We start from the raw sequence: 56,930 nt of genomic DNA, 5'->3' as shown, positions 1-56,930 counted from the left end.
TGACTCCACGCGCGCCCCTCTCCACTGATGGTGCCGGCAGCAGCGCGGCGAGCACGCCGGCGGCGACCGACGCCACGTCGGTCGACGGGTCGACGGCGTGCAGCAGGGCGAGGCCGCCGCCGAGGGCGCCCCACGCGACCACGAACTGCGCCAGCGGCACCGCCGGCCGGATCCCCAGCCGGTGGCAGTGGCGGTCGAGGTCGGCGGCGACGGCCTCGTCGAGGCGGCGCTGGGTCTCGGCCTGGTGCGCGGAGCGGCCCGCGACGGCGGCGAGGTGCTCGGCGGAGACCAGGGTCCAGCGGGCCGCCGCCGGGTCGCGGACGAACGCCGCCGGGTTGAGCACCTCCAGCAGCTCGTCGCGGCTGCCCGCGCGGTCGAGGGCGGCCCGCAGCCCGTCCAACAGCGCGCCGGCCCGGGCGTCGACGATCGCCTGCCACAGGCCTTCCTTGCCGCCGAAGTGCTTGTAGACGGCGCCGCGCGTGAAGCCGGCCTCGGCGGCGATCTCCTCGACCGTCGCGCTCAGGTAGCCGCGCCGCAGGAAGACGGCCAGCCCGGCGTCCAGCAGCTGCTCATGCGTCCGTTGCTGCTGCTGTACGCGGGTCAGCCGCACCAACTCGCACCGCCCGAACTCAGAAACGCCGTGTATCCAGAAACGCTACGTCACCGAGTGTGGCGGTGACAAGAGGGCACCCAGGACGGTGTCGAGGTAGGCGCCCTGACCACCGGCGTCGGCCGGGAGCAGCTCCGGCAGGCGGGCGGCGAGCTGCGACTGCCCGACGTACGCCGAATAGGCCAGCAGCGCCCGCCGGGCGGCCTCGCCCGGGGCGAACCCGGCCTCGGTGAACAGCTGCTCGACGTACTCCAGCCGGCGCCGGGTCACCCGCTGCACCACCGGCGCGACCAGGGGGTGGTCGGCGACGGCGAGGACGTTGGTCTCCAGGCGGCTCGACCGGGCGTGCCCGAGCACCGTCGTGAACAGCAGCGACAGCTTCCGTGGCGGGTCCCCCGCCGCCTCCACCATGTCGATGATCGCGTCGGTGCAGGCGCGCTCCCACAACTGCATGGTCGCCTCGATGAGCGCGTCGCGGTTGGTGAAGTGCCAGTAGAAGCTGCCCTTGGTGGCGCCCAGCCGCGCCGCGATGGGCTCGACCGCGACCGCGGGCAGCCCTCCGTCGGCGATCGCGGCCAGTGCCGCCGCCGTCCAGTCCTCCGCGCTGAGCCGCCGTTGTGCCATGCCCATACGGTAGCGTACGGTTCTTCCATACGGCACCGTACGGAACGAGGGACGGGCAGGTAGCCATGGAGAACGTTCAACGCCGCACGATCGACGCGCCGCCGGAGCTGATGGGCGCGCTGCTGGACCGGGTCGCCGGGCCCGACGACGCGTTGTGGCCGGTCAAGGCTTGGCCGCCGATGCGGTTCGACCGGCCGCTCGGCCCGGGCGCGTCCGGCGGGCACGGCATGATCCGGTACGACGTCGTCGAGCACGTCCCCGGCCGGCTGCTGCGGTGCCGGTTCGACCCGACGATCGGCGTCGTCGGCGAGCACGAGCTGCGGATCGAGCCCGACGGCGACGGCACCGCGGTCGTGCACGTCATCCGGGGCCGGCTCACCGGCGCGATGCGGGTGCTGTGGCCCGTCGCCGTCCGGTGGCTGCACGAGGCGTTGCTGCGGGACCTGCTCGACAACGCCGAGCGCGCCGGCACCGGCACGGTGCGCCGCCCGGCCCGCTGGTCACCGTGGGTGCGCCTGCTGCGCCGCGCCTTCAGGGGGCCGCGGCGGGTGCCGCTCCCCCGCGGCGCGCGGCTCGCGGCCGGGACGCTGGACCGGGTCGACCTGATGGACGCGTGGCAGGGCACCCGGCCGCCGGGCGCGAGCGCCGACCCGGCCGCCTGGCGGACCGCGATGTTCGGCCGCCCGCCGCGCTGGGTCGGCGCGCTGATGCGGCTGCGCAACCACATCCCGGGCCTGGAGCCCCTCGACGCCAGGAAGGTGTTCGCGCCGCTGGACGCCCGCGCCGACGAGGTCCTGTTCGGCGCCGACACCCGCCACTTCGACCTGCGGATCTCACTGTTCGTCGACGCGGAGTCGGTGGTCTGCTCGACCCTCGCCCGCCCCCGGACCCGCCGCGGCCGCGCCTACCTGGCCGTGGTCGGCCGCGTCCACCCGTTCGTGGTCAGGACGATGCTCGGCCGCGCCCTCCGCGCCGCCCCACCGGCGATCGCCTGACCAAGGCTGCCCCGGCGACCATCTGACCAAGACCACCTGACCAAGACCACCTGAAAGTCCTAAGCGGTACCCATGATGGCCAGCAGCGAGCCGTCGGGGTCGGCGAAGAAGGCCATCCACTCCTCCACCCCGTTCTCGTGCCGGTGGATCATCGTGGGCGGCGCCTGGAAGGTGACGCCACGGCCGGTCAGCGAGTCGTGGGCGGCGTGGATGTCCGGCACGCGGAAGTAGACGATCGACTGGGCGGCGGGGTCGAACGCGCCGGACTCGGGCCGGCTCAGGAACAGCCGGGTGCCGTCGCAGTCGAAGAACGCCAGGTCGCCGAACGTGTACAGGTGGGGCAGGCCGAGCACCCCGCCGTAGAAGTCGACCGCGCGGCCGATGTCGCTCACGTGCCGGGCGATCTGCCCGATCGGTCCGAGCCCGAACAACGCCATGGACCCGACCATAGACCTGTCACTCCCGGACGGACGAGAGGCGCCCCGGCGGCGTGCGCAGCGCGAGCGCCGCCGGGACCAGGCTCGCGACGAGGGTGATCGCCACGCACACGGCGGCGATCACCCCGATCGGCGTCCACGGCACCACGGTGCGCGGGTCCGCCACGAGACCGGTGAGCCCGGCCCGCAGCCCGGCCAGCATCCCCGCGGTGACGGCGCCGGCGAGCAGGACCCCCGTGGCGCCCACCAGCAGCGCCTCCACCGCGATCATCGCGAGGACCTGCCGCGGCGTGGCGCCGCCGAGGCGCAGGACGGCGAGGTCCCGCACCCGGGCCCCGGTGGCCATGACGAGCGTGTTGGCGATCGCGATCGACGTGTACACCAGTGCCATGCCGAGCACGGCGACCAGCGCCAGGTGGTTGAGGCGGCGCTGCGCGGCGTTCAGCGACCGGAAGTACTCGGCGGCGGTGACGACCCGCGCATCGTCCAGGGTGGACCCGGTGAGGTAGACCGCGTCGGCGCCGGTCCGCGGGGCGTGCGCCGCCCGGAGCGCCCACGGCAGCAGGACCGTCTCGTCGAGGTCGAGCGACGGCTCCAGCACCGCCACGACCCGCAGCTGGACGGGTGAGGCGTCGTCCAGCCACAGCGTCGCCGTGCCGCCGGTCCGCCAGCCCGCGGCGCGGGCCAGCCCGGCGCCGGCCACGACGGTGTCGGTGCCCGCGAGGTCGGCGACCGAGCCGGAGCGCACCGGCAGCCGCAGCACGCCGTCGACGCCCGGTCCGGCGTACAGCGCGTCGAACTCCTCCGGATAGTCGTCGGTCGACACGTACACGACGGACTGCGCCGTGGGAACGCCCGCGACAGCACCCGAAGCGACCGGAATGCCGGCGGACCCCGACGGCAGGGCGATGGAGCCGGCGGTCACGCGGGCGGCCGACGCGCGCTCCGAGGCGTCCCACAGCGTCGCGGTCGCCGCGAAGGTCGCCGCCGCGATGCCCACCGTGACGAGGATCGGCGCGACCGTCGACGCGGTCCGCCGGACCGCGGTGCGGGCGTTGTCGCGGGCCAGCGCCGCCGCGACGCCGGGCACCAGCAGCCCTGCCAGCCACGCCAGCCGCGGCGCGAAGACCGGTGCCAGCAGCGCGATCCCGGTGATGGCCAGCTGCGCGTCGAGCAGGACGAGGGCGATCGCCTCGCCGCCGAGGGACGGGATGACGGCCAGCAGCACGGCCGCGCCGCCGAGGAAGAGCACGCCGAAGACCCAGCGGCCGGCGGTCATGACCCGCCGCTCCGCGGCCGCCTCGCGCAGGGCCTCGATCGGGCGGACCTTCCCGGCCCGCCGGGCGGCGACGGCGGCGCCGGCGAGCGCGACGAGCAGGCTCACCCCGAAGGCGGCGAGCAGCGGCCACAGGATGAACCGGGCGGTGAACCCGGGCGGCGCGAACCCGGACCGGGCCAGCCACGCCGCGAACGGCGGCGCGACCAGCAGACCGGCGAGGCAGCCGGCGAGGCCCGCGACGACGCCGACGATGAGGGACTCGCCGAGGACGAGCCGCCGCACCTGGCGCGGCGTGGCCCCGGCGGCGCGCAGCAGCGCGAGCTCCTGGCGACGCTGCACGACCGCGAACGCGAACGTGCCGGCGACCACGAACACGGACACGAAGAGGGCGACGCCGGCGGTGGTGCCGAGCAGCGACGCGGCGGCGGCGAGGAGGTCGCCGCCGGGGTCGGCCTCGGCGCCGGCCCGGCGGTCGCCGGTGAGCACGGCCGGGCCCGGCCCGACGACCTCGCGGACCTGCGCCGCGGTGACCCCGTCGACGGCGATCGCGTCGACCCGCCCCTCGGCGAGCGCCGCCGCGGCCGGGTCGGTGAGGTAGACGGCGGGCGGGCCGGTGACGATCCCGGCGACCAGCAGCGCCCGCGGCCCCAGCGGCGTCGACACCTCGACCCGGTCGCCCGGGCGGGCGCCGACGGCCTCGGGGAGCGCGACCTCGTCGACGGCGTGCGGCGGATGGCCGTCGCGCATGGTGTACGGGTGCAGCCCCGCGCTCGACCACGGGTGCGCCTCGAGCGCGACGCCGGCCACGTCGACCGGGACGGCACGGTCCACGACGACGGTGGCGCCGGGCAGCGCGGCGAGCCGCTCGGCGGTGCCGGCCGGCAGTTGCCGCGGGCGACGGGTCCGGGTGCTGGAGGTGTAGTGCTCCCCGTCGCCCTCGTCGACGGTGACGCTGACGGTCTGGCTGCCGGTGACGACGACGGCCGGCCGCGCGTACCACACCGGCGGACGGCCGTCGGAGACGGTCGAGGCGATCGTCAGGCCCGTCGTGGCGAGCAGGCACGCGCCCAGCGACAGCGCCACGAACACCCCGGCGAACGACGCCCACCGCGCCCGCAGCGTCTGCGTGGCGACGCTCAGCACGGCACCGCCTCCAGGGACGTCATGCGCGCGGCGACGGCCTGCGCGGTCGGCCGGTCCAGGGTGCCCGCGACGCGCCCGTCGGCGAGGAACACGACCCGGTCGGCGTAGGACGCCGCGAGTGGGTCGTGGGTGACCATGACGACGGTCTGCCGGGCGCCGCCGTCCGCCGTGGACACCATGGCGCGCAGCAGCCGCAGCACGTCGCGCCCGGTCGCGGAGTCCAGCGCGCCGGTCGGCTCGTCGGCGAACAGGACCGCGGGCCGGGTGACGAGCGCCCGGGCGATCGCGACCCGCTGCTGCTGCCCGCCGGACAGCTCCGCCGGCCGGTGCCTTCCCCGGCCGCCGAGCCCGACGGCGTCGAGGACGGCGCGGACCTCTGCGCGCGCCGGCCGCCGGCCCGCGAGGCGCAGCGGCAGCGCCACGTTCTGCTCCGCGGTTAGCGACGGCAGCAGGTTGAACGCCTGGAACACGAAGCCGATCGTGTCGCGCCGCAGCAGCGTCAGCCCGGTCTCCGACAGCGTCGACAGGTCGGTCCCGGCGACGGTGACGGTGCCGCCGGTCGGCCGGTCCAGCCCGGCGGCGCACTGCAGCAGCGTGCTCTTGCCGGACCCTGACGGGCCCATCACCGCGGTGAACGTCCCGGCCGCGAACCCGAGCGTGACCTCGTGCAGCGCGGTGACCGCCCGGTCCCCGGCGCCGAACCGCCGGTGCACCCTGTCGAGCGTGACGACATCCGTCTCCATGCCGTCGATTCCACCGTGGACGACCCGGCCGGCACACGCCCGTACACCAGCCGAACACCGGTATGGCAGGCACTACTACAAACCGTATGGCAGGCCCGACACCATGATCCGCTACGATCGGCGCCGTCGAGGCGGAGGTATGGCATGACCACGGTTGCCGAGCACATCAACGTGGCGTTCGCCGGGGACGGCGCCGGGGAAACCGACCTGTCGTGGGGGCAGCAGGACATCTGGCAGGCGATGGTGCGCCAGCGCTCGTGGCTGCCGAACGGCGCCTGGGGCCCGCTGCCCGAGGGCACCACCGTCGACGACGTCGCCGAGCAGCTGCGGTACATGATGAGCCGCTTCCCCACGGCGCGCACGAAGCTGCGGTTCGACGCGGAGGGTCGCCCGAGCCAGGTCGTGGCCGGGTCCGGCGAGATCACGCTCGAGATCGTCGACGCGGGCGACGACGACCCGGCGGCCGTCGCGGAGGCGGAGCGGCTGCGGCTGCAGGACGCCGAGTACGACTTCGCCACGGACTGGCCGGTCAGGATGACCGCTGTGCGGTCCGGCGGCCGGCTGACCCATCTCGTCGTCGTCATGTGTCACCTGGTCGCCGACGGCTTCGGCACCGGGGTGATGCTGGAGGACCTCGCCACCAGGGTCGAGACGCCGATCCCGGAGCTGCAGCCGCTGGAGCAGGCCCGGTGGCAGGCGTCGCCGTCCGGCCAGCGGCAGAACACCCTCGCGCTGCGGCACTGGGACGGCATCCTGCGCGGCATGGCACCGCGCCGCTTCCCGGACCCGGCCGGGAAGCCCGAGCCGCGGCACTGGCGGGGCGAGCTCACGTCGTGGGCCCTCGCGCCCGCGCTGCGGGTGGTGACCGAGCGGACCGGTGTGCCGCCGGCGCCGGCGCTGCTCGGGGTGTTCGCCGTCGCGCTCGCCCGGGTCACCGGGGTCAACCCGGTGGTGCTGCGCCCGATGGTCAACAACCGGTTCCGCCCCGGGCTAGACCGGGTGGTGTGCATGCTCGCCCAGTACGGCATCTGCCAGCTCGACGTGGCGGGCGCGTCGTTCGCGGAGGTCCTCGACCGGGCCAAGCGCGGCGCCATGACCACGTACAAGCACGCGTACTACCACCCGGTGGAGCTCGACGACCTGGTGCGCCGGGTGGTCGAGGAGCGGGGCGGCGACCTGGAGCTGCCGGCCTACTTCAACGACCGGCGCGCCGCGGGTGAGGGGGCCACCGAGTTCCAGGGCCGCAAGGACGCGGCGTTCGAGTGGACGACCCGGCAGGACGTGCCGTTCGAGCCGCTGATCGTGCACATCGACGACCTGCCCGACGACGCGGTGCGGGCGATCATCTTCATGGACACGCACGTGATCTCCCCGGCGGACGGCGAGGCGCTGCTGCGCGGCATGGAGGCCGTCGCGGTCGAGGCCGCCCTGGACCCCGAGGCGCCGACAGGAGTGTGACGGCGCTGCGGCGATCCCGCCCCTGGTAAGGCCTTTCGAGGTTTACGATCTGGTTTGTCCGGATTGCGGACTTTGAGTTCGGGGGTATTGCATGGTCTCTGTGACGCGGGTTCTGGCGGTGGCGGCAACGGCCGCGGTACTGGGCGTCGGGGTGCCGGCCGCGGCCGGCGCCAGCTCCGGCCACTACCCGGTGGCGACCTGGTCGATGAACGAGGGCCCGGGCGCCCGCACGATGATCGACAGCAGCGGCAACGGACTGCACGGCCAGATCGGCAACGAGGTCATCACCGACGTCGACGTCCGCGGCGCGACCGGCTACCGGTTCACCCGCCTGCAGCCCGACCGGCCGCCCACGCACCCGCGGCACCTGGTGACCGTGCCGGACAGCTCCGCCCTCGACCCCGGCAGCCGCGACTACGCCGTCACGCTCAGGCTGCGCACGACCTACCAGTTCGGCAACATCATCCAGAAGGGCCAGGCCACCACGTCGGGCGGCAACTTCAAGTTCCAGATCCCGAACGGCATCGTGCAGTGCCTGTTCCGCGGCTCCAACGGCACGATCATCGTGCAGGCGTCCCGGCGGATCAACGACGGCTGGTGGCACGTCGTGCGCTGCGAGCGGACCCGCTCCGGCGTCAGCCTCGAGATCGACGGCCGGACCGTGGCCCGCCGCGGCGGCTGGACCGGCTCGATCTCCAACGCCTGGCCGCTGTCCATCGGCGGCAAGACCGACTGCGACCAGCGCGACGTCGGCTGCGACTACTACGCCGGCGACCTCGACTGGGTCGAGATCGAGGCCCGCTGACCCGCTGACAGGGGCGCCGACAGGCCGTTCAGTGCAGGATGCTCGTCGGCGGCGTGCCGGCGAGCACTCTCGCACCCACCAGCGGGGCGTCCTCCGTCGCCGCCTGATGTACGCGCACCGCCTGATACGTGAGCCGGTCCGCGAGCGCCTGCCGCAACGGCGGCCACAGCTCGGCCCGGCGCGCCGCGATCGCCCCGCCGACCGCGACCGCCTCCAGTCCCGCGGTGAGCGCGAAGTTGGCGATGCCGGCGGCCACGCGCTGCGCGTACACCTGCCAGAAGCGCGGATCGTCGACGTCCTCCAACCCGCGGCCCAGCCGCCGGCGCAGCTGCGCACCGCCGAGCAGCGTCTCCAGGCAGCCGGTCTGCCCGCAGCCGCAGCGCCGGTCGTTGCCCTCGACGAGCTGGTGGCCGGCCTCGGTGGTCAGCGCCACGAAGTGCTCCCCCCGCCCGAGCCGCACGGCCGCGCCGACGCCGGTCGACAGGGTGAGGTAGCCGCACCGGTCCTCCCCGCGCAGCGTGCCGAGCGCGTGCTCGCCGAGCAGGCCGCAGGTCGCGTCGTGGGCGACCCGCACCGGGCAGCCGAGCGCCGCCGCCAGGTCGCGGCCCAGGGGCCGGCCCTCATACGCCCGCAGGTGCAGCGAGACCCGCACGTCGCCGTCCTCGGTGACCCGCCCGCCGAACGACACGCCGACCGCCTCGGGCCGGCCCTGGACCGCGTCCCGCAGCAGGGCGAGCTGCCGGTCGTAGTCCGGCTCGGTCGGGAAGCGCACGACCGTCCCGTCCTCGGCCGCCACTCTGGTACGGGTGCCGCCGACATCGATCGCCACGACCCTCATCAGTTGGTTCACCGCGGCGGCGCCGGCTGGTCCCACGGCGGCGCCGCTTGATCCGGCAGCGGCGCCGGCTGGTCCCACGGTCCGGTCTCCGGGGCCGGCTGGCTCCACGGCGTGGCGGGCGGCGCCGTGGCCAGGAGCGCGGCGATGACCAGCGCCAGGCCGAGCACCTGCAGGACCACGAAGAGCAGGTTGATCCCGGCGATGGCGAGCCGCATCTCCATCAAGCGCCCGCCGCGCAGGATCTCCGGCAGCAGCAGCTGGTAGAGCAGGTTCGCCACGGCCCCCGCGAGCAGCACGGCCAGCCCCGCCGACCCCAGCGCCCGGACCCGCGGCAGCAGCCGCCCCCGCCGGTTCCACAGCAGCACCACGCCGACGGTCAGCGTGACGACCGCCGGGAGCGAGAACAGCAGTTGCGGCAGGAGGTACTCCAGCTCGAACATGGGCCCGACCGTAGCAGCGCACCCTCGCAGCGCGGGGTACGACAATGGAACGATGATCGACACGCTGCGGCACCCGACGGAGGACGACCACACCCGCGTCATGGCGGTCATGGACGAATGGTGGGGCGGCCTGGGCGGCGAGTCCGGCAGCGTGTACCGGGCGACGCTGCTGCCCCGCCTGTACTTCCAGCACTTCACCGACACCAGCTACGTGCTCGACCTGTCCGGCGGCCGGCTCGGCGCGTTCCTCGTCGGGTTCGTGTCGCAGTCCGACCCCGGGGTCGGCTACATCCACTTCGTCGGTGTCTCGCCGGCGCTGCGGCGCACCGGGGTCGGCGGCAGGCTGTACCGCCGCTTCTTCACCGACGTCGCGGCGCGCGGCGTCCGGAGGGTCCACTCGATCACCGGCGTCGCGAACCGCCAGTCCCTCGCCTTCCACACCCGGCTCGGCTTCACCCTCGTGCCGGGCGACACCTCGCTCGACGGCCTGCCCGTGCACACCAACTACGACGGGCCGGGCCGCGACGCCCTCAAGTTCGTGAAGCACCTCCCATGACGGCGCGGGTGGTGTTCTTCGACCCCGAGCACGGCATCGGGCTGCGGATCGCGGCCGGCAGCGGACGCAGCTGGCAGGACCAGCCCGACGGGGACCCGCGGCACGCCCACTGCTCGCTCGACATCCCCCGTGACACGCTGCTGCCGTACATGGGCGAGGACCGACCCTGCTCGGACACCCTGTTCGTGCCGTGGTCCGACCTGGCCGCCTTCGCCGACGACCTGGCGGCGCTGCGACCCGGCGGCACCGCCCGCCTCGGCGACGCCGGCACCGCCCTGACGATCCGGATGCGCCGCGACGGCCACCTTCGCGCCGAGGCCGTGTTCAGCGTCGGCCACCACGTCGCCACCACCGTCCGCTGCCGCACCCTGTGGGACTGGCACCACGGCACCCCCGGCGACCTGCCCGCCCTGGCGGACCGCATCCGCGCCGTGGACCGCGTCCGCGCCGCGGGCCGTTAGGATCGATCGATGTCGGTGCTGCTGGTGGGGGCGAATCCGGGGCTGACCGTGGAGCGCGACGGCGGGACGGTCGCGTTCGTGTCGGTGTGGCGGGTCGACTGGTCGGCGCACGGCGCCGGGCGGGCGATCGTGCTGTGGCACGAGGGCCGCACCACGCTCGTCACGGACCGGCCGGTGCTGGGCCGGTGGCTGGCGGACACGTTCAACCGGCACTTCCCCGAGGTCGGTGGGCTGCCGTGGCCCGAGCCGGCGCTCATCGAGGCACCGGTCGCCGTGGAGCTCGACCTCGCCGCCGGCTGCACGGCCACCGGCGGCGGGATCACGGTCGAGCTGAGCGGGCCGTCCGGGCACCGCCTGATCACCGTCGACGACTTTCAGGGCACCGGGCGGAACCTGTCCACGGTGTTCGCCCGGTGCGGGCACGGCGCTCTCACGGCCGGGGGGACGCCGGTGCCGGGGACGGCGTCGGGGTTTCTCGCCGACGCCGAAGTGTGGACCTCGGCAGGGTGAGCACGGCCGCGGCCAGCAGCAGGTGCACCGCGCAGAAGACGATCGCGACCGCCGGGGTGGCCGTGCCGCCGACGAACACCGTGATGTGCGACGCCCAGTCCAGCCGCGCCGGGCGCCCTTCCGGCCAGTCGTTGAGGTAGTAGAACGACAGGTCGTTGAGGCCCGACACGACCACCAGCGCCGACGCGAACCCGAGCCGCAGCACCCGCTCCGTGCTCGCGCCGCCGAGCCGGTAGCCGAACAGGATCGCCAGGACGGTGAACGCGTTGACGAAGATCGCCATCTGGTAGAACGGCGCGAAGTCGCCGCCGTCGGCGAGCGCGACGACCCGCAGCACGTACAGGGTGTCCAGGACGCCCATGTACCCGAGGACGACGGCGGCGAGCAGGATCAGGCCCGGCGCGGCCCGCTGCGGGAAGCCGCCGATCGCGACGACCGCGAACAGCACCGGGCTGATCCGCAGCAGGAACTCCGCCGGGTTGTCGATCGTGCGGTCCGGCGGCAGGACACCCATGATGAGCACGGTCATCGCCGCGCCGGCGACCCCGGCCGCCAGCCACCACCAGCGACGGATCACTTCTGCGTCCAGAACGGCCCGAGCGCCAGCGCGTCCATGTCGGTCTTGAGGTAGCAGCGGACCGCGTCCTGCGGCGTGCACACGATCGGCTCCTCGTTGTCGTTGAACGAGGTGTTCACCACCATCGGCACGCCGGTCAGCGCGTAGAACTCGCTGATCAGCTCGTGGTAGACCGGGTTGTCGACGGGCGAGACGGTCTGCACGCGGGCGGTGCCGTCCTCGTGCGTGATCGCCGGGACGACGGCCCGCTGGTGCTCCAGGACGTCGAAGACGAGCAGCATTACCGGGCTCGGGTAGCCGCTGGCGAAGTACTCCCCCGCGTGCTCGACCAGGCACGACGGCGCGAACGGGCGGAACGGCTCGCGGTGCTTGACCTTCTCGTTGAGCCGGTCCTTCGTGTCGGCGCCGCGCGGGTCGGCGAGGATCGAGCGGTTGCCGAGCGCCCGCGGGCCGACCTCGCCGCGACCCTGGAACCAGCCGATGATCTTCCCGTCCGCGATCGCGGCGGCGGCGGTCTTCGTGATCGGGTCCCGGCGCTCGTACGGCAGGCCGGCCTCCGCGAGCGCCTTCTCCATGTCCGCCTCGGCGTAGGTGGGTCCGAGGAAGATGTACTCGCCCCGCGGGCGGGGCAGGCCCAGCCCGGCGGAGACGACGGTCGCGGCGCCGAGCGCGGAGCCGTCGTCGGCGGCGGCCGGCTGGGCGAAGAACTCCTCGAACCCGGTCTGCAGCAGGATCTTGCCGTTCATGACGCTGTTGAGCGCGACCCCGCCGGCGGTCAGCAGCCGCGGGTTGCCGGTCTTCTCGTGCACCCACTTCGCGACGTGCAGGCCCGCCTCCTCCAGGGTGTTCTGCAGCGCGTACGCGACGTCGGCGTAGTGCTGCGGCACGGCGTCGCGGGTCTTCGGCCGGGGCGGGCCGAACGTGGCGCGGAACTTGTCCGACACCTGGTGCTTGCCGGTCGCGTGGTGGCGGAACCAGCTGAGGTTCAGTGCGTAGCGGCCGTCGCTGTCGAGGCGGACCAGGTCGCGGAACTGCTCCACGAACGTCGGCCGCCCGTACGCGGCGAGGCCCATGACCTTGCCCTCGTCGCGGGTCGGGTGGAAGCCGAGCCAGCCGGTCACGTCGGCGTACATGGCGCCGAGCGAGTGCGGGAACTTCACCCGCCGCAGGTCGTGGATCCTGTCGCCCTCGCCGACTGCCAGCAGCGTGCTGGTGCCGTCGCTGCCGATGCCGTCCCAGGCGATGATCGCGGCGTCGTCCCACGGCGAGATGTGCAGGGCGCTGCCCGCGTGCGCGTGGTGGTGGTCGACCAGGTGCACCTTGAGCTTCGTCGGCCCGTCGTAGCCGGTCGCCGCCCGCAGCAACGCCTCCAGCTGCGACGCGCGGCGCCACAGCACGAGCAGGGTGCCGCCCATGTGGTGGTCGTCGGCGTTGGTGGACGTCTCCCGCCGGGTGGTCGTCTCATGGAAGCCGCGGGCCTTGCCGTAGTCGCCGGCGTCGTTGCGCAGCACGGCCAGGGTGGCCGGGAAGTAACGCAGGAAGTGCTTGCCGGCGTGCCACAGCAGGCGCCGGCCCTGGAAGAAGTACGCGACGTGGTCGACGTCGCCGAGGGTGATGCCCGCGCTGCGCAGGCACCACTGGATCGCCCCGACGGGGAAGCCCCCGTCGTGCTTGATCCTGCTGAACCGCTCCTCCTCACAGAACGCGACGATCCGCCCGTCGTGCAGGAGTGCCGCAGCCGAGTCGTGGTGTTGACTCAAGCCGAGTACATACATTGATCCTCATCTCATCGACCGAAGATCGTCCAGTCCCCCCGCCAACCTGCAAAAGTATTGACGTAAGTGGTTGCCGAAGGGAAGCCTTCCGGTCGGATTGTTGACCGCCTGCAGATCTTGGCGGAACATCATCAGCATCGAAGAACTGGTATTGGATCTTCTCGATCCGACCGGCTCCGCCGCGCCGCCGTGGTGGGGCCCCGCGGTCCGCGACGCCGAGCTGCACTCGGTGCTGGACTGGCCGGTCATGCGGACGCTGGCGTCGACCCGGCGCGGCCCGGTCCTCGTCGGCGCACTCCGCGACGGCGACAAGGTCGCGGGGCTCGTCACGCTGCGCCTGCGCAGGCTCCCGGCCCTCGGCCTCGCCGTCGCCGACGTCGAGAGCATGATCATCGGGGCGTTCTCCGGCATCGCCCTGGCCGGCGGCCTGCCCGGCACGCTGCACCCCAGCGGCGGCCCGGCGCCGTCCCTCTTCGCGGCCGCGGTCAGGACCCTCGAGGCGTCGCTGCGGCAGCGCTACGGCAAGCGCCTCCAGGCCGTCATGTACCGCCACATCTACCGCCGCGAGCTGCCCCACCTCCTGCACGGCGTCTCGGTCGTGCGAGCCGGCGCCCCGGCCCTGCTGCTGCGCAACACGTTCCCCGACTACGACTCGTACCTGCGAACCCTGCGCAAGTCGCGGCGCGTCGACCAGCAGCGGCTGGTCCGCAACATCGACGCCGACCCGTCGCTCACGGTCGCCTTCGGCCCGGCCGCCGACGCGGGCCTCGACGCCACCACCCTGCACCGCCTCTGCGCCGACACCGCCCGCCGCAACCACACCCACCGCTGGCCGCCGATGCGGGTCTGGCCACGGTCCCTGTTCGAGACCGTCCTGCAGCAGCCGGACGTCCTCGCCCTGCGCTACACCGGCCCGGACGGCCTGGTCGCGGCGACCCTCACCTTCGACCACCCCGTCGCGCCGATCCTGGGCCCGTGGGGCGCCCTCCCACTCGGCGGCCCGCGGCGCAGCGGCCTCTGGTTCGACCACCTGGCCCGCCTCATCCGCTGGGGCATCGAGCAGCAACGCCCCCTCATCGTCGGCGGCAAGGGCGCCCAGGGCCCGAAGGAGGCCCTCGGCTTCACCCCAGAACCACAGTGGACAGTCCTCCGCCGCCTGACCCCCTGACCCCACAAGCCCTCGCCACCCGGCGCACCCTCGCGGCGCCCACACCCTCCGCCACCCAGACGCTCCCCGCCAGCACAGACATTGGCCAATGCCCGTGAATGCGGCATTTGCTCCATCGACGTTGCGCGATCTACACCCAATTCGATCTCTAAAATGTGGGTAGATCGCGCAGCGTCGATGGCGAAACGGGGACGATTTGGGGCATTGACCAATGTCTGCATGCGGGTCGGGCACATCGTCGCCGCCGCGTTCGCACGCGTGACCGAGTCGCACGCGTGACCGAGTCGCACGCGTGACCGAGCGGCGGTCGCTTCGAAGGCGGCGCGTGACCTGGATTCGATTTGATCTCTGGAATTGCGGCTGTATCACGGAGCATCGATGACAAAGGAGGGCGTATTGGGGCATTGACCAACGTCTGGGCGTGGGCGGGGTGCCTCGCTGGCGTCGCACTCCCCGGTATCCGGCCCGGCACAAAAGACGGCGCTGGTGGCGGGCGTCAGGTGCAGGGCGCCGCCGAGGGGCCTGCACACCGGCAGCAGGCAGCGCCGGTCCGGCGCGGTTACTCCAGGCCCGCCTGGAAGCCGCGGCGGCGGAGGCCCGCTGCGGCGGCGTTGGCGTTGCGGCGCAGGCGCTCCACCTCGGTCGCGAGCCGGGCCGCACCCTCGTCGGTGAGCCGGTAGTAGCGGCGGAGCCGGCCGTCGACGGCCTCCTCGCGCTCCACAGCGACCAACCCCTGCTCCGCCAGACGGTCCAGCGCGCCATACAGCGTGCCCGCGCCGAGCACCACCGCGCCGCCGGAGAGGGCCGTCACCTGCTGCAGGATCCCGTAGCCGTGCAGCGGCTCGCCGGTGAGCGCGGTCAGCACCAGAAACGTCGGCTCCTGTAAAGGCGGCATGACCAGCAAATTACAACCGTCGTGATATTACGTCAATCGTAACATGCTGAAATCGGGCAGCGGCTCATGGCAGCATTCGGTGGTCGATGATGGCGGTGCACTGGCGACAGCACGGGACGAGGAGACCGGATGGGCGCACTGCGACGGCTGCGGGCCATGTCCGGGCCGATGCGCGCCTCGTGTCTGGTGCTGGCCGCCTGCACGACCTGGTTCCTGGTCAACCTGGTGACGCCGGTGGGGCCGCCGGTCCTGCTGTGGCTGCCCACCCCGGCCGGCGCGCTGCTGCTCACGGCCGCGTTCCGGCGCACGGCGAGGACGATGACGCTGCCCGCGCCGACCCGCAGGTTCTGGGGGCACCTGAGCATCGCCGCGCTGTGCGTCGGGGTCGCGCACACCGGCCAGGCGATCGACGTGCTCACCCACCCGGACGTCGGCGGCGCGTACAACGGGCCCGTCCTGCTGGCCTTCGACAGCGCCGCGGTGCTGCTCATCCTGTACGCGCTGTACCGTCTCCCACTGTCGCGGCGCAGCGCCGGCGAGCGGCTGCGGGTGGCGCTGGACGGCGGCACGGTCGTCGCCGGCGCCGCCGTGTTCATCTGGCACTTCCAGGCCAGGGTCGCGCTGCGCACCGACAACCGCAACGAGGTCCTCGGCGCGCTGATCCTCGCCGTGCTCGCCCTGGTCGTGGTGCTCGCGGTGGCGAAGGTGATGCTGTCGGGCTACGAGTTCATCGACAAGTCGGCGCTGCAGTGGCTCGCCTTCTCGATCTTCTACGGCGCCACCAGCTCGATGCTGCAGCCGCTGCTCGCCTCGGGCCACCCGCACCTGATGTCGACGCAGTTCGGCATCCCGGTGGTGTGCTGCCTGGCGTCATGGGCCGCGGAGCGGGAGCGCGGCGCACCCCGTAAAGCGGCGGTGGCGGTGACGGCGAAGCGGCGCCCGTTCAGCCTGGTGCCCTACGCGGCCGTCGCCGCCGTCTACGTCCTGCTCGTCGTCGAGACCTGGTTCGGCGACCACGGCGACGAGAAGATGCTGGTGCTCGGCGCGGTCACCCTCACGGCGCTGGTCATGGTGCGGCAGGTGGCCGCGTTCGTCGACAACGGCCGGCTCCTCGCCCGGCTCGACCACACCGCCACCCACGACGCGCTCACCCAGCTGCCCAACCGGGCGCTCTTCGGCCAGCGCCTCCAGCAGGCGCTGCGGGAGTCCGGCCCGGTCAGCGTCGCGCTCATCGACCTCGACGACTTCAAGGAGGTCAACGACACGCTCGGGCACGAGGTCGGCGACCTGCTGCTGGTCGAGGTGGCCCGGCGCCTCGCGGGTCGCGCCGGCGCCGCGGACACGGTCGCCCGGCTCGGCGGCGACGAGTTCGTCGTGGTGCTGCCCGGCGCCGACCCGGCCGCCGCCAGCCTCGCCGTGGAGAGGCTCGCCGACGCGCTGCGGGCGCCCGCCGTCGTCAACGGCCACGAGCTGCCGATCTCCGCCAGCATCGGCATCGCCGACGGCCGCGACGGCGACGACCCGAGCCTGCTGCTGCGCCGTGCCGACATCGCCATGTACGCGGCGAAGCGGCTCACCGGCACCGCCTACCTGCACTACGACTGCGCGATGTCGGAGCTCGGCGGCGAGAAAGGCGTGGCCGGTGCCGGAGACGACCATCCGTCCCAGCTGCGTGAAGCCATCGACAGCGGGCGCTGCTTCCTGGTGTACCAGCCGATCGTGTCCCTCGACGACGGCCGGCTCGTCGGCGCCGAGGCCCTGGTCCGCTGGGACCACCCGGTGCACGGCGTCCTGCCGCCCGACGCGTTCATCCCCCTCGCCGAACGCACCGGCCTGATCGTGCCGCTCGGCCGGTTCGTGTTCGCCGACGCGTGCCGGCAGTTCGCGGCGTGGGACGCCCGGCACGGCGCCGCCGCCCCGGCGGTGCTCAACATCAACGTGTCTCCGCGCGAGCTGCGCGAGGCCGACTACGCCGGGTTCGTCGCCGAGACCCTGACGCTGCACGCCGTCGACCCGGCCCGCATCGTCCTGGAGATCACCGAGTCGATGGCCCTGACCCTCGGGCCGGCGACCGCGACCCTCGAGCGGCTCCGCGCGCTGGGCCTGCGGATCTCGCTCGACGACTTCGGCACCGGCAGCTCCACCCTCCGGCTGCTGCACGACTGCCCGGTCGACGAGGTCAAGCTCGACCGCTCCTTCACCCAGGCGCCCGCGTCGCCGTCGGGAGAGGGTCGTCCACCGGTCGCCGCCGCCGTCATCCAGCTCGCCCAGGCGCTGCGGCTGCACGCCGTCGCGGAGGGCGTCGAGACGCCGGAGCAGGCCGAGCAGCTGCGGTCGCTGGGGTACCGCTCGGCCCAGGGCTACCACTTCGCCCGCCCCGTGCCCGCCGCGCAGCTCACCGAGTGGATGACGGATCGCGCACCGCGCCCGACGACCTCACCCGGGTCGGCCGCGACGGCGCCGACGCGCTCCGACGCGGCACCGACCCGCGTCGCTACTTGAGCGTGATCTTCTGCTGGGCGCTGCCCGTCAGCTTCAGCGTGGCCGGCTTGCCGGCGCGGGTCAGCGCGCCCTTGGGCTCGAACCGGAACGTCAGCGTCTGCACCGAGCCCTCCGCGACCTCCATCCGCACCTCGTCGCGAATCGTGTAGCCGTTGGTCGGCACCGTCTCGCCCACGACGTCGGCCTGGGACGCCTCGACGGTCACCGCCTTGCCGTTGGCCGTCAGCTGCAGGCTCTGCCGCATGTCGATGGTGCCGTCCAGCACGCCGATCGAGGTGAGCTTCGCCTCCACCCACACCCGCAGCCACGTGTGCCCGGCCGGCGCCCACGTGCCCTGCTGGCGGTGGTCGTACGGCTCCAGCGCCGCCGACACCTCGATCTCCACATAGGTCTGCTGCGGCTCGCCGCTGATCTGCCCGACGAGCTTGTAGGACGTCTCGCCGTAGGGCCGCGGCTTCAGATAGGCGGCGACGGCGCCCGGCCCGACGGCGCCCGTGCGCAGGTCGATGCTCTGGTCCTTGTCGGCGTCGGACACGACGAGCGTCACCGGCGCCCCGGCGGGCACGAGCGCGACGAGCACACTGTTCGGCGACACGATCCCCTCGACCGGGCGGGCCTTGTCGCCGACCCGCAGCCGCGCCTTCACCACCGCGGACGGCTGCGTCTCCAGGCCCGGCACCGCCGCCAACCGCGCGAACACGAACTCCTTGCCCTGCCCGGCGGCGATCGGTCCGCTCGCGTCACGCGGCACGCCGGTCGCCGACTGCATCTTGCCGAACTGCGTGACGACCGCCGGCTCCAGGTGATCGGCGGTGCCGACCTCGGTGAGCCGCACCGCGTAGTCGGGCCCGCCGATCGCGGCGCCGGCCGGCAGCTGCTTCGCCGACGGCACCGCCAGCCCGCCGCCCGCGACGACGGCCAGCTCCTCGGCGACCGACGCCTGCGACGACGAAGCCGCCGCGGGGACCTTCACCGGCTCCCCGCCGCACCCCGCCAGCAGCGCGCACGCCACCACGACAACCCCGACCCGTCTGTGCATCGGCACACCCTATAGGTGGATGCGACGATGGGATCGTGGACGTCAAGGGCCTGCAAGCCGGCTCACACAACACACAGATCAACCATTACGCGGCCGCCCCGCCGCCGCTCGCCTGGCCGCTGCTCGTGGGCCGCGCCCCGCTGCGCGCCGACGCCTTCCAGTCCAGAGGTTCCCTTGTCGCCGTCGCGTCGCCGGTACTGGTGGGCGACGGCGGCACGGGGAAGACCCAGCTCGCCGCCGCGCTGTTCGAGCAGGCCCGCGCCGACGGCACCGACCTCGCGGTCTGGGTCACGGCATCCTCGCGCACCGCGACGCTGACCGGCTACGCGGACGCCGCCGGCGCCCTCCGCCTCGCCACCGGCGACGTGGAGCGCGCCGCCGCCGCCTTCCTGACCTGGCTCGCGAACACCGACAGGACCTGGATCGTGGTCCTGGACGACGTCGCCGACCCCGCCGACCTGCGCGGCCTGTGGCCCTCCGGCCCGACCGGCCGCCTCGTGCTGACCACCCGCCGCCGCGACGCGGCCCTGCGCTCCCGCGGCACCGTGATCGACGTCGACGTCTTCACCCCGGCGGAGTCGGCCGCCTACCTGACGGCCAAGCTGGACCGGGACGACCCCGACGCCGCGGCCCTGGCGGCGGACCTCGGCCACCTGCCCCTCGCCTTGGCGCAGGCCGCCGCGCTGATCGTCGACGACGCCCTGACCTGCGCCGAGTACCGCTCCCTGTTCGCCGACCGGACCAGCCGCCTGACGGACCTGTTCCCGAACGCGACGGGCGACGACCACGACCACGAACTCGCGGCCACCTGGTCCCTGGCCGCCGACCGCGCCGACGCCCTCGCCCCGGTGGGCCTGGCCCGCCCGATGCTGCTACTGGCCGCCACCCTGGACCCCAACGGCATCCCCGAATCGGTCCTCACCAGCACCGCGGCGTGCACCTACCTCGGCGGCACGGCACAGGATGCCCGCAAGACCCTGCGCAACCTGCACCGCCTGAGCCTGATCTCACACAACGCCACCGACCCACTGCGATCGGTGCGGATGCACGCCCTGGCCCAACGGTCCGCGATAGAATCGGCGCCAGGCGAAGACCTGCGAGGCGTGCAGCGGGTCGGCGCCGACGCGCTGCTGGAGGCGTGGGAGGCGGCAGGGCAGTCGACGTCGATCACGGCGCGGTTCGTCGCCAACGGCAGGGTCTGGGCCGACCGACTGGACTCGCCGGATGCCGCGATGTTCCTGCACCCGTTCGTGACCCGGGTCGGCGAGTCCGCCGGCGAGATCGGGTTGCCAGAGATCGCGCAGGCCTACTTCTCCGAAATAGCGGGCATCGTCGGCCAGCTCTGGGGTGACAGCCACCGCGGCACCTTGGCGTTGCGGTATCGGATCGGCTACTGGCAGGGCGAGCGAGGCGACTTCCCCGGAGCGGTGTCCTTGCTGGAACAGGTCCTGGCAGATCAGACCCGGATCCTCGGCACGGCGCATCCCGACACGCTGCGCACCCGGGGCAACCTGGCCTACTGGCGCGGGCACGCCGGCGACCCTGCCAGGGCCGCTCGCGAAACCTCGGAGGTCCTCTCCATTCTAGTGCGGACCCCCGACATCGAGGCATCGACGGTCCTGAGCACGCGGCACAACCTGGCGCACTGGCGGGGGCTTGCCGGGGACCCGCAGGCCGCCGCCGAGGAGAGCGCGCGGCTGCTCGTCGACGCCGAGCGCGTGCTCGGGCCCGATCATCCTGACACGCTCGACACCCGCCGGAACCTCGCGCACTGGCGGGGGCTCGCCGGCGACCCGGGCGCGGCCGTCGAGGGCCTCGATGCGGTCCTCGCCGACTATGTACGCGTGCTCGGCGCGGATCATCCCGACACGATGCAGGTGCGGGAGAACCTCGTACATTGGCGGCCTCAGGATCTCGACGCGCTGCTCGCCGACAGGACCAGGGTCCTCGGGGCCGATCATCCGCACACCGTGCGGACGCGGCGGATACGTCAGTAGACGTCGCGGACGTAGCGCTTGTCGGCGGCGAGCTGCTTCACATAGGCCTCGGCGGCGTCCGGGGTCAGGTGGCCGTGGGCGACGGCGATCTCGCGCAGGGTCCGGTCGACGTCCTTGGCCATGCGGCTGGCGTCGCCGCAGACGTAGAAGCAGGCGCCGTCCTGGAGCCAGGACCACAGGTGGGCGCCGTGCTCGCGCATGCGGTCCTGCACGTACACCTTGTTGCGCTGGTCGCGGGAGAACGCGAGGTCCAGGCGGGTGAGGACGCCGGTGTCGCGCAGGGCGAGCAGCTCGTCGGCGTAGTAGAAGTCGGTGCCGCGGCGCTGCTCGCCGAAGAACAGCCAGTTGGCGCCGCGGGCGCCGCGCGCCTGGCGCTCCTGGAGGAAGCCGAGGAACGGGGCGACGCCGGTACCGGGGCCGACCATGATCATGGGGGTGGCCGGGTCGGCCGGTGGGCGGAAGTGCGGGGCGCGCTGGACGAAGACCGGCACCGCGCCGTCGGCGGGCAGGTCGGCGAGGAACGTCGACGCGACGCCCTTGCGGATCTGGCCGCGGCTGTTCGCGAAGCGGACCACCGACACCGTGAGGCTGACCCGGGTGGGGTCGAGCAGCGGCGTCGAGGAGATCGAGTACTGCCGCGGCTGGAGCCGCTTCAGCACGCCCGCCCACTCCTGCGCGGTCGCGTCGACGGGCCACTCGGCGATGACGTCGATCGCCTGGCGCCCCCACGTCCACTTCGCCAGCTCGCCCTGGTTGTCGGGGCGCAGCAGGGTCTTCAGGTGCGGGTCGGTGTTGCGCTCGGCGACGAACCGCAGCAGGTCCGGGCTGATCTTCGCGATCTCCAGGCGGCGGTGCAGCGCCTCGGCGAGCGGCAGCGTGCCGTGCTGGGCGACCTCGACCGGCTCGTCGGCGCGCAGGCCCGTGACCTTCAGCCACTCGTCGACCAGGTCCGGGCAGTTGACGGGCCAGACGCCGAGGGAGTCGCCGGCCTCGTACGGCAGGACGCCTTCCTCGGACTCGAACGTGAACTGCCGCACCTCCTTCGCCGAGCCGGGCAGGCTCAGCAGGCGGTTGCCGGTGAGCCGGGCCGTCAGCGGCTGGTTGCGGGTCGGCACCGGCGGTGGCGCCGCCCGCCGGGCCGGCGTGGCCCGCAGCGCGGCGATGACCTGGTCGAGCCAGGCGCTGGCGGCCGGCTGGTAGTCCGGCTCACAGTCGACGCGGGCGGTGAGCCTGGTCGCGCCGAGCTCGCTGAGCCGCGCGTCGAGGCGGCGGCCGTGGCCGCAGAAGTCGTCGTAGTTGGAGTCGCCGAACGCGAGCACGGCGTACCGGCGGTCGTCGAGCCGCGGCGTGTCCGGCCCGCCGAGCGACTGCCAGAACGCGGCGCCGTTGTCGGGCGCGTCCCCGTCGCCGAACGTGCTGGTGATGATGAGCAGGTCCGCCGGCCCGGCCAGGGTGTCGACGCCGACGTCGGCCATGCTGCGCACGCTCGCCCGCCAGCCCGCGTCGGCGAGCCGCCGGCCGACGACGCCGGCGAAGTCCTCGGCGTTGCCGGTCTGCGACGCCCACAGCACGTGGACCGCCGGGCCGGCCGCCTCCTCGGGCGCGGCCACCACGACCGGCGCCGCCGCCGGCACCCGCGAGTACCGCCCGGCGAGCAGCCCGTTCACCCACAGGGCCCGCTCGGGCAGGATCGGCGCCGACGCCGGGAGCACGGGCACGGTCGTGTGATCCGGCGGGGCGGCGACGAGCGCGTCCAGGAATCCGGCCAGATACCGCTTCTCATCGTCGGTGAGCTGCGGCGGTACCGGCGGCAGACCCAGCATCTCGCGAAGGCCCGGCTCGTCCGGAGGCAGGTCCGCGACCCTGGCCAGGGACACGGCGCAGACCTTCAGCTCCGGCTGGAAGGAGATCGGGTCGACGGCGTCGTTCGTGACGGCGTTGACGCTGAGGTACTCGCCGAACAGGTCGTTCCAGTGGAACGGCGCGAAGCAGCCGCCCGGCATCACCCGGTCCGTCACGACGGCGGGCAGCACCGCGCGGCCGCGGCGGGACGCGACCTCGACCCGGTCGCCGTCGGCGATCCCGAGGCGCGCGGCGTCGGCCGGGTTCAGCTCCACGAACGGGCCGGGGTTGAGCTTGTTGAGCTTGCCGACCCGGCCGGTCTTCGTCAGCGTGTGCCACTGGTGCTGCACGCGGCCCGTGTTGAGCAGGAACGGGTAGTCGTCGTCGGGCAGCTCCGCCGCCGGCAGGTGCGGCCGCGCGAAGAAGACCGCGCGGCGGCTCGGCGTCGCGAACGCCAGTCGCGGCCGCGAGCCGTCGGGCCGCTCGTGCAGGTGCTGGCTGACGCCGTCGTTGAGGTAGCGGATCGGGTTGCGGGCCCCCGCCCCCGGCGGCGCCGGCCATTGCACCGGGCCGTCGCGGAGCTGGTCGTAGCTGACGCCGCGCAGGTCGTACCCGGTGGCCGGGTTCCAGAACGCCCGCAGCTCGGCGAAGATCTCCTCGGCGCTGCCGTAGTCGAAGGCCGCGCCGTGTCCCAGCTCCGTCGCGATGCGGGCGATCAGCTGCCAGTCGGGCAGGGCGTCGCCGGGCGGGGTCACGGCGCGGTGCACGAGCGTCAGGTTCCGCTCGGAATTGATCATGGTGCCGTCGGTCTCGCCCCAGATCGTCGCGGGGAGGATCACGTCGGCGTACGCGTTGGTCTCGGTGTCGCCGTACACGTCCTGCGTGATGACCAGCTCGGCGGCCTCGAGGCCCTCGATGACGGTGCGGCGGTTGCCCACGGACGCGACGGGGTTGGTGCAGATGATCCAGCAGGCCTTGATCTCGCCGTCGGCCATCCGCTGGAACATGTCGACGGTGCCGGTGCCGACCTCGGTGCGGATGGTGCCGCGCGGCAGCCCCCACTGGTCCTCGGCGAACGCGCGGTCCTGCTCGACGAGCACCGAGCGCTGCCCGGGCAGGCCGGGGCCCATGTACCCCATCTCGCGGCCGCCCATGGCGTTGGGCTGGCCGGTGAGCGACAGCGGCCCGCTGCCGGTGCGGCAGATCGCCCCCGTGGCGAGGTGCAGGTTGACCAGGGCGTTCGTGTTCCAGGTGCCGTGCGTCGACTGGTTCAGCCCCATCGTCCAGCAGCTGACCCAGTTCTTCGCTGTACCGATGAGCGCCGCCGCTTTGTGCAATGACTGTTCGGAAATGCCGGTTATTTCGGACACTACCGAGGGTGGGTAGTCGGCCAGGAAGGCGGGCATGGCGTCCCAGCCCTCCGTGTGCGACTCGATGAACTCCTCGTCGGTGTGGCCGCCCTCGACGAGCAGGTGCAGCAGCCCGTTCAGCAGCGCGAGGTCGGTGCCGGGGTTGACCTGCAGAAACAGGTCGGCCTTGTCGGCGGTGGCGGTGCGCCGTGGGTCGACCACGATGAGCTTCGCGCCGGCCTTCATGCGGTCGAGCATCCGCAGGAACAGGATCGGGTGGCAGTCGGCCATGTTCGCGCCGATGACCAGGAACACGTCGGCGTGGTCGAGGTCGTCGTACGAGCCGGGCGGCCCGTCCGATCCCAGCGACAGCTTGTAGCCGCTGCCGGCGCTCGCCATGCACAGCCGCGAGTTCGACTCGATCTGGTTGGTGCCGATGAAGCCCTTCGCCAGCTTGTTCGCCAGGTACTGCGCCTCGAGGGTCATCTGCCCCGACACGTACAGCGCGACGGCGTCTGGCCCGTGCTCGTCGATGATCGCCCGCAGCCGCCGCGCGGTCTCGGTGATCGTGGCGTCGAGGTCGGCGTCCTGCGGCGCGGCACCGCGCTCCCGGCGGACCTTCGCCGTGCCGAGCCGCCCGGGCGCCGCGAGCATGTCGGCGCTCGTCGCCCCCTTGGTGCACAACCGCCCACGGTTGGCCGGGTGCTCCTTGTCGCCGGCCGCCTTCAGCGCGGTCCGCCGGCCGTCCGGCCCGGTCTGGATGTCCAGCACCATCCCGCAGCCGACGCCACAGTACGAACACACCGTCCTGACCTGCGTGCCGAGTGCTACCACAACCACATCCCTCCGCCCGGCCGACACCGTCGCGTCGACCGTGACGCTGCGGGCAGCCTAAGGAGAGCGCGTTACACGCACGTCACGCCGTTCATCGCCACCCCGTTACACGTGCCCCACATCGACACCGCCCGAGCTGTGAACGACCTCGCCGCCGTCGCGCGGCGCGCCTTGGAAGTCGTCGGCGCTCGGCGCGTCCTGGAAGTCGTCGGCGCTCGGCGCGTCCTGGAAGTCGTCGGCGCGAGGCGCCTTCTGGAAGTCGGTCAGGTCGCGCAGCCGCCGGACGGGCGACAGGACCAGCGCGAGCGGGGCGGCCAGGGTCGCCGCGGCGAACAGCCACAGCGTCGTGCGCCCGTCCAGCGCGCCGGCCAGGGCACCCGCGACGAGACCGCCGACGGGGATCGCGCCCCAGGACACGAACCGGACCGTGGCCATGACCCTCGGCAGCAGGTCCGGCGGGCTGGCGATCTGGCGGTAGGTCCGGGTCGTGACGCTCAGCACGACCACCCCGCCGGCGAACACCACGTTGCCGGCGGCGAACGCCACGAACGCCGGCCAGCCGGCGCCGACCGGCACGAGGGCCGCGCCGGCGACCGCCGCGAACCCGGCCCAGACCAGGGCCCTGGCGGATCCGAGCCGGCCCGTGATCCGCGCCGTCAGCGCCGCGCCGACGAGGGACCCGACGCCCTCCGCGGCGAGCAGCAGGCCGACCAGCCCGGCGGGCGCGTGCAGCTCGCGCACCAGGTACAGCGGGTACACGGCCAGCTGCGCGCCGCAGACGAAGTTGACGGCGGTCGCGGTCCACATGCCGGGGCCCATCACCGGATGGCGGACCACGAACCACCATCCTTCCCGGATCAGCCCCCAGGCCGGCCCCGTCCCGGCACGGACCCTGCCGCCCCGAACCGGCAGGGTCCGCAGCAGCGCGGCGGAGACGACGAAGCTGGCGGCGTCCACCAGTACCGTGGCGACGGGACCGAACAGTTGGACGCAGAACCCACCGACGGACGGCCCGCCGAGCTGGGTGGCGGCGTGCGTGGCCGACACGAGGCTGTTGCGGGCCTGCAGCCGCTCCCGCTCGACGATCTCCGGCAGGAAGGTCGCGTTGGCCACGTCGAAGATGACGTTGGCGAAGCTCACGACGAGTGCCACCGCGACCAGCTGCGGCACGCTCAGCCACCCCCACCACCAGGCGAGCGGCACCGACCCGACGGCGGCGGCCCGGGCGAGGTCCGCGCCGACCTGCACCCCACGCAGCGGCAGCCGCTGCACGAACACCCCCGCCGGCAGCCCGATGACCAGCCACGCGAGATAGCTCGCCGCCGCGATCAGCCCCATCTCGAACGGGCCCGCGTCGAGCACCGTCAACGCCGTCAGCGGCAGCGCGACCGCCCCGACCGCCGACCCGACGCTGCTGGTGGTCCCGGCCGCCCACCAGGTCCAGAACAGCGTCTCTTTGCGTTGCGAAGTGAGTTCCATAATGGAACGGACTATAGTCGGTAAGCATGGACCGCGCTGCCCTCGCCGACGCCGACTGCGGCATCAGCCAGGCGCTCGGCGTGATGGGCGACGGCTGGACGTTCCTGATCGTGCGGGACATCGCCGGCGGCACGACCCGCTTCGACGCACTGCAGCGCACCCTCGGCGTGAGCCGGCGCGCCCTCACCGAGCGCCTCGCCCGGCTCGTCGAGCACGGGGTGCTGCACCGGCGGCAGTATTCGGCGCACCCGCCGCGCTACGACTACCTGCTCACCGCGAAGGGCGAAGGGCTGCTGCCCGTGCTGGTCGCCCTGCAGGACTGGGGCACCCGCCACGTCATGGGCTCAGGCGCCCTGACCGCGACCGCCGCCTCTGCCCCCGGCTCCGCCTCTACCTCCGGCTCCGGCTCCGCTTCCGGCTTCGGCTCCGGCGAGGTGCGCAGGGTGCACGCCCTGACCGGCCGCCGCCTGCCCGCCGTCACGCTCACCGCACACGACGGCACCCCGGTCGACCTCGGCACCCCGGTCTCATGGATGTTGCTGTACTGCTTCCCCGGCGCCTTCGCCCCGGACGCCCACGGTTATCCGCCCGGGTGGGGCGACATCCCCGGCGCGCCCGGCTGCACCCTGGAGTCGCTGACCTACGCCGACCGCCACCCGGCGTTCCTGGCGAAGGGCGTCGCCGTGCACGGCGTGAGCACCCAGCGCCCCGACCAGCTGGCCGCGTTCGCCGCCCACGCCCGCCTGCCGTTCCCGCTGCTGTCGGACCAGGACCTCATGCTGACCGCCGGCCTGCTCCTGCCGACCTTCCGCGCCGCGGGCGTCGACCGCCTCAAGCGGCTCACCCTGCTCGCCGACCCTACGGGCGTGATCCGCGAGGTGCAGTTCCCGATCACCGACCCGGCCGCCTCGGTCGACGAGATCCTCGCCCGCGTCCCGGCCCCTGACACTTCTCCGGCGCGCCTTACAGCGTGACTGCGGCCCGCCCGTCGGGCCGGCTGTCGGGGTCGAGCACCCAGTGCTCACGGATCGCCGCCCGGTACATCCGGTAGATCCCGTCACCGGTGACCTCTTCGATCCTGACCAGCCGCCCACCCTTCGGCACCGCCGCGGCACCATACGCCGCCGCGACCTCCGCCACGGCCTCCCCGGAGACCTCCTCCGCCACCCCACTCATGTACACGGCGAACGCCCCACCCACCTCCACCCGCGAGTCGAACACCACCATGCTCACCTCGGGCCGCACCGCCAGGTTCCGCGAGTGCAACGCCTCCGGCGACGACATCCAGACGAGTTCCCGATACCCGTTCATCGTGTAGAAGACCGGCGACACCCAGGGCTTCCCACCCGCGTCCGCGGTGCCCAGCACCACATACCGCCCCTCGTCCAGCACACCCCGCGCAGCATTCTCAAACCCGGCCATACCAACACCGTATGCCAACCCCCGGCACCCGCAGACGCCGTCAGCGCGTCAGGACGAACGTGACCTCACCCGGACCGGCCGGATCGCGGACCCACACCTCAACCTCCACCAACCCTTCGGGCACCGGAACCCAGTGCTCGACGGCGCTGACCGTCATCCCCGCATCGAGACCGGCCGGCCCGACCTCGAGACGTCCCGCGTGCACCAGGCTCCAGCCATCGAGCACGGGCCGCCCGTCGTACACGCGGACAGTCACCGGCCCGCAATCATCACTCCAGGTCGCGACCAGCATCATGCCCGGCCCGGACACCGCCGTGTGCGGCCCACCGCCCCACTCCGGCACGCTGCAGTCCCCACCGGTCACGGACAACCTGATCTGGCTGTACTCGGGCTCGATGCCCACCTCAAGCAACAGCTCACCTTCCGCCATCGGCTGATGATGCACGACCACGCCCACGCAAGAAACCACGCACGCACCCCGCGCCCGCCGACAACAACCAACCCCCGCCGCGATCAGGCAAGCAACAGGAGCAGCCAGCACAAGCACGCGCGACCACACCACGCACGCACCCACGCCCACACAGCGCGCCACCTACACCTCCCCCACCCAGCCCGAAGCCGCCCCCGTCGCCACGGCGGGCAAAACGCGGACCGATGCCGCGGACTCGAACCAGGCAACGCCACTTGCCGTCGTGGTCGGGACTGTGGTCGGCGTGGATGGGGCGTGGCCGGTGTCTGGGCCGGCCGCGCACACCGCGGATCCGTGGCGCCGCGTCGAGCAACGGCAGCAATTGACCAACGTCGCTGCGGTGATCGTCGGTCAGCGTCACGGCGAACGGGACGCCGACGCGTCGGTGATCAGGTGGCGCTCGCTGCCCAGCTTGCCCCGGTCGGCCAGGATCGGGCTGGTGTGCTGCCCCGTTGAGCGCACGCAGGTGCGAAGGGCGCCGCCCGGATCGGCGTGCACGCCGGCGATGAGTCGACGGCCGCCGCGGACAGGTCGCAGCTCGCGGCGGAGCTCGGTGAGCGCAGCGGCGCCACCAGCTATCCAGCCGCCCGGCGGAACGTGGCTCGGCCAGGATCAGTTCGTGTGGCTGCTGCCAGACGCCGGGCTCGGGCGACTCCTGCAACCGCCGCCAGCAGGTAGCGCCGGAGGTCCCGAACGCGGCAGCCGGCAACGCGCTTCACGACACTCCGGTCCGGGCCGCGAAGCCGAGACACGCTGAACTGATCTCGAAGGCGCGGCGCACGCGACGGTCGTGGCGAAGTCGACGGAGCTGGACGCAGTGCCCGGCCACTGTGTGTGCGACGTTGTCAACGCTCCGGCGGTCGCCGCGGTCAGGAAAAGGGCGGTCAGGACAGGAACAGGGCGGCCAACCGGGGCAGGTGCAGCCGCATCTGCTCGTCGTCCTCGAGGTCCCAGCGCTCGCCGCGAGCCGGTGACGGACGGGTCGGCGACCGGGTGGCTAATGCCTCGTCGTAGCCGGACGGGGAGCCGGTGCTGCGGGTGTAGGCCGTGCGGGCCACATACAGCATCGCCTCGCAGCCGAGCCAGCCCTTGCCGGTGGTCGCCATGCGCTGGACCACCGGCAGGTCGGCGAGGGAGTCGGGGGCGGCGACGGCGGCGTCGAACGCGGACCGGCCCTGCAGCATCAGGCCGGCCCGGAAGTCCATGAAGCCGTCGTCGCCGCAGCCGCCCTCGATGAGATAGGCGGCGGCCCACAGCGGAGCCAGAAATGCCGAGTCGAAGACCGAAGAGAAGCAGCGCCCGAACGCGACGATCGACGAGGGCGGCAGGGCCGCGACCCGCGACAGCACCTCGCCCGGCAGCGGGTCGTCGGCCGAGTCACGATCCCCCGCCGACGACCCGCATGCCGCCCTCGCTTCCTCGATCAGGCCCCACCACTCCCGCAGCTCCATGACCGACACGCTAGCCCCGGGGTACGACAGAAATCGCCGCTACTCGAAGCGCAGCCCATCGGGGCGCATGAGGCGCCACAGCGCGGGCAGGCTCGCGGTGGTGACGAGCAGGACCACCCCGCCGGCGATGCCGCACACGATCGCGATGCCGGTCACGTCGGCGTGGAAGGGCACGTCGACCGTGGCCAGGAGCATGGCGCCCAGGCCGAGGCCGAGGCCGGTCGCCAGCACCAGGCCCAGGACGACCGGGAGCAGGGTCTGCCAGAGGATCGACCAGCCCAGCGTGGAGCGGCGGGTGCCGAAGGCGACCAGCGCGGCCAGGGTCCGCCGCCGCTCGCGCAGCTGCTCGATCGTGCCGACCAGCAGGCTCAGCCCGACGAGCAGCAGGGTGACGGCCGATCCGGCGAACAGGCCGCGGCGGATGCTCATGAACGTGCTGTCGCGCACCTTCGAGCGCAGGATCGACACGTCCATGGCCGGGCTGATGGCCATCGCCGCGTTGCGCAGCCGCTCCTCGGCGTCCAGGCCGGCGGCCGGGTCCAGGTGGACGTAGGACTCGAAGGTGGGCTCCGCGCGGGCGGCCGGCGCGGCGCCGGGCGTGACGAGGATGCCGTCGACGTCCTGGCCCCACGGGTCCTTGCGGGCCTGCGCCCGGTGCGCCGTCGCCGGCACGGTCCACTGTGGACCTTGCGGGGTGGCGGACGGGTCGCCCATGCGCACGGTCCGGCCGATGAGGTCGGGACGGTCCAGCACGAACACGTCACCGTCCGCGCAGCGCTCCAGCGCGGCCATCTCGCGCAGCACGTCGCAGTCGCCGACCCGCACTCCCACGAAGTCGTCGTCGCTGATGGAGGCGATGTCCCTCCTGTACGTGCGGACCGACGTCACTCCGGAGGCCCGCAGCTTCGCGTCGATCCCGGCGGCGTCCTTGGCCGTCGTGATCGGGGACACGGTGAGCAGCGTGACCGCCTGCGCACGGGTCGGGTCCTGCCCGGTGTTGATGGTGAACTCGGACTCGGCCGCGGCGAACAGCATCTGCAGCGCGATCGTGCCGGCCGCCGCGACCGCGATGGCGCCGACGGCCCGCACGGAGCTGCCGCCGGACAGTTGCAGGCGGCGCACCGCCATCTGCCACGACACGCTCCCGCCGGCGCCGAGGCGGCCGACCAGCCGGTCGAAGACCCACGGCAGCAGCAGCGCCACGCCGAGCAGCAGCAGCGACACCCCGCCGACCGCCTGCCACGGGTTGAACTCGCCGTGCTTGCCGGTCAGCGGCGCGAGCAGGCCGACGCCGGCGAGCGGGACGAGCACCCGCCACCACAGGCGCCGGTGGGTGCTGGAGGTGGCGCGGCGCACGACGCCGAGCGGCTCGACGACCACCCGCCGCATCGCCACCAGGGTCATCGCCAGCGCGGCCACCGGCACGGCCACGACGAGCAGCGCGAGCAGCGGCAGCGGCGGGCGCACGTCGGAGCCGTACACGCTGAGGTCGGCGATCTCGAACACCTCGACGAACTGCCGGCCGGCGAGGAAGAAGACGCCACCGGCGAGCAGGCCGAGGGTCGCGCTGATCACCGCCTCGCCGCCGGCGATCCGGCGGGTCATGGCACCGTCGGCGCCGACGAGCCGGACGGCGGCGAGCCGCCGGTCGCGCTGCTCGCCGCCGAAGCGGGTGGCGGCGGCCACGAACATCGCCACCGGCATGAGCAGCACCACGAAGATGACCACGACCAGCATGAGCAGGAAGGGGTCCAGCGGACGGTGCACGCTGCGGCTGCCGTACGAGTCGATGCGCTGGACCTGCGGCTGGCCGAACGCCAGGTCGCCGCGCTGGGCGTAGAACACCAGCTCGTTCGGCCCGGAAAGACCGGCCTTGCCGATCGTGCCCGCCACGGTGCCGGGCATCCGGTCGCGCAGCAGCGCGCCGTCGGAGGAGGCGAGCAGGTCCCGCAGCGCCGGCGACACGAGCATCGTGCCGGGCGCCGGCATCGCCTGCACGCCGGGCGGCAGCACCGGGTGGGCGCCGTCGGCACGGACGAGCCGGCCGCGGACGTTCTTGCCGTGGAAGGAGGTCGCGAGGTTCAGCGTCAGCACGGTCGTGTCCCCGGCCGGCAACTCGTCGCCACCGTACCGGTCGTCGTCGCGGGCGGCGGTGCGGTCGCTGCGCGCGTCGAGCATCGTCGGGATGGACACGGACAGCAGCAGCACCGCGACGCCGAGGCCGACGCCGACGGCGGTGAGCGCGGTGCGCAGCAGCCCCTCCCGGCCGCCGCTGAGCGCGAGCCGGACCCCGAGGCCGATCTCCGTCGCCCAGCGCCGCAGCCGGCCGGCCTGCACGGGACCGTCCTCCGGCGCGTGCCGGCCGCCCCCACCGAGCGCCACGGACGGCGAGTCGATGGCACTCATGCCGCCACCTCGCCGTACATCGCGATCATGACTGCCTCGCCAGGTCGAGGGCCTTGCCGTCGCGGACGACGATCTCGCGGTCGGCGTAGGCGGCGACCCGGGCCTCGTGCGTCACGAGCACGACGGCGGCGCCGGTGTCCCGCGCCGCCTCGGTGAACAGGCGCATGACCCGCTCGCCGTTGAGGGAGTCCAGGGCGCCGGTCGGCTCGTCGGCGAAGACGACCCGCGCGCCGGTGACGAGCGCCCGGGCGACGGCGACGCGCTGCCCCTGGCCGCCGGACACCTCGCCGGGCCGCTTGCCGGCCACGTCGGTGATCTCCAGGCGCTCCAGCCACCCGGCGGCGCGCCGCTGGGCGTCCTTGCGCCGGTGGCCGGACAGGCGCAGCGGCAGCGCCACGTTCTCCAGGCAGGTCAGCTCGGGCACGAGCTGACCGAACTGGAACACGAAGCCGAACTCGCCGCGCCGCAGCGCGCTGCGCCGGGCGTCGGACATCGCCGACAGCTCCTGGTCACGGTAGAGGACCTGCCCGCCGTCGGGGCGGACGATCCCGGCGAGGCAGTGCAGCAGGGTCGACTTGCCGGAGCCGGACGGCCCCATCACGGCGACGACCTCGCCGGCCGCGACCGACATGGAGGCGCCCGACAAGGCCTGCGTGGATCCGAACGACTTCGTCAGGGACACGGCGGAGAGCATCAGGCACGCACCTTCCGGGCCAGGTCGTCGAGGCGGGCGGCGGTGAGCTCCAGCCAGCGCAGGTCGGCCTCCAGGTGGAACAGGGCGTGGTCGCAGATCAGCTGGTCGGCGAGGTCACCGCCGGTCTTGCGGCGAGTCAGCTCGCGCATGAGGCGCAGGTGCTCGGCCCGCTGCGTGTCCAGCAGCTCGGCGGCGGGGCGGCCGGTCAGCAGCGCGAGGATCACCTTCATGTAGAGGGTGTTCTGCAGGTACGGCTCGGGCTTCTCCGGCGAGGCCAGCCACTGCTCGACGTCCGTGACGCCGGCCTGGGTGATCGCGTAGCGCTTGCGGTCGGGGCCCTCGCCGGGCTCGACGCTGTCGACGGTGACCAGGCCGTGCTTCAGCAGCCGGGACAGGGTCGAGTAGACCTGCCCGTAGGCGAGGGGGCGGTCGCTGCCGAACCGCTCGTCGTAGGCCCGCTTCAGGTCGTAACCGTGGCGGGGCTGGGACTCGAGCAGCCCCAGAAACGCTTGACCGATGGACATGAGGGCGACTGTACACCATGTGTATACCTACGTTGTATACACACGTTGTAGAGCCACTGAGCTGGGCGGATGCGCAGAACGTCTCATGCGTTTGGAGGAGACGATGTGCCAACCGCCGCCGTGCTGAGTGGCCTAGGTCACAGCACGGCCGTTTTGTCCAATTCAACCGGCATGTCGCTCGGTAGGTTCGCCCGGACACGCCGCTGATCACCCAATTTCTCCCCCTGGAGGAACGGTGGCGCGGGTGCTGCAAACCCGACCGAGAAGGAGAGCCGGTGCGCCTGCCGACCCTGTCCAACAAGGCCAAACTCGCTGCCGTCGCGGCGATCGTGGCGGTTCCCGCCGTCGCACTGCCGATCGCGTTCGCCTCCAAGGACGGCGGCCTGCCCGGCGTCGGATCCGGTGGAGCCGACGCCGCGTACGCGTTCCCCGCCACCCCTGACCAGATCCCCGACACCCCGGTGCGGGTCAACCAGGTGGGCTACCTGCCCAACGGCCCGAAGCTGGCCACCGTCATCAGCGACTCGAGCACCCCATTGCCGTGGCAGCTCAAGGACAAGGCCGGCGCCGTCGTCGCCTCCGGCGAGACCACCCCGCACGGCATGGACCCCAGCTCCGGCCAGAACACCCACACCGTCGACTTCAGCTCCTACAAGGGCAGCGGCAGCACGTACACCCTGGAGGTCGACGGCAAGGCCAGCCTGCCGTTCGACCTGGACCCGAAGGCCTACCGCCAGCTCGCGATCGACGCCATGTCGTTCTACTACCCGCAGCGCAGCGGCGTCGCCATCGACAACAAGATCGCGCCCGGCTACGGCCGCGCCGCGGGCCACACCGCGGAGACCCCGAACGGCGGCGACACCAAGGTGCCGTGCGCGCCCGGCTCCTGCGACTACACCCTCGACGTGACCGGCGGCTGGTACGACGCCGGCGACCACGGCAAGTACGTCGTCAACGGCGGCATCTCCGTCGCGCAGCTCATGAGCTCCTACGAGCGCTCCCCGAAGGCCGCGAAGGCGCGCGCCCTGCGCCAGCCCGAGACCGGCGGCAAGGCCCCCGACGTGCTCAACGAGGCCCGCTGGGAGCTCGACTTCCTCATGAAGATGCAGGTCCCGGCCGGGCAGAAGCTCGCCGGCATGGCACACCACAAGGTCCAGGACGTCGCCTGGACCGGGCTGCCGACCGACCCGGCCGCCGACACGCAGCAGCGGGTGCTCAAGCCGCCGTCGACCGCCGCGACCCTCAACCTGGCCGCCGCGGCGGCGCAGGGCGCCCGGGTGTTCAAGGACTACGACCCGGCCTACGCCGAGAAGCTGCTGACCTCGGCCCGCGCCGCGTTCGCGGCGGCGCAGGCGAACCCGAAGGTCTACGCGCCGGACTCCGACTCCACGGGTGGCGGCGCGTACGGTGACACCGACGTCGACGACGAGTTCTACTGGGCGGCGGCGGAGCTGTACATCACCACCGGCGAGAAGAAGTTCTCCGACGTCGTGACCGCGTCGCCGGTGCACAAGTCCGACGTCTTCGCCAACGCGTTCGACTGGCGCGCCGTCGGCGCCCTCGGCCGGCTCGACCTGGCGACGATCGACAACAAGCTGGGCGACCGGGAGCGGGTGAAGGCCAGCGTCGTCGCCGGCGCCGACAAGCACCTCGCCACGCTCACCTCGCAGGCGTACGGCCAGGCGTACGCGCCCAACGGCGGCTACGACTGGGCGTCCAACAGCCAGATGCTCAACAACCTCGCGGTCGTCGGCACCGCGTTCGACCTCACCGGCGAGGCGAAGTACCGCGACGGCGTCCTGACCGGCATGGACTACATCTTCGGCCGCAACGCGCTCAACCAGTCCTACGTGACCGGCTACGGCGAGAAGGCGTCGAAGAACCAGCACAGCCGCTGGTACGCCAACCAGCTCGACCCGAAGCTGCCCAACCCGCCGCGCGGCACGCTCGCCGGTGGACCGAACTCGTCGCTGCAGGACGAGGTCGCCTCGGCGGCGCTGAAGGGCTGCAAGCCGCAGCTGTGCTACATCGACGACATCAAGTCGTGGTCGACGAACGAGCTGACCATCAACTGGAACTCGTCGCTGTCGTGGGTCGCCTCCTTCGCGGCCGACCAGACCTGACCCTGACCGCCTGAACGACGGGCCCGGCCGATCACCACGATCGGCCGGGCCCGCTCGTCGTCGGCCGCCGCGGCGGTCACTCCGATGGCTGGGGCCATTCGTCGCCCCATTGAGCGTCCCGGGCCTGCTTGTACCGCGGACCCTCCCGCTTGGAGACGAGCGTCGGGCCGACCGTGGTGTCCGGGTTGCAGACCTGCAGCGTGACCAGCCCTTTGCGGAACGCGGGGTGCCGCACCACCCGCCCCTGCTCGTTCGTGACCGCCACATCTTTCGTGGCCGCCACGTCTTTCGTGACGGCCACGTAGGAGAACTTCTCGTCCTCGTAGCCGAGCTCGGCGGACTTGAGCCGGCGGTGCAGCGCGGAGCGGTTGATGCGGGCGGTGAAGTGGCACCAGTCCTTGCCCGTCATCCCGCACGCCTGCTGGTGCGGGCAGGGCGCGGCCACGGTCCAGCCACCCGCGATGAGGCGGTCTCTCGCCTCGAGGATTCGCCGGTACCCCAGCGGGGTGCCCGGCTCCACGATGACCACCGCCTGCTCCGCCGCCGCGCCAGCGGCTTCGACGAGGTCACGCTGGGCGTCCTCGGTCAGCTCGCCCAGCACGTACGACACCAGCACCATGTCCACAGTGGACAACGGCTCGCCGAGGTGCCACTCCTGCCACGTGGCCCGCGGGAGCATGCGCTGGCCGAGCTTCAGCGCCTCCGGCACCTGGTCGAGGACGGTCATCTCCTGGATGCCCGGGAACCGCTCGAGGGCCGCCCAGGTCGCGGCGCCCGAGCCGCCGCCGACGTCGAGGATGCTGCGCGGGTCGACGCGTTCCCCGAGCTGCGCCAGCACGGCCTCTACGGCGGCGTGGGTGGCCGGCATCCGGTAGGCGGCGTACGCGGTGGCGTCGACCATGTTGCGGATCAGCGGCTCGTCGGCGGGGCGGCCGCTGCGGTAGTCGGCGATGAGGCGCTGCACCGACTCGGCGAGCCGCTTCGGCGGGACTGGCTCCAACAGCCGGTCCAGGGCTTCTCTGAGGTCCGTCACTGCCGTGCCGCCTTCCTTGCCGTCATGGTCCAGAACCAGCGTTGGGCGAGCAGGGTCAGCAGGCCCGCCGTGATGATGGCCGCCAGGTTGAGCAGCAGCTGCACCGCCGAGCCGAGCGCCTCGTCGGGCACCCAATACGCGATGGCGACGGCGATGTTGGCGGCCGCCGGCACGGTCGTCACCGAGATGAGGACGCCGATCAGCGGGCCGGCCTTCGACGACGTCAGCGACAGCATGCCGGCGATGCCGGCGAGGAAGCCGACCACCCAGGACAGGGCGTCGGGGCGCCAGATGAAGTCCGTCATCGGCCGCTCCTGCAGCAGCATGCTCCGGTCGACCAGGCCGGCGAGGTCGAGCAGGAACGTCGCGCCGACCGTCGCGAGCATCGCCGTCACGAAGCCAACAGACAGGGCAAGCGCGGATTTCTTCACAAATATTGGCCTTTTTCGAACGATTCCCACGCACAGTGCGGCAAGGGGGCCGAACTCGGGGCCGACCACCATCGCACCGACGATGAGGATCGGCTGGTCGAACAGCACACCGATGCCCGCGATGATCGCCGCGATGGCGAACATCAGCAGGTACGTGCCGGACAGCTCCGTCTCGTCGCCCGTCTTCTGCTCGATCTCGTCCCAGACGACCGCGTCGCCGGCCAGCCCGGGCGCGGCGTCGGCCGCGGCGGCCGCCACGTGCGACAACGCCACCTCGACCTGGTCGATCGCGATCGAACCGGTCTCGTGGATCTTCAGCTTGCGCAGCGCCGACAACACCGGGCTGCCGGCCTCCCGGACGACGTCGCAGAGCACCAGGTCGCCGTCGGGCTGGCGGGCCGCGCCGGGCAGCACGACCAGGTTGGTCGCGCCGGGGGCGGCCTCGATGACCCGGACGACGTCGTCGGTCCGGTCCGGTGGGGAGATGACCCGCAGATGCAGCACGCCTGCGATTTTTGTCGGTGGTCGTCGCTACGCTGTCGGCGCCCCCTCGTTGGTTCGTACTTTGAAAGGCCGTGACCGATGCCCCAGACGACCTATCTCGAGCTGTCCGAGGACAGCGGCAGCGCCCACAAGTTCTATGAGGTGACCGTCGACGGCGCCGAGATGTCGATCCGCTATGGCCGCATCGGCGACCCCGGCACCTTGAAGACCACCACCTACCCCGACCACGCGAAGGCAACCGCCGAGGCCGCGAAGAAGATCGGCGAGAAGTCCCGCAAGGGCTATGCCCCGGCCGTCGCCGGCCAGCGCGCCAAGCGTTCCGTCTCCCGCCGCGTCATCGTCAGCGCCCGCTCCACCGCGAAGACCGCGCCGCTCCTGTGGCGTTACAAGTCGGGCTCCTCCGCCTTCGGCATCTTCGTCGACGACCGCGTCTGCATGGTCGGCAACGAGGCCGGCGTCGTCACCACCCTCACCCACGACGCCCAGGTCGAGCGCCAGTTCCAGCTCCCCGACGGGGTGAAGTGCATCGTCGCCGACGACGACTGGCTCTATGCCGGCTGCGACGACGGCAACGTCTATGACCTCTCCGGCAAGGTCCCGCGCCTGGCCTATTCCATCGCCCCCGACATCGACATCTACTGGCTCGACATCCACGACGGCGTCCTCGGCGTCGCCGACGCCAAGGGCGGCATCTGCAGCATCGACCACGAGGACGACTTCCTCTGGCGCCGCCAGGGCAACGGCTCCAGCGGCTGGATGGTCCGCTGCGACGACAACGCCGTGCACCACGGCCACAGCAAGGGCGTCACCAGCTATGACTGGCGCACCGGCAAGGAGCTGTGGAACCAGCCCACCCGCGGCGCCGTCCTCTTCGGCTGGCAGGAGCGCGACACCCTCTACGCCGGCATGTCGTCCAACTCGGTCCTGTCCTTCACCAAGAGCGGTCAGACCGCCGTCACGTACCGCTGCGACAACACCATCTACTCCTGCGCCGCCGCCCCCGACGGCCGCTACGTCTTCGCCGGCGACTCCAGCTCCTCGGTGTATTGCTTCGCGGCCGACGGCACCCGCCTGTGGAAGCTCGGCACCGGCTGCGGCAGCGCCTACTCGATGCAGTATCACGCCGACCGGCTCTACATCGTCACCACCGACGGCTCCCTGGCCTGCATCGACGCCAGCGAGGAGGCCGTCCGCGCCGCCGAGCAGGGCGTCGTCCCCGAGTATGTCGACGTCAAGGCCCCCCGCATGGAGGCCGTCGCCCCCTCCACCACCGTCGAGGTCGCCACCGACCCCAGCGACGGCATCATCGTCGAGTGCTTCGAGGAGGGCGGCCGCCTGCGCATCCGCGTCGTCTCCCCCGGCTACCACCAGGACTGGCAGGTCCAGTTCCCCAAGGGCATCCGCGAGGCCCACGCCCGCTATGTCGTCCCCGAGATCCGCGAGGCCTCCCGCGGCGGCTTCTACCGCGCCCACGGCGACATCCGCCGCCTCGTCTGACCCGAGCCCGCCGCGCGCCGGTCCGAGGGCCTCTCCCCCTCGGCCCGGCGCCTCTGTCCACGCACCCGCTCCAACCACACACCCGCCCAGCGCTCACCCACACCCCCGCCTCAGTCGCACCCAGCCGGCACCGCGCCCCGGCCTGGCACGACACCCGGTCCTGGCACGGTGCCCGGCCTGGCACGACACCCGGTCCTGGCACGGCACCCGGTTCACCGGCTCTGACCACGCGCCCGCTCCGACCACACCCGCCCGGCGCTCACGCACAGCCCCGACTCAGTCGCACCCGGCCGACACCGCACACAACCCGACATCGCGCCCGGCCTGACGCGGCACCCGGCCTGGCACGGCGTCCGATTCACCAGCTCTGACCACGCATCCGCTCCGACCACACACCCGCCCGGCGCTCACACACAGCCCCGACCCAGTCGCACCCGGCCGACACCGCACACAACCCGCCACGTGCACAACCCGGCATCGCGCCCGGGCCTGGCGCGGCACCCGGCCCGGCACGGTGCCCGGTCCGGCACGGTGCCCGGTCCGGCACGGTGCCCGGTCCGGCACGGTGCCCGGTCCGGCACGGTGCCCGGTCCGGTGCGGTGCCCGGTCCGGTGCGGTGCCCGGTCCGGTGCGGTGCCCGGTCCGGTGCGGTGCCCGGTCCGGTGCGGTGCCCGGTCCGGTGCGGTGCCCGGTCCGGTGCGGCACCCGGTCCGGTGCGGCACCCGGTTCACCGGCTCTGACCACGCACTCGGTCGGCGCTCACACACGGCCCCGGGTCAGTCGCACCCCGGCCGGCACCGCACCCGGCCGGCACCGCACACAGCCCGGCATCGCGCCCGGCCTGGCGCGGCACCCAGTGTGGCGCGGCGGCCGGTTCACCGGCTCTGACCACACACCCGCCCGGCGCTCACACACAGCCCCGACCCAGTCGCACCCGGCCGGCACCGTACAGCCAGGCACCGTGCACAACCCGGCATCGCGCCCGGTCTGGCGCGGCGACCGGTTCAGTCGCGCCGATCTGGTCGCGCCGATCTGGTCGCGACGATCTGGATCACGCTCGACCAGGCGTGCCCAGAGCAGCGGCGTAGTGGGCTGTGGCTGGCTGGCCCTGACACGCCGAAACGGACCGGCCGCGATACCCCCAAGATGGACTGGCCACGCCCCGCGTGCGGGCGCCGCGGGTCCCCACGGTGCAGCGAGCCCTCCACCGCTGATGCCAGTTCGGGCAGTGCAGGCAACCCCTCCCCGCCAGCAGGACCGAATCACCCCATATGTGCACGTAATTCCCCCGCGGCCCGTCTGATCCGAGGACCTCCACGCCGGTGGCGTCAACCCAGCGCCGTGATCCATGGACGGGGTTGGTCGTTTGCGCGGCCGGATTCGTCCGTGGATCACGGCGGCGGGGAGGCGGCTCGTCCGGTGCTCACGCCGGGCGCCGCTCGGGGTGGGGCAGAGAATGGGGGTATGGAGGCTGCGGTGCGGTGGGTGCGGTCGTTGGCGGCGGCGGAGAGTGTGGCGCTGGTGGTCGGAGGGCGCTGCGGGTTGCGGGTGACGGGGTGCGAGCTGGTCAGGTCGCTGGTCAACGACGTGTACCGGGTGGACGTCGAGGGTGGCCTGGTCTATGCGTGCAAGGTGTACGCCGCCGGGAAGGCGCATGTCGCGTGGGAGCAGGATCTCGCGGTGCACCTTGCGGCGGCGGGGGTCACCGAGGCGGTGCCCGTTCCGATGGAGGACGGGGCGCTCGTCGGGGAGATCGAGGCGCCTGAGGGGGTGCGGCAGTTCACCGTCACGGTGTGGATGCGGGGTGGCAAGCCGCGGCCGCCGTGGTCCGGGGAGTTGTTCTTCCGGTACGGCGCGGCGCTCGCCCGGTTCCACGAGGCGGCGGACGGGTTCGGCAGCACGCATCCGGCCAGGACGTACGATCCGGTCCGCACGCTGGACGACGCGTTGTCGTACATCGGCGACCCCATGGTGCACGAGATCGCGGAGCGGGTCAGGCCGCTGCTGGACGGCATCGGCGACGTCGGGGTGCGGCACGGGGACGCCAGCCTGGACAACGTGCACCTGACCGATGACGGCAGGATGCTGTGGCACGACTTCGACCTTGCCGCCGTGGGGCCGCGAGGGGCGGACCTGACCGGGGCGTATGCGAGCGGGCACTGGCCGGCGTTCGAGGCCGGGTACGCCTCGCGACGGCGGACGACCGGCGACGTGCGGGCGCTGCGGGTGGTGGAGCTGGTGCGCAACATCGCGTGGCACCTGCGGGACAAGGTGGAGTTGCGGGGCACGGAGTCGACGGCCGAGGGCTGGGTCGAACGCGAGCTGCAGAGCCTGAGAGATCTGCTGTAGGCGGCGACAGCCCCGCCGCCGCCTACAGCGTCACTCCGCTACCCGACGGCGCAGGTCGTGCCGTTGAGGGTGAACGCGGTCGGTTGGGCGTTGGTGGTGTTGTTCCAGGAGGCGATGAAGCCGAAGTCGACGCTGCCGCCGTTGGCGGCGATCGTCTTCGTGTAGTCGGCGGGGGTGATGGTGACGTTCGCGCCGCTCTGGGTGTAGACGCCGCCCCAGATCTGGTTGATGACCTGGCCGTTGGCGTAGGTCCACTTGAGGGTCCAGCCGTTCACCGGGGCGGCGGAGCGGTTGGTGATCTTCACGGCGCCCTGGAAGTTGCCGCCCCACTGGCCGGCGACGGAGTACGCGACGGTGCAGGCGGCCGACGAGGACGGTGACTGCGACGCCGACGCCGATGCCGACGGGGACACGGACCGCGACGGCGACACCGAGACCGACGGCGACGCGGAGCGGGACTGCGAGGCGGACGGCGACGCGGAGAACGACGTCGGCGGGGCGCCGGTGCGGTCGCCGTAGATGATGCCGCGGCCGTTCGTGCCGAGGTACACCCGGCCGTAGATGCGCGGGTCGCCGGTGATGGTGTCGCCGATGTTGCCGTACTGGTGCTGGTCGTCGTTGATCCGCAGCCAGGAGGCGGCGGTGTCGTCGGAGCGGTAGACGCCCTTCTTGCCGTCGACCTGCGCCACGGCGAACACGGCCACGTTCGGGCGGCCCGGTGCGCCCTTGCCGAACCCGACGGCGTTCGCCGCCTGTACCGACGCGACCTTGGCGAACGAGACGCCACCGTCGGTCGACCGGAAGAGCCCGGAGGTGCCACCGGCCAGCCAGATCTCGCCGGCCACGCCCGGGACCGCCTTGAACGACGCCGTGGCGGGCAGGCCACTGGCGGCCGCCGTGAACGTGGCGCCGCCGTTGGTGCTGCGGTAGAACGTACCGCCGCTGAAACCGTAGAAGGTGCCCGGAAGCACCCGGTCGGACTCGACAACGGCATTCTGCGGAAGTCCATTAATAGAAGTCCACGTGTTGCCGAAGCCGACCGAGTAGACGGGAGCGGAGTTCTTCGGCGCCCAGACGAACCTGGACCCGTCGGCCGCGGCGGCGATGGTGCCGCCCTCGTTGATGCCGCCCGGCTCGCTGCCCTGGAACCAGTTCGCGCCGCCGTCGGTGGAGAACGCGGCGTGGCTGTCGTTGGGGCGGTCACTGTCGGCGAAGTTGCCGGCACGGACCATGACGCTCGGGTTGAGCTCGGCGTAGTCGAGGCTGGTGGTGCTGGTGAAGTACGGCGACTGGAACATCATCGCGGGCACGGCGTCGAGGTTCGTGTGCCGGAAGCCGCCGATGTCGCCGAGGCCGGAGATGAGCGGCGCGCCGGTCGGCGGGCTGATGAGGTCCAGCACCGCGGTCTCCTCCAGGCCCGCGGCCATGGGCTTGATCGTGATCTGGCCGCCGGTGTCCCAGGTGGTGAGGTCGGTGCTGCCGTACACGGTGGCGCCGGTGCCGTACATGAACCGGTTGGAGTTGAAGGGGTCGATCTCCATCGACTCGGTCATCCAGCCGAGCTTCGGCGTCACCTCGGGGGGCTGCGGGTTGGCCCCGAGGGAGAGCCACGGCGAGCGGCTGACGTCCATCTTGTACCGGAAGCTCCGGTTGGGGTAGCTGGTGAAGTCCCAGATCCGGGTCCAGGTCGCGCCGCCATCGGTGCTGCGGAAGAAGATGACGTCCGGCCACCACGAGATCTGCGTGGCGACCATGATGGTGCCGGGGTGCTGGCGGTCGATGGTGAGGCCGCTGTACCCGAAGTAGTCGTCGCTGCTGCTGCTCGGCACGGGGCTGATCTGCGTCCAGGCGCCGGTCGCGGTGTTGTACTTCCAGACGTCACCCTTGCCGCCGTCGTACGGGCCGCCGGTGTCGCTGGTCGCGATGTACAGGTAGCCGCCGGCGGTGTCCAGGACGCCCTTGTGCGACAGGTACCCGGTCGGCTGCCCCGCGACGCGCTCCCAAGTGGTGCCGCCGTTCGTGGTGCGGTACACGGTGTTCTGCTTGTCGGCGACCCCCACATAGATGGTCTGCGTCGCATTACCAAGAGTCCCGGAGCGCTTGTCGAACGTCACCCAGGTGATGCCCTGGTTGTCGGTCAGGTACCCGTTGGGGTCGCTCGGGTCCTGTGCGTAGTTGCCCGGGTTGGGGAACGCGGTCACCTTCGCCCAGGTGACGCCGGAGTCGGTGCTGCGCCACAGCCCGTTGCCGCTGGGTGCGCCGAGGTACAGGATCGAGTTCTTGTTCGGGTCGATCGCCAGCCGCTCCCCCATGCCGCGGCCGGGCATGTTGCCGCCGAGCTTGAACGGCAGGGCCGAGGTCTGCCAGGTGGCGCCCTTGTCGGAGGAGCGCAGGACCGCGCCGTTGTTGGGGTCCCAGCTGTTGGTGTACATGCCGGCGGCCGCGTACACCTTGTTCGGGTCGACCTCGTCGGTGGCGAGGCTGACGACGCCGTTGTAGCCCCAGTTGTCCTGGCCGACCCAGTCCAGCAGGGGGATCCAGCGGTTCGTGGCGGGGTCGAGGCGGTACGCCCCGCCGATGTCCGTCCGGGCGTACACCAGATTCTGCTGCTTCTGGTTGAAGATGATGCCCGGCACGAAGCCGCCGCCCTCGATCTGGACGTTCTTGAGCGCGTACGGGTCCGCGGCCGCGGCCTGCGCGGGGCTGGTGGCGGTCTGCACGGCGACGCCGACGGCGACGACCGTCACCGCCCCCGCCAGCCCGGCAATGAGCCCTCTCAGCTTGGTTCGCATGGGCCGCATGGTGTGAGCGCTCACTGTCCCGGGTCAACGAAGCTGGTGTCCCACCCCAGGTCAAACCCCTTCGGAGTGTGAAACTCTCACCACGCGGGTCGCTTGCGTATGGTTGAGCCCCGTGAGACGGGCCCGACCGCTGATCGCCCTCGCCGCCGCGCTCGTCGTCGGCGGGTGGCTGCTGTTCTCCCCCACGTCGCGGGACACGCCGCCCTCGGTCGCGCCGTCGGGTGCGGGGACGGTCACGGCGACGCTGGAGCCGGGGGTGATGCCCGCGAAGCTCGCCGACGGGGTGATCTACACGCCGCTGCTCTATCTGGAGACCGGCGCCTCCGTCGGGACCGCCCCGTCCGCCGACGGTAAGGCCGAGCGGCTCGTGTTTCGGGAGGCTGCCGCGGTACGGGAGCTGCGCAGCGTGCCGAAGGACCTGTTCCCGCAGTGGCTGGGCCTCACCGCCGCCGACGGGGTCCTCTACTGGGCGGAGTCGGCCGCGACCGCCGCGGGGCCCTACGAGACGCGGCTGTGGCGCGCGCCTCTGGCCGGAGGGGCACCGGTCGCGCTGACCGCCGACACGGGCGGGATTGTGTTCTTCGACTCACAGTACGACCTGGTCGTCGCCGAGGAGCGGGTGCACTGGGTGGCCGCCACGCCCGACGACGCGCCGAAGACGGAGGTGCGGTCGGTCGCCGTCACCGGTGGCGCCGTCAGCACGGAGGTCATCGACGGCCGGTACAGGTGGAGCTCCTGGCCCTGGCTCGTCAGCGTCGACCCGGGCGCGGCGACGCTGCTGAACCGGGCCGACGGGCAGCGGCGATCCGTGCCGGCGACCGCGGCGGAGACCATGCTGTGCACGCCGGAGTGGTGCCGCGCCATCCAGGAGACGGCGAGCGGGCGCAACCTCGTCGACGTCATGCGCGCCGACGGCGAGGGACGGCGCCGGGTCGCGGGTGACCTGAACGCCGTCGGCGTCGATGTCGGCCTGCTGGACCGCTTCGAGCTGCTGACCGGGGTCGAGGACGAGTCGCTGCGGCTGCTCGCGTACGACCTGACGACGGGCCGGACGACCGTGCTCGCGCGGGACGTCGGCGTGGTGACGACCAAGGCCGGCCTCGTCTGGTGGTCCACCGGGAGCCCCGAACCGACCGCCTGGCACGTGCTGGACCTGCGGCGGCTGGCGTAGCCACAACCCCTGTAATAGGCCGGAATCGAACGTGTGCTCGACTAGTAATCAAGCCGCGTAGGCTGGTCACCGGCCTTTTCACGGACGGAGACCTCGATCAGGAGGGGTTTTGTGACGAATCCAACGGCCACGGCATCGACCAAGATCGACGCCGCGGTGCTGAAGATCGCGGGGGTCGTGGTCCTCGGTGCGATCATGTCGATTCTCGACATCACTGTCGTCAGCGTGGCGCTGCCGACCTTCCAGACCGAATTCAACGCGTCGTACGCGACCGTCGCCTGGACGATGACCGGTTACACCCTCGCGCTGGCAACCGTCATCCCCCTCACCGGCTGGGCGGCGGACCGGTTCGGCACGAAGCGGCTGTACATGGTCGCCCTCGCCCTCTTCACGATCGGCTCCGGCCTGTGCGCCACCGCCGACTCCATCGGCCAGCTCATCGGCTGGCGGGTCGTGCAGGGTCTCGGCGGCGGCATGCTCATGCCGCTGGGCATGACGATGCTGACCCGGGCCGCCGGCCCGGAGCGGATCGGCCGGCTCATGGCCATCCTCGGCATCCCGATGCTGCTCGGCCCGATCACCGGCCCGATCCTCGGCGGCTGGCTCATCGACGACTACAGCTGGCACTGGATCTTCCTCATCAACCTGCCGATCGGCGTCGTCGCGCTGGTCTACGCGGCGCTCGCGCTGCCGAAGGACGAAGCGCACCCGTCGGAGTCCTTCGACTTCCTCGGCATGTTGATGCTGTCCCCGGGCCTCGCGCTGTTCCTGTTCGGCGTGTCGTCGTGGCCGGAGGCCGGCACGTTCTCCGCGACGAAGGTGTGGCTGCCGATGCTCATCGGCGGGCTGCTCGTCATCAGCTTCGTCTTCTACTCCTTCAAACCGGCGCACCCGCTGCTGGACCTGCGGCTGTTCCGCAACCGCAAGCTGACGATCGCGACGATCACCCTGTTCGTGTTCATCATCGCGTTCATGGGCGCCGGCCTGCTGTTCCCGAGCTACTTCCTGCAGGTCGGCGGCGAGTCCACGCTGCACGCCGGTCTGCTGATGGCGCCGCAGGGCATCGGCGCGATGCTCACCATGCCGATCGCCGGCATGCTCGCCGACAAGGTCCCGGTCGGCCGGACGGTGCCGTTCGCGATGGCGCTCATCGCCGCCGGCTTCTTCACGTTCACGCAGGTCACCGCCGACACGTCGTACTGGCTGCTGTGCGGCTCGCTGTTCGTCATGGGCCTCGGCATGGGCGGCACGATGATGCCGATCATGACGTCGGCGCTCAAGACGCTCGGCCACGCCGAGGTCGCCCGCGGCTCCACGCTGGTCAACATCCTCCAGCAGATCGGCGGCTCCATCGGCGGCGCCGTCATGTCGGTGATCCTGACCAGGCAGCTCAACGAGTCGGACCTGGTGCCGGGCTCCAACCCGCCGGTCACCGAGGCCCAGCTGGCCATCGCGGCGCAGCACTCCGACCAGATCAAGGCGCAGGTGCCGCCGCCGCTGTTCGAGAAGGGCCTGGACTTCGTCGCGGAATCGTTCGCCACGACGTTCTGGGTCGGCTTCGCGCTGGTCCTGTTGACGTTCATCCCGATCGCCTTCCTGCCGCGCAAGAAGGAGCCGAAGGCGGCCGGCGACGACGCGGCGGCCGGCGCCGCGACGCCGGTGATCGTGCACTGACGTCCTGATTGGGAAAGGCCGCCCCGGTTGCCGGGGGCGGCCTTTTTCATGCCCGTTTGAAAGATCCGGCCGCGAAGAACTCGGCGAACGGCCGCACGAACGCCGGCCGGGCGATGTTGGCCGAGTTGTGCGACGCGCCGGGGATGAGCATCGCCCTCCCCCTCGGGGCGGCGTCGGCGACGGCCTGGCAGTTCTCCATGAAGTACCGGGGGCTGCGGGCACCCGCGGCGAGCAGGAGCTCCGCGCTGACGCCCGCGTAGTCCTCCGCCTTGCCGCTGTGGTCATGGATGCGGCGGATCTCCGGCGGCATCGTCAGCATGAGCTCGACGAACCGCTTGCCGATGCTCGTGCGCAGGAACAGGCTGGTCATGGCCTTGGCGACCGGGAACGGCACCTTGGCGCCGAAGTCGTCCGGGTAGGTGGCCCTGGCCATCACCGTCATCGCCCGTGCGTGGTCACCCTGCCGCACGAGCCGCTCGAACTCGTCGAGGAACTCCGCCGAGGGGCGGCCGCCGAAGTACAGGCCGGGGTCGTACACCGCGATCCGCTCCAATGGGAGGGTGAGACCCGCCCGGAGCGCGGTGAACCCGCCGCCGCTGTGCCCGAAGACGCTGCGCGCACCGGTGTGCTCGAGGACCGCACCGAGGTCGGCGAGGTCCGTCTCCACCGTCTCCGTGCCGGTCAGCGGCGCCGAGTCGACCCGGCCGCGCCGGTTGTACAGGTGCACGGTGAACCTGTCCGCGAGCGCGGCGGCCAGCCGTTGGTAGTCCCGGACGGCGACGCCCCCGCCGTGCAGGATCACGATCCCCGGCCCGGTGCCGGTCGAATACACGGTGACCTTCGCACCGTCCCCTGAGGTGACCTTCGCTTCTCTCATGTTCAATTATGCGAACGGTGTTTGCAGTTTTTCAACCCTATGCAGAACTGGCAGTAGCTATATAGAGTACGGACATGGCCGGTTTGCGCATGACGACGCCGCGGCTGCTCGTGCTGCGGGCACTGCTCGACGACCCGGCGCGCGAGCGCTACGGGCTCGACCTGGCCACGGAGGCGGGGCTCGAGCCGGGCACGATCTACCCGATCCTGGTCGCCTTCGAGGGCGCGGGCTGGCTGTCCAGCCGCGAGGAGGAGATCGACGTGCACGCCGCCGGCCGCCCCCGCCGGCGCTATTACCTGCTGACCGCGGCAGGCGTGACCGCCGCCCGAGCGGCCCTCGCCAAGCGGTCCGCCCCGCGCGTCGGGCGCCTGGCGTGGTGACCGGCGCGGCCCCGGCCGCTCTCACCACCGGCGTGCGGCTCGCCGTCGCGACGCTCGCGCTGCTGCTGCCCGCCGCGTTCCGCGACCGCCAACGCGCCGAGTGGACCGCGGACCTCATGACCCTGCCGGCCGGCCACTGGCGCTACCTGTTCGGCGCGGCCCGCACGCTCCCGGCGCTGCGCGCCGCCGCACACCGCGCCGGCCTCTCCCGCGGCCCGGTCGCCGCCGCCGCGACCTTCCCCTCGGACGCGCTGGCCCGCACGCTGCTCGCCGGCCTCGGCTGGCCCGTGCTGTCCTGGCTGCTCATGGTGCCGCTGCGCTACTTCCTGTTCGACATCCCCGGCCGCATCGCCGCCGGCGGCGGCCCCGACGACCCGAAGAGCCTCTGGCCCTCCGGCGCGCTGTTCGTCGTCCTGCTCCCGCTGATCCTGGCGCTGACCTTCGGCGCCTATGTCGCCCTTGCCGGCGGCTGGCTCCTCGCCGCCTCGATCGGCCTGGCCGGTGCCGCCGTGGGCGTCGGCCTGCGGCGCCTCTGGCTCGCCGTCGCCGGCCTGTCCCTCGCCGCGGCCGCCCTGCTCGCCGTGACGGTCGCCGGCCTGCCCGTCTTCGACGCCGACCCGGGCTATGGCGCCGCCCTCCTCGGCACGACGGCCGTCGCCCTCGGCCTGTGGTCCCGCACCCTGAGCCGGTGGCAGCGAGGCTGGCTGCTCACGATCGGCCTGGCCGCAGCCGCGGTGCTGGCCGCCCACCACACCCCCCTCGGCGCGGCCATGCACACCTGGTACCTGGACTGACCCGCTCCGACGACCGACCCGCCGGCCCGCCGGTCCCTCTGAGGAGCGCGGGCCCGCACCCTCCAGACTTGCGCTCCCAAGCCGCTCTGTGCCGGGCGGCAACTCACACCTCCGCGTCTGGGCCGATCCCCGCCTTGGGCGGCCGCCGCGTCTGGGGCTGACCGTCGTATTGGGTGGCCGCCGCGTCTGGGTGCCCTCTGTTTGATCTGCACACCAGCACCCCGGCCCACACCTGCGACTGGCTCCAGGTGGCTCCCGAGTGATCCCGTGCGGTTCTGGTAGCTCCGGCTACCACACGGGATCATGGAGCAGCGACCGGCGCCGATGACCGGAGACCTTCCCGCCCGGCTCCCACTCCCGCCCGCCTGGTCAGCATCCTCAAGGCCGGCGCTCCACCGGTCGGCGGCCACCACGGCCAGGTGCCCACACACCGCCATCTTCCAGGGGCAGCGCGTGGAGATCAGCTTCCACCGGGGCCGCTGCCTGGCCCAGCAGCCAGACGATGCCGCCGTCACCGACAGCACGCCGCCAGGCAGCCCCGACACCGACGGTCCGCCAACGAAGTCCGAAGCCGCTTCGGACTGCGGGCACCCTGTGCGCAGCCGGATCCCGCGCCCACGCACCATGCAGACGTCGATCAATGCCCCGATACACCCCGTTCCAAGGCGGAAGTCGCCCAGCCGCCAACCCCACCACCGCTGGCCACCCGACCTCACCACCGCCCAAGCCATTGCAAGCCACAGGACGACCAGCCCACAGGCGAACCCAGGGCTCCACCCAGCCACGCGGACAGGGCTGCCGGCTGAAAAGGCGTGGAGCTGGAAGACGTCGATCAATGCCCCGAAACGCCCCGTTCCAAGACCGATGCCGCGCAGCCGCCGGCCCCGCCACCACCGAGAGCGGGCCACCACCGGCCCGCACCACCGAGAGCGGGCCACCACCGGCCCGCCGCCACCGACCGCGGGCCACCACCAACAGCGGGCCGCCACCAAGCAGCCACCGACCCAGCTGCTGCCCAGGGCCATCGCCAACCGCGGGGTGCTCGACCCGCAGGCGAGGCCCACAACCACTCACCACCACAGACATTGGTCAATGCCCCGAATCGCCCCATTACGAGGTGGATGTCGCGCAGTCACCGGCCCTGTCGCCGCTGGCAGCGGACCGTCGTCACCGGGATGCTGCCGGACCTGCAGCGGTGGGCGACGGCAGTTCTGTCGCGGCGGGAGAAGGCGGGGTCGGGTCCGGAGGCGAGGAGGGCCTGGTCCGGCGGTACAGGAGCAGCGCCGTCAAACCGCCCGCCACGAGGCCCCAGAAGGCGGGGCCGATGTTCAGGATCGTGGTGCCTGACGCTGTCACGACGAAGGTGACCACCGCGGCCTCGCGGCCCGACGGGTCGGTGACCGCGCTGGCCAGCGAGGCGCCGAGGGCGGACAGCAGGGCCAGGCCGGCGACGGCGATGACCAGGACCGGCGGCGAGAGCAGTACGAGCGCCATCGCCAGACCCGCGCCGAGGCCGAGGGTGAGCTGCCCGGCGCCGAGGGCGGCCGTGGCGACCCAGCGCCGGCGGGGGTCGGGGTGGGTGTCGGGGCCGGCGGTGAGGGCCGCGGTGATCGCCGCCAGGTTGAGGGCGTGGCCGCCGAACGGGGCGGCGAAGGCGCTCGCCAAGCCGGTGGTGACGAGGACGCCGCGGAGGGGTGGGGTGTAGCCGTACGTGGCCATGACGGCCATGCCGGGGACGTTCTGGGCGGCCATGGTCACCAGGAACAGCGGGACGGCGATGCTGATCAGGGCCGGCAGGTTGAACGTCGGCACCGTGAGCACCGCGGCGGGGGCGATCGAGACGCCGGTGAGGTGGACGCCGCGGACGGCGATCGCGACGACGGCGGCCAGCAGCGCGCCCGGGACGGCCCACTGGCGGGCGAAGCGGGTCAGCACCGCCCAGGCGAGCACCACCGGGATGGCGAGCGCGGGCACGTCGACGACGGCGCGGACGGGAGCGGTACAGAGGCTGAGGATGACGCCCGCGAGCATGGCGCCGGCGATCGGGCGCGGGATCGCGGCGATCGCCCGGCCGAGCCACGGCGACAGGCCCGCGACGACGATGAGCGCGGCGCAGACGAGGAACGCGCCGACGGCCGCGGGCCAGCCGCCCTGCACATGGCCGGTGGCGACGAGCAGCGCGGCGCCGGGGGTGGACCAGGCGATGCTGATCGGCATGCGGAACCGCAGCGCGAGGAAGACGGCGGTCGCGGCGATGCCGGCGCACAGGGCGAGCAGCCCGGACGCGGCCTGCGCGGGGGTGGCGCCGACGGCGCGCAGGCCGGCGAGCACGACGGTGAACGAGCTCGCGTACCCGACCACGGCGCTCACCAGCCCCGCCAGGATCGGCTGTGCCGAATCGAACCGCCGCATGACCACCCTCCGTTTCGCGTTCCGTATACGGAACGACTTGAAGAGAATGGCACCATAGCTGCGTGGAGACAAGTCTCGGTGACCGGCTGCGGGAGCTGCGGGCCGCGCGGGGGATGTCGCTGTCGGAGCTGGCGCGGGCCGCCGGCATCGGCAAGGCCACGCTGTCCGGGCTGGAGCACGGGACCAGGAACCCCACGCTGGAGACGCTCTACGCGGTGGCGGGTGCGCTGGGCGTACCGCTGACGGCGCTGGTGCGGGAGCAGCACGGCGAACCCGTCCGGGGGTCCGCGGTCACGGCGACGCTGCTGGAGGTGTTCGACGAGCCGGGGGTGACGTTCGAGCTGCTGCGCATGCGGGTGCGCCCAGGCGTCGTGCAGCAGTCACCACCCCACGCGCCGGGCGTGACCGAGCACGTCACGGTGTCGGAGGGTGTACTGCGGGCGGGCCCCACCAGCGCACCATTGATCGCGGGGCCGGGCGAGCACATCGCGTGGGCCGCCGATGTGCCGCACGTGTACGGCACCGTCGGCCCGGACGAGGTGGTCGCCACGCTCCTGATCAGGTCTCCCCGCGGGCAGACCTAGTCGACCGTGGTGTCCTCGGAGTCCTGGTCCTTGTCGTGGCCGTGCCCGGTGAGCCCATCCACGATCGCGTCGATGGGCTGCCCGATGTAGTCGAAGTCGGGCACCGCGATCCGCTCCGCTTCGTCACGGATGATGTCGATGTCCACGGTCTCGTCGACGCGCGGGACGTCATGCCTGCTGGTCATACTGAACCAGTTTCCGGCCGGGGCAGCCGCCAAACCCGGACTGTGGCATCGTCGCCACGATGGAGGTCCGCACAGCGCGCACCGAGGACGTCGACGCCCTCGTCACGATCCATCAGGTGGCCCGCCGCACGTACTACGGCGACCTGGAGATCCCTGACGACACGAGGGAGTTGCGGGACGCGTACACCATCAGCATCCAGGCAACGGATCGCCTCGTGCTGTGCGTCGACGGCGCCCACGGGCCTTTCGGTTTCGTGTCGTTGGGACCGCCGGCGCGGCTCGTCGGCCTGTACGTCGACCCCGCGCACTGGCTCCGCGGCGCCGGCGGCGCCCTGCACGACGCCGGCGTCGCCGCCTGGCGCGAGGCCGGGATCACCGAGGGTCAGCTGGAGGTCTGGGACGGCAACGACCGCGCCAAGGCCTTCTACCTGCGGCGCGGCTGGCAGCCGTCCGGCGATCGCCGCGACGGCCCGCTGGGGCGCGACTTCGTGGTCCTAGGACTGAAGGTGGTGTAGGGCTCAGTCTTTGGACCGTTCTGCGGGAGCGCCGGCTCTCATACGATTCCAAGGGTGAGACGGATGGTCGACGCCATGCGCGTGGTCTGGGACGAACCGCGCGCCCCAGACGCGCCCCGGCGGGTGTGGCGCGACTGGGCGCTCGTCGGCGTGTTCGGCCCGCTCGCCGTGCTGGAGGGGCTGCTCCGCCCCGACCTGCCGATGCGCGCGCTCTCCGTCCTGGTCGTCCTGGCCGGCGTCGTGGCGGTGGTGCCCTGGCGCCGGCGTCAGCCGTTGGCGGCGGTCGCGGTGGCGTTCGGCGCGACCGGCCTGCTGCCGCTGCTGGCGGGCCATGCCATGGACAATGGCGCCGCCGTTGCGGTGCTGCTTCTGGTGTACGCGCTGACGCGCTGGGGCTCCGGCCGCGAAATCGTGCTCGGCACGGCGGTCATCGCCGTGAAGGCCGGCGTGTTGGACCAGCTCGTGCAGGTCAAGCCGAGCGACACCGTCGCGGGGCTGGCCGTGCTGTCCAGCTGTCTCGCGCTGGGCCTGGCGCTGCGGTATCGTGCCGGCGCCCGCCGCCGCGAGATCGACCGCATCCGCCTCCTCGAACGCGAGCGCCTGGCCCGCGACCTGCACGACACCGTCGCCCACCACGTCTCGGCAATGGCCATCCGCGCCCAGGCCGGCATCGCCACCGCTGCGACGGACCCTGACGCCGCGCTCTCCGCCCTGCACCTCATCGAGGCCGAGGCGTCGCAGGCCCTGACGGAGATGCGCGCCATGGTCCGCCTCCTGCGCCACGCCGGCCCGGCCGACCCGCCCGAGCTGTCCCCGACCCCGTCCTTCGCCGACCTGGCGTACCTCGCCGACCCGGCCGCCGTGCCCACCAATGCGCAGCCCGCCACCACACAGCCCGCCACCACACGGACCGACAACACCCAGCCCACCAAAACCCCTGCCAACGAAACCCCGGCCAACGAAACCCCGGCCAACGAGGCCCGAGACGACAAAGCCCGGGCCGACGGCAAGTGGGCAGAAGGCACACGGACCAGCGAGACACAGACCGGCACCGCACGGAGCGACCACTCGCCGCCCGACGACGCACGAGCCGACAACCTTCGAGTCAGCGACCTTCGAGTCAGCACCCCTCGAACCAGCAACCCACACCCCAGCGACCCCCGAACCGACAGCACACAGACCCACGAGGCCCACGCCGGCGAAACCCCGGTCGACAGCACGCGGGCAGAAGACACACAGACCGGCCAGGCACAGACCGACGGCGCACGGAGCGACCACTCGCCGCCCGACGACGCACGAGCCGACAACCTTCGGATCAGCGACCCCCGAACCAGCGACCCACAGACCGGCGACCCACGAACCGGCAGCACGCGGGTCGACGGCGCGCGGAGCGGTGACCCGCAGACGTACGACCCCCGGACCCACGACACGCGGACAGTCAGCACCCGAAGCGGCGACACTCGGACCGATGGCACTCCGGCCTCTTGGGCTCGGATCGGCGACCCGCAGGCGGACGGAGCGCGGACCGGCAAGGCGCGGACCGGGCCTCGCGTGGACGTCGAGCTCTCCGGCGACCTCGACGGCATCCCGGCGCCGGTGGGTGCGGCCATCTACCGCCTGGCCCAGGAGTCGGTCACCAACGCCAGACGGCACGCCCGGCATGCGACCAGGATCGAGGTGCGGGTCCACGCCGACGACACGTCGGTGCGGCTGCGGGTCACCGACGACGGCGACTCAGGCTCGGCCCGGCCGGCGACCGCCCACGGGTACGGCCTCATCGGCATGACCGAACGCGCCACCCTCCTCGGCGGCACATGCGAGGCCGGCCCGACGCACCTCGACGGCACCGGCCGCGGCTGGACCGTGACCGCCGTCCTGCCACGCTCAGGGGCGACTGCCCCGTCCCGACCTGGACGGCCCGAGCCCGGGACCACACGCTCACCCGAAGCGCCACAGCCACTCGGACCGGCACCGTCGCCAGGACCGACCCCGTCGACCAAGACACCGCCGGCCGAGCACTTGCCCACGGCTCCCCCGTCCTCCGAGGAACCTCGCTCCGATCCCCCGCGCCCCGAGACGCCGCGCGTCGAGCCCCTGCACCTCGAGCGGCCGAGCGCCGATCCCCCGCGTTTCGAGAAGTCGGGCGCCGAGGCGTCCGGCTTCCGGCGGCCGGTCTCCGAGATTCCGGACACGTTGCCGTCGCAGGTCGGGTCGCCGTGCACCGAGGGAACCGGGCCGCATCAGCCCGCCTGCACCGCTACGAAGGCCCTGGCATCGGACCGGGAGCCGGCATCCGACGCGGCGCACACGGAGGAGTCCTCGGGGCGCTCCCGTTCCGAGACATTGCGGTCCGAGGGGTCGCGTTCTGGCGTTGAGGTGCGACGGTCTGGGGTGGTGGGGTGAGCGTCCGGGTGGTGGTGGCCGACGATCAAGAGATCGTGCGGACCGGGTTGAGCATGATTCTCAATGCACAGCCGGGGATTGAGGTCGTCGGGGTCGCTGCGAACGGGCATCGGGCGGTTGAGCTGGCGCGGCAGGTGCGGCCTGACGTCTGCCTGTTCGACATTCGCATGCCGGGGGTCGACGGGATCGAGGCGACGCGGGCGTTGGCCGGGCCGGGGGTCGAGGATCCGCTCGCGGTGGTCGTCATCACCACGTTCGACCTGGACGAGTACGTGTACGCGGCGCTGCGGGCGGGGGCGCGGGGGTTCCTGCTCAAGGATGCCGGGCCGGCGCTGCTGGCGCAGGCAGTGCACGCCGCGGCGAACGGGGAGGCGCTCATCGCGCCGGTGGTCACCGCCAGGTTGTTGCGGGCGTTCGCCGGGGCGGGGCCGGTGCCCAGCCCGCCGCAGCCGGTCGAGGCGCTCACCGAGCGGGAGGAGCAGGTGCTCGCGAAGGTTGCCGGGGGGCGGAGCAACGCCGAGATCGCCGCGGAGCTGGGGATCACGCTCAGCACGGTGAAGACGCACGTGGCCAGTCTGATGGCGAAGCTCGGGGTCAGGAACCGGGTCGAGATCGCCATCTGGGCCTACGAGACGAGGCGGGTAGTACTTAAGCACGGTCCGCCGTAGGTCCAAGTGGCGATGAGTGGCGGCGGGGGTGGCGTTCACCATCGACGCATGACCAAAGCCACCTGGCTCGTCCCGACCGGGCTGATCGCGCTCAGCTTCGTGCCGATGGCCGCCGGCACCATCCGTCTCGTCGAACTGGGCGGCGGCGGGACGCGTACACCTGACAACGCCCGCTTCTTCGACCAGCCGCTGCCGGTCGTGCTGCACATCATCAGTGCCAGCGTGTTCCTGCTGCTCGGCGCGTTCCAGTTCTCCCCCGGGCTGCGCCGCAGGCGGGCCGGCTGGCATCGGGTGACGGGGCGGCTGCTGATCCCGCTGGGCATCGTCGCGGCGCTCACCGGTCTGTGGATGTCGGTGATGTACGACCTGCCGCCCGCCGACGGCACGCTGGTGATGCTGGAGCGCCTGCTGTTCGGCACGGTGATGGCGGTGGCGCTCGGGCTCGGGTTCGCCGCCGCCCGGCGTCGCGACATCCCCACGCACAGCGCCTGGGTGACGCGTGGCTACGCGATCGGTCTCGGCGCCGGCACGCAGGCGATCACCCACGCGCCCTGGTTCCTGTTCGTCGGCGAGCCCGGGCCGTCCGCGCGGGCGTTCCTGATGGGCGCCGGCTGGGTCATCAACCTCGCCGTGGCGGAGTGGGCGATCCGCCGCCGCCGCGCGAAGTCCCAGCAGCGCCCGAGCCGCAGCGCACCGGTCCCCGCAACGCCATGACGCCACGACGCCGCAACGCCACGACGGCACGGCACGGCACGGCACGGCAAACGGCAACGGCAACGGCAACGGCAACGGCAACGGCAACGGCAGGGCACAGCCTCAGGCGGCGGGCTTCCACACCGCCGTGACCGAGCCGGTGAGGACCGTCCACTTGGGACGGTCGACGTGGACGGGGACGGGGTGTTGCGGGCCTGCGGTGACGCCGTTGACCATGCCGTAGTCGACGCGCGGGCGCACCAGGCCGGGCAGCCCGCGCTCCAGCATCAGCGACAGCGTCGTGCGGACCTGCAGGTCGGCGAACTCGGCGCCCAGGCAGCGGCGCGGGCCGAGGCCGAACGGGATGAACTCGTACTGCCGGGGCGCCGGCTCCCCCGCGCGCCAGCGCTGCGGCCGGAAGGCCTGCGGTGACGGGTACACGAGCGGATCGCGGTGCTCGGGCAACGGTGCCATGAAGAGCAGCGCCCCCTTCAGCACCGGCGGCGAAGGGGCC

General features: G+C 72.6%; 51 protein-coding genes (3 of these 51 only partly in view). 23 read left to right on the top strand and 28 right to left on the bottom strand.

Going from position 1 to position 56,930, the window contains the following annotated elements:
• Positions 1-9, bottom strand: partial view of a hypothetical protein gene (locus ABD332_RS00840; protein WP_344498399.1) — the start only. It extends 396 nt beyond the left edge of the window; only the first 9 of its 405 coding nucleotides appear in the window; the start codon lies at positions 7-9; its stop codon lies off the left edge, out of view.
• Positions 1-610, bottom strand: partial view of a TetR/AcrR family transcriptional regulator gene (locus tag ABD332_RS00835; RefSeq protein WP_344498397.1) — the 5' portion only. 5 nt of this gene lie to the left of the window's left edge; only the first 610 of its 615 coding nucleotides appear in the window; its start codon is at positions 608-610; its stop codon lies off the left edge, out of view. The genes ABD332_RS00840 and ABD332_RS00835 overlap by 14 nt, the downstream gene beginning before the upstream one ends.
• A gap of 45 nt (positions 611-655) precedes the next feature.
• Positions 656-1,234 (bottom strand): TetR/AcrR family transcriptional regulator, encoded by a 579-nt coding sequence (locus ABD332_RS00830; protein ID WP_344498395.1) that lies wholly within the window; start codon positions 1,232-1,234, stop codon positions 656-658.
• A gap of 65 nt (positions 1,235-1,299) precedes the next feature.
• Here ABD332_RS00830 and ABD332_RS00825 point away from each other — a divergent pair, with 65 nt between their 5' ends.
• Entirely contained in the window at positions 1,300-2,229 is a 930-nt protein-coding gene (locus ABD332_RS00825; protein ID WP_344498393.1) for a DUF2867 domain-containing protein, read from the top strand.
• Positions 2,230-2,288: 59 nt separating this feature from the next.
• Here the strand turns inward: ABD332_RS00825 and ABD332_RS00820 are convergent, their stop codons facing one another.
• Genes ABD332_RS00820 through ABD332_RS00810 form a run of 3 tightly spaced genes read right to left on the bottom strand, consistent with a single transcriptional unit; the run spans position 2,289 to position 5,831 of the window.
• Positions 2,289-2,666 carry a VOC family protein gene (locus ABD332_RS00820; protein ID WP_344498391.1) on the bottom strand — a complete coding sequence of 126 codons (378 nt, stop codon included), beginning with the start codon at positions 2,664-2,666 and terminating at the stop codon, positions 2,289-2,291.
• A gap of 19 nt (positions 2,667-2,685) precedes the next feature.
• The gene (locus ABD332_RS00815) at positions 2,686-5,088 is read right to left on the bottom strand and encodes an FtsX-like permease family protein (RefSeq protein WP_344498389.1); all 2,403 of its coding nucleotides are present in this window, start codon (positions 5,086-5,088) and stop codon (positions 2,686-2,688) included.
• Positions 5,082-5,831: an ABC transporter ATP-binding protein gene (locus ABD332_RS00810; protein ID WP_344498387.1), complete on the bottom strand. Its 750-nt coding sequence runs from the start codon at positions 5,829-5,831 to the stop codon at positions 5,082-5,084. The genes ABD332_RS00815 and ABD332_RS00810 overlap by 7 nt, the downstream gene beginning before the upstream one ends.
• Positions 5,832-5,975: 144 nt before the next feature.
• Here ABD332_RS00810 and ABD332_RS00805 point away from each other — a divergent pair, with 144 nt between their 5' ends.
• Positions 5,976-7,289 (top strand): condensation domain-containing protein, encoded by a 1,314-nt coding sequence (locus tag ABD332_RS00805; protein WP_344498385.1) that lies wholly within the window; start codon positions 5,976-5,978, stop codon positions 7,287-7,289.
• A 100-nt stretch (positions 7,290-7,389) separates the two neighbouring features.
• Complete coding sequence (locus ABD332_RS00800) at positions 7,390-8,094, top strand: laminin G domain-containing protein (protein ID WP_344498383.1); 705 nt, start codon at positions 7,390-7,392, stop codon at positions 8,092-8,094.
• Between the two features lie 28 nt (positions 8,095-8,122).
• Here the strand turns inward: ABD332_RS00800 and ABD332_RS00795 are convergent, their stop codons facing one another.
• On the bottom strand, positions 8,123-8,923 hold the full coding sequence (locus ABD332_RS00795; RefSeq protein WP_344498381.1) for an ROK family protein: 801 nt from the start codon (positions 8,921-8,923) through the stop codon (positions 8,123-8,125).
• 17 nt (positions 8,924-8,940) lie between these two features.
• Positions 8,941-9,372, bottom strand: coding sequence for a hypothetical protein (locus ABD332_RS00790; protein ID WP_344498379.1), 432 nt, complete (start codon positions 9,370-9,372; stop codon positions 8,941-8,943).
• A 52-nt stretch (positions 9,373-9,424) separates the two neighbouring features.
• On the opposite strand from ABD332_RS00790, the gene ABD332_RS00785 reads away from it, so the two are divergent.
• The 3 genes from ABD332_RS00785 to ABD332_RS00775 are packed head-to-tail and all read left to right on the top strand — an operon-like array spanning position 9,425 to position 10,899.
• Entirely contained in the window at positions 9,425-9,928 is a 504-nt protein-coding gene (locus ABD332_RS00785; RefSeq protein ID WP_344498377.1) for a GNAT family N-acetyltransferase, read from the top strand.
• Entirely contained in the window at positions 9,925-10,389 is a 465-nt protein-coding gene (locus tag ABD332_RS00780) for a hypothetical protein (RefSeq protein WP_344498375.1), read from the top strand. The genes ABD332_RS00785 and ABD332_RS00780 overlap by 4 nt, the downstream gene beginning before the upstream one ends.
• Before the next feature lie 9 nt (positions 10,390-10,398).
• Positions 10,399-10,899, top strand: a complete 501-nt coding sequence (locus tag ABD332_RS00775; RefSeq protein WP_344498373.1) for a hypothetical protein — start codon at positions 10,399-10,401, stop codon at positions 10,897-10,899.
• Here the strand turns inward: ABD332_RS00775 and ABD332_RS00770 are convergent.
• The gene (locus tag ABD332_RS00770; protein ID WP_344498371.1) at positions 10,820-11,476 is read right to left on the bottom strand and encodes a hypothetical protein; all 657 of its coding nucleotides are present in this window, start codon (positions 11,474-11,476) and stop codon (positions 10,820-10,822) included. The two genes, ABD332_RS00775 and ABD332_RS00770, sit on opposite strands and share 80 nt — an antisense overlap.
• Entirely contained in the window at positions 11,473-13,251 is a 1,779-nt protein-coding gene (locus ABD332_RS00765) for a carbamoyltransferase family protein (protein WP_344498369.1), read from the bottom strand. Before ABD332_RS00765 ends, ABD332_RS00770 begins: the two co-directional genes overlap by 4 nt.
• Before the next feature lie 151 nt (positions 13,252-13,402).
• Here ABD332_RS00765 and ABD332_RS00760 point away from each other — a divergent pair, with 151 nt between their 5' ends.
• A complete protein-coding gene (locus ABD332_RS00760) occupies positions 13,403-14,419 on the top strand; it encodes a hypothetical protein (RefSeq protein ID WP_344498367.1) in 1,017 nt (338 codons plus the stop codon).
• Between the two features lie 559 nt (positions 14,420-14,978).
• Here the strand turns inward: ABD332_RS00760 and ABD332_RS00755 are convergent.
• The gene (locus tag ABD332_RS00755) at positions 14,979-15,314 is read right to left on the bottom strand and encodes a PadR family transcriptional regulator (protein WP_344498365.1); all 336 of its coding nucleotides are present in this window, start codon (positions 15,312-15,314) and stop codon (positions 14,979-14,981) included.
• Positions 15,315-15,443: 129 nt separating this feature from the next.
• Here ABD332_RS00755 and ABD332_RS00750 point away from each other — a divergent pair, with 129 nt between their 5' ends.
• Complete coding sequence (locus ABD332_RS00750; protein ID WP_344498363.1) at positions 15,444-17,816, top strand: putative bifunctional diguanylate cyclase/phosphodiesterase; 2,373 nt, start codon at positions 15,444-15,446, stop codon at positions 17,814-17,816.
• Here ABD332_RS00750 and ABD332_RS00745 read toward each other — a convergent pair.
• A complete protein-coding gene (locus tag ABD332_RS00745) occupies positions 17,809-18,855 on the bottom strand; it encodes a hypothetical protein (protein ID WP_344498361.1) in 1,047 nt (348 codons plus the stop codon). The genes ABD332_RS00750 and ABD332_RS00745 overlap by 8 nt on opposite strands.
• A 35-nt stretch (positions 18,856-18,890) precedes the next feature.
• On the opposite strand from ABD332_RS00745, the gene ABD332_RS00740 reads away from it, so the two are divergent.
• Complete coding sequence (locus ABD332_RS00740; RefSeq protein WP_344498359.1) at positions 18,891-20,852, top strand: tetratricopeptide repeat protein; 1,962 nt, start codon at positions 18,891-18,893, stop codon at positions 20,850-20,852.
• Here ABD332_RS00740 and ABD332_RS00735 read toward each other — a convergent pair.
• Together ABD332_RS00735 and ABD332_RS00730 are read right to left on the bottom strand one after the other, a co-directional pair.
• Positions 20,846-24,847 carry a bifunctional nitrate reductase/sulfite reductase flavoprotein subunit alpha gene (locus ABD332_RS00735; protein ID WP_344498357.1) on the bottom strand — a complete coding sequence of 1,334 codons (4,002 nt, stop codon included), beginning with the start codon at positions 24,845-24,847 and terminating at the stop codon, positions 20,846-20,848. The two genes, ABD332_RS00740 and ABD332_RS00735, sit on opposite strands and share 7 nt — an antisense overlap.
• 135 nt (positions 24,848-24,982) lie before the next feature.
• Positions 24,983-26,356, bottom strand: coding sequence for an MFS transporter (locus ABD332_RS00730; RefSeq protein WP_344498355.1), 1,374 nt, complete (start codon positions 26,354-26,356; stop codon positions 24,983-24,985).
• Between the two features lie 26 nt (positions 26,357-26,382).
• Here ABD332_RS00730 and ABD332_RS00725 point away from each other — a divergent pair, with 26 nt between their 5' ends.
• Positions 26,383-27,330 carry a winged helix-turn-helix transcriptional regulator gene (locus ABD332_RS00725; RefSeq protein ID WP_344498353.1) on the top strand — a complete coding sequence of 316 codons (948 nt, stop codon included), beginning with the start codon at positions 26,383-26,385 and terminating at the stop codon, positions 27,328-27,330.
• Here ABD332_RS00725 and ABD332_RS00720 read toward each other — a convergent pair.
• The 7 genes from ABD332_RS00720 to ABD332_RS00690 form a co-directional block, all read right to left on the bottom strand.
• Complete coding sequence (locus ABD332_RS00720) at positions 27,320-27,778, bottom strand: pyridoxamine 5'-phosphate oxidase family protein (RefSeq protein ID WP_344498351.1); 459 nt, start codon at positions 27,776-27,778, stop codon at positions 27,320-27,322. The two genes, ABD332_RS00725 and ABD332_RS00720, sit on opposite strands and share 11 nt — an antisense overlap.
• A 40-nt stretch (positions 27,779-27,818) precedes the next feature.
• The gene (locus tag ABD332_RS00715) at positions 27,819-28,235 is read right to left on the bottom strand and encodes a hypothetical protein (protein WP_344498349.1); all 417 of its coding nucleotides are present in this window, start codon (positions 28,233-28,235) and stop codon (positions 27,819-27,821) included.
• Between the two features lie 369 nt (positions 28,236-28,604).
• Positions 28,605-28,745 carry a hypothetical protein gene (locus tag ABD332_RS00710; protein WP_344498347.1) on the bottom strand — a complete coding sequence of 47 codons (141 nt, stop codon included), beginning with the start codon at positions 28,743-28,745 and terminating at the stop codon, positions 28,605-28,607.
• A 386-nt stretch (positions 28,746-29,131) separates the two neighbouring features.
• Positions 29,132-29,698, bottom strand: coding sequence for a DUF4240 domain-containing protein (locus ABD332_RS00705; RefSeq protein ID WP_344498345.1), 567 nt, complete (start codon positions 29,696-29,698; stop codon positions 29,132-29,134).
• Between the two features lie 39 nt (positions 29,699-29,737).
• Positions 29,738-32,104, bottom strand: coding sequence for an FtsX-like permease family protein (locus ABD332_RS00700; RefSeq protein WP_344498343.1), 2,367 nt, complete (start codon positions 32,102-32,104; stop codon positions 29,738-29,740).
• 25 nt (positions 32,105-32,129) lie between these two features.
• Entirely contained in the window at positions 32,130-32,798 is a 669-nt protein-coding gene (locus ABD332_RS00695; protein WP_344498341.1) for an ABC transporter ATP-binding protein, read from the bottom strand.
• A complete protein-coding gene (locus ABD332_RS00690) occupies positions 32,798-33,322 on the bottom strand; it encodes a PadR family transcriptional regulator (protein ID WP_344498339.1) in 525 nt (174 codons plus the stop codon). Before ABD332_RS00690 ends, ABD332_RS00695 begins: the two co-directional genes overlap by 1 nt.
• Positions 33,323-33,597: 275 nt before the next feature.
• On the opposite strand from ABD332_RS00690, the gene ABD332_RS00685 reads away from it, so the two are divergent.
• Entirely contained in the window at positions 33,598-35,445 is a 1,848-nt protein-coding gene (locus ABD332_RS00685) for a glycoside hydrolase family 9 protein (protein ID WP_344498337.1), read from the top strand.
• A gap of 76 nt (positions 35,446-35,521) precedes the next feature.
• Here the strand turns inward: ABD332_RS00685 and ABD332_RS00680 are convergent, their stop codons facing one another.
• On the bottom strand, positions 35,522-36,478 hold the full coding sequence (locus ABD332_RS00680; protein WP_344498335.1) for a small ribosomal subunit Rsm22 family protein: 957 nt from the start codon (positions 36,476-36,478) through the stop codon (positions 35,522-35,524).
• The gene (locus ABD332_RS00675; protein ID WP_344498333.1) at positions 36,475-37,413 is read right to left on the bottom strand and encodes a DUF389 domain-containing protein; all 939 of its coding nucleotides are present in this window, start codon (positions 37,411-37,413) and stop codon (positions 36,475-36,477) included. Before ABD332_RS00675 ends, ABD332_RS00680 begins: the two co-directional genes overlap by 4 nt.
• Positions 37,414-37,491: 78 nt before the next feature.
• Here ABD332_RS00675 and ABD332_RS00670 point away from each other — a divergent pair, with 78 nt between their 5' ends.
• Complete coding sequence (locus ABD332_RS00670; RefSeq protein ID WP_344498331.1) at positions 37,492-38,910, top strand: WGR domain-containing protein; 1,419 nt, start codon at positions 37,492-37,494, stop codon at positions 38,908-38,910.
• Between the two features lie 1,464 nt (positions 38,911-40,374).
• Entirely contained in the window at positions 40,375-41,259 is an 885-nt protein-coding gene (locus tag ABD332_RS00665; RefSeq protein WP_344498329.1) for a phosphotransferase enzyme family protein, read from the top strand.
• Between the two features lie 38 nt (positions 41,260-41,297).
• Here ABD332_RS00665 and ABD332_RS00660 read toward each other — a convergent pair whose 3' ends face one another.
• Positions 41,298-44,051, bottom strand: a complete 2,754-nt coding sequence (locus tag ABD332_RS00660; RefSeq protein ID WP_344498327.1) for a cellulose binding domain-containing protein — start codon at positions 44,049-44,051, stop codon at positions 41,298-41,300.
• A 121-nt stretch (positions 44,052-44,172) separates the two neighbouring features.
• Between ABD332_RS00660 and ABD332_RS00655 the strand changes: the two genes are divergently transcribed.
• Both ABD332_RS00655 and ABD332_RS00650 read left to right on the top strand, forming a co-directional pair.
• A complete protein-coding gene (locus ABD332_RS00655) occupies positions 44,173-45,231 on the top strand; it encodes a hypothetical protein (protein WP_344498325.1) in 1,059 nt (352 codons plus the stop codon).
• A 96-nt stretch (positions 45,232-45,327) separates the two neighbouring features.
• A complete protein-coding gene (locus ABD332_RS00650) occupies positions 45,328-46,905 on the top strand; it encodes a DHA2 family efflux MFS transporter permease subunit (protein WP_425552126.1) in 1,578 nt (525 codons plus the stop codon).
• 46 nt (positions 46,906-46,951) lie between these two features.
• Here ABD332_RS00650 and ABD332_RS00645 read toward each other — a convergent pair whose 3' ends face one another.
• Positions 46,952-47,782, bottom strand: coding sequence for an alpha/beta fold hydrolase (locus ABD332_RS00645; RefSeq protein WP_344498321.1), 831 nt, complete (start codon positions 47,780-47,782; stop codon positions 46,952-46,954).
• Between the two features lie 74 nt (positions 47,783-47,856).
• On the opposite strand from ABD332_RS00645, the gene ABD332_RS00640 reads away from it, so the two are divergent.
• Together ABD332_RS00640 and ABD332_RS00635 are read left to right on the top strand one after the other, a co-directional pair.
• Entirely contained in the window at positions 47,857-48,162 is a 306-nt protein-coding gene (locus tag ABD332_RS00640) for a PadR family transcriptional regulator (RefSeq protein ID WP_344498319.1), read from the top strand.
• Positions 48,156-48,956, top strand: a complete 801-nt coding sequence (locus ABD332_RS00635; protein WP_344498317.1) for a hypothetical protein — start codon at positions 48,156-48,158, stop codon at positions 48,954-48,956. Before ABD332_RS00640 ends, ABD332_RS00635 begins: the two co-directional genes overlap by 7 nt.
• A gap of 1,167 nt (positions 48,957-50,123) precedes the next feature.
• Here ABD332_RS00635 and ABD332_RS00630 read toward each other — a convergent pair.
• Positions 50,124-51,368, bottom strand: coding sequence for a benzoate/H(+) symporter BenE family transporter (locus tag ABD332_RS00630; RefSeq protein ID WP_344498315.1), 1,245 nt, complete (start codon positions 51,366-51,368; stop codon positions 50,124-50,126).
• A 62-nt stretch (positions 51,369-51,430) separates the two neighbouring features.
• On the opposite strand from ABD332_RS00630, the gene ABD332_RS00625 reads away from it, so the two are divergent.
• Positions 51,431-51,952 (top strand): helix-turn-helix domain-containing protein, encoded by a 522-nt coding sequence (locus tag ABD332_RS00625; RefSeq protein ID WP_344498313.1) that lies wholly within the window; start codon positions 51,431-51,433, stop codon positions 51,950-51,952.
• Here ABD332_RS00625 and ABD332_RS00620 read toward each other — a convergent pair.
• Complete coding sequence (locus ABD332_RS00620; protein ID WP_344498311.1) at positions 51,949-52,137, bottom strand: hypothetical protein; 189 nt, start codon at positions 52,135-52,137, stop codon at positions 51,949-51,951. The two genes, ABD332_RS00625 and ABD332_RS00620, sit on opposite strands and share 4 nt — an antisense overlap.
• A gap of 59 nt (positions 52,138-52,196) precedes the next feature.
• Here ABD332_RS00620 and ABD332_RS00615 point away from each other — a divergent pair, with 59 nt between their 5' ends.
• The 4 genes from ABD332_RS00615 (at position 52,197) to ABD332_RS00600 (ending at position 56,437) form a co-directional block, all read left to right on the top strand.
• On the top strand, positions 52,197-52,652 hold the full coding sequence (locus ABD332_RS00615) for a GNAT family N-acetyltransferase (RefSeq protein WP_344498309.1): 456 nt from the start codon (positions 52,197-52,199) through the stop codon (positions 52,650-52,652).
• A 63-nt stretch (positions 52,653-52,715) separates the two neighbouring features.
• A complete protein-coding gene (locus tag ABD332_RS00610; RefSeq protein WP_344500660.1) occupies positions 52,716-55,055 on the top strand; it encodes a histidine kinase in 2,340 nt (779 codons plus the stop codon).
• The gene (locus ABD332_RS00605) at positions 55,052-55,723 is read left to right on the top strand and encodes a response regulator (protein WP_344498307.1); all 672 of its coding nucleotides are present in this window, start codon (positions 55,052-55,054) and stop codon (positions 55,721-55,723) included. The genes ABD332_RS00610 and ABD332_RS00605 overlap by 4 nt, the downstream gene beginning before the upstream one ends.
• A gap of 48 nt (positions 55,724-55,771) precedes the next feature.
• Complete coding sequence (locus ABD332_RS00600) at positions 55,772-56,437, top strand: DUF2306 domain-containing protein (protein ID WP_344498305.1); 666 nt, start codon at positions 55,772-55,774, stop codon at positions 56,435-56,437.
• A 102-nt stretch (positions 56,438-56,539) separates the two neighbouring features.
• Here ABD332_RS00600 and ABD332_RS00595 read toward each other — a convergent pair whose 3' ends face one another.
• Positions 56,540-56,890: a cytochrome P450 gene (locus tag ABD332_RS00595; RefSeq protein WP_344498303.1), complete on the bottom strand. Its 351-nt coding sequence runs from the start codon at positions 56,888-56,890 to the stop codon at positions 56,540-56,542.
• Here ABD332_RS00595 and ABD332_RS00590 point away from each other — a divergent pair.
• A protein-coding gene (locus tag ABD332_RS00590; protein ID WP_344498301.1) for a hypothetical protein crosses the window boundary here: on the top strand, positions 56,889-56,930 show its start. Its footprint extends 246 nt past the window's final position; only the first 42 of its 288 coding nucleotides appear in the window; it begins with the start codon at positions 56,889-56,891; the stop codon falls past the right edge of the window. The two genes, ABD332_RS00595 and ABD332_RS00590, sit on opposite strands and share 2 nt — an antisense overlap.

It is taken from the genome of Dactylosporangium maewongense (assembly GCF_039531485.1).
In the GTDB taxonomy this organism is placed as follows: Bacteria; Actinomycetota; Actinomycetes; order Mycobacteriales; family Micromonosporaceae; genus Dactylosporangium; species Dactylosporangium maewongense.
The sequence above is the reverse complement of the archived record's forward strand: the minus strand, read 5'-3'. Positions and strand labels throughout refer to the sequence as shown.

Coding starts and splice junctions, on each gene's coding strand:
- ABD332_RS00830 (WP_344498395.1), bottom strand. CDS start 1,234: ATGGCACAACGGCGGCTCAGCGCGGAGGACTGGACGGCGGCGGCACTG.
- ABD332_RS00825 (WP_344498393.1), top strand. CDS start 1,300: ATGGAGAACGTTCAACGCCGCACGATCGACGCGCCGCCGGAGCTGATG.
- ABD332_RS00820 (WP_344498391.1), bottom strand. CDS start 2,666: ATGGCGTTGTTCGGGCTCGGACCGATCGGGCAGATCGCCCGGCACGTG.
- ABD332_RS00810 (WP_344498387.1), bottom strand. CDS start 5,831: ATGGAGACGGATGTCGTCACGCTCGACAGGGTGCACCGGCGGTTCGGC.
- ABD332_RS00805 (WP_344498385.1), top strand. CDS start 5,976: ATGACCACGGTTGCCGAGCACATCAACGTGGCGTTCGCCGGGGACGGC.
- ABD332_RS00790 (WP_344498379.1), bottom strand. CDS start 9,372: ATGTTCGAGCTGGAGTACCTCCTGCCGCAACTGCTGTTCTCGCTCCCG.
- ABD332_RS00785 (WP_344498377.1), top strand. CDS start 9,425: ATGATCGACACGCTGCGGCACCCGACGGAGGACGACCACACCCGCGTC.
- ABD332_RS00780 (WP_344498375.1), top strand. CDS start 9,925: ATGACGGCGCGGGTGGTGTTCTTCGACCCCGAGCACGGCATCGGGCTG.
- ABD332_RS00775 (WP_344498373.1), top strand. CDS start 10,399: ATGTCGGTGCTGCTGGTGGGGGCGAATCCGGGGCTGACCGTGGAGCGC.
- ABD332_RS00765 (WP_344498369.1), bottom strand. CDS start 13,251: ATGTATGTACTCGGCTTGAGTCAACACCACGACTCGGCTGCGGCACTC.
- ABD332_RS00755 (WP_344498365.1), bottom strand. CDS start 15,314: ATGCCGCCTTTACAGGAGCCGACGTTTCTGGTGCTGACCGCGCTCACC.
- ABD332_RS00750 (WP_344498363.1), top strand. CDS start 15,444: ATGGGCGCACTGCGACGGCTGCGGGCCATGTCCGGGCCGATGCGCGCC.
- ABD332_RS00745 (WP_344498361.1), bottom strand. CDS start 18,855: ATGCACAGACGGGTCGGGGTTGTCGTGGTGGCGTGCGCGCTGCTGGCG.
- ABD332_RS00730 (WP_344498355.1), bottom strand. CDS start 26,356: ATGGAACTCACTTCGCAACGCAAAGAGACGCTGTTCTGGACCTGGTGG.
- ABD332_RS00725 (WP_344498353.1), top strand. CDS start 26,383: ATGGACCGCGCTGCCCTCGCCGACGCCGACTGCGGCATCAGCCAGGCG.
- ABD332_RS00720 (WP_344498351.1), bottom strand. CDS start 27,778: ATGGCCGGGTTTGAGAATGCTGCGCGGGGTGTGCTGGACGAGGGGCGG.
- ABD332_RS00705 (WP_344498345.1), bottom strand. CDS start 29,698: ATGGAGCTGCGGGAGTGGTGGGGCCTGATCGAGGAAGCGAGGGCGGCA.
- ABD332_RS00700 (WP_344498343.1), bottom strand. CDS start 32,104: ATGAGTGCCATCGACTCGCCGTCCGTGGCGCTCGGTGGGGGCGGCCGG.
- ABD332_RS00695 (WP_344498341.1), bottom strand. CDS start 32,798: ATGCTCTCCGCCGTGTCCCTGACGAAGTCGTTCGGATCCACGCAGGCC.
- ABD332_RS00690 (WP_344498339.1), bottom strand. CDS start 33,322: ATGTCCATCGGTCAAGCGTTTCTGGGGCTGCTCGAGTCCCAGCCCCGC.
- ABD332_RS00670 (WP_344498331.1), top strand. CDS start 37,492: ATGCCCCAGACGACCTATCTCGAGCTGTCCGAGGACAGCGGCAGCGCC.
- ABD332_RS00665 (WP_344498329.1), top strand. CDS start 40,375: ATGGAGGCTGCGGTGCGGTGGGTGCGGTCGTTGGCGGCGGCGGAGAGT.
- ABD332_RS00660 (WP_344498327.1), bottom strand. CDS start 44,051: ATGCGAACCAAGCTGAGAGGGCTCATTGCCGGGCTGGCGGGGGCGGTG.
- ABD332_RS00645 (WP_344498321.1), bottom strand. CDS start 47,782: ATGAGAGAAGCGAAGGTCACCTCAGGGGACGGTGCGAAGGTCACCGTG.
- ABD332_RS00640 (WP_344498319.1), top strand. CDS start 47,857: ATGGCCGGTTTGCGCATGACGACGCCGCGGCTGCTCGTGCTGCGGGCA.
- ABD332_RS00630 (WP_344498315.1), bottom strand. CDS start 51,368: ATGCGGCGGTTCGATTCGGCACAGCCGATCCTGGCGGGGCTGGTGAGC.
- ABD332_RS00620 (WP_344498311.1), bottom strand. CDS start 52,137: ATGACCAGCAGGCATGACGTCCCGCGCGTCGACGAGACCGTGGACATC.
- ABD332_RS00615 (WP_344498309.1), top strand. CDS start 52,197: ATGGAGGTCCGCACAGCGCGCACCGAGGACGTCGACGCCCTCGTCACG.
- ABD332_RS00610 (WP_344500660.1), top strand. CDS start 52,716: ATGGTCGACGCCATGCGCGTGGTCTGGGACGAACCGCGCGCCCCAGAC.
- ABD332_RS00600 (WP_344498305.1), top strand. CDS start 55,772: ATGACCAAAGCCACCTGGCTCGTCCCGACCGGGCTGATCGCGCTCAGC.
- ABD332_RS00595 (WP_344498303.1), bottom strand. CDS start 56,890: ATGGCACCGTTGCCCGAGCACCGCGATCCGCTCGTGTACCCGTCACCG.